This is a genomic window from Armatimonadota bacterium, from assembly GCA_029907255.1.
Classification (GTDB): domain Bacteria; phylum Armatimonadota; class UBA5829; order DTJY01; family DTJY01; genus JAIMAU01.
Map to the genome: position 1 here is coordinate 1 of JARYMF010000011.1, position 57,671 is coordinate 57,671.

The 57,671-nt window shown below is 45.4% G+C and carries 52 protein-coding genes, 1 tRNA gene and 1 riboswitch (1 of these 54 running past the window's edge); of the genes, 28 read left to right on the forward strand and 25 right to left on the reverse strand.

What is annotated here, in order from left to right:
* The 16 genes from uvrA to QHH26_10650 all read left to right on the forward strand — a co-directional run.
* Window positions 1-2,679, forward strand: a 2,679-nt coding sequence (gene uvrA / locus QHH26_10575; GenBank protein MDH7482398.1) for an excinuclease ABC subunit UvrA, incomplete at its 5' end; no start/stop codon positions are given.
* Window positions 2,680-2,757: 78 nt separating this feature from the next.
* On the forward strand, window positions 2,758-4,575 hold the full coding sequence (gene uvrC, locus QHH26_10580) for an excinuclease ABC subunit UvrC (protein ID MDH7482399.1): 1,818 nt from the start codon (window positions 2,758-2,760) through the stop codon (window positions 4,573-4,575).
* A 3-nt stretch (window positions 4,576-4,578) separates the two neighbouring features.
* On the forward strand, window positions 4,579-5,091 hold the full coding sequence (locus QHH26_10585; GenBank protein ID MDH7482400.1) for a methylated-DNA--[protein]-cysteine S-methyltransferase: 513 nt from the start codon (window positions 4,579-4,581) through the stop codon (window positions 5,089-5,091).
* A gap of 45 nt (window positions 5,092-5,136) precedes the next feature.
* Complete coding sequence (locus QHH26_10590; GenBank protein MDH7482401.1) at window positions 5,137-5,496, forward strand: phage holin family protein; 360 nt, start codon at window positions 5,137-5,139, stop codon at window positions 5,494-5,496.
* Between the two features lie 6 nt (window positions 5,497-5,502).
* Complete coding sequence (gene rapZ / locus QHH26_10595) at window positions 5,503-6,363, forward strand: RNase adapter RapZ (protein ID MDH7482402.1); 861 nt, start codon at window positions 5,503-5,505, stop codon at window positions 6,361-6,363.
* A gap of 7 nt (window positions 6,364-6,370) precedes the next feature.
* Complete coding sequence (locus QHH26_10600) at window positions 6,371-7,714, forward strand: YvcK family protein (GenBank protein ID MDH7482403.1); 1,344 nt, start codon at window positions 6,371-6,373, stop codon at window positions 7,712-7,714.
* A 142-nt stretch (window positions 7,715-7,856) separates the two neighbouring features.
* Window positions 7,857-8,870, forward strand: a complete 1,014-nt coding sequence (gene gap / locus QHH26_10605; GenBank protein MDH7482404.1) for a type I glyceraldehyde-3-phosphate dehydrogenase — start codon at window positions 7,857-7,859, stop codon at window positions 8,868-8,870.
* Between the two features lie 137 nt (window positions 8,871-9,007).
* Window positions 9,008-10,216, forward strand: coding sequence for a phosphoglycerate kinase (locus QHH26_10610; protein MDH7482405.1), 1,209 nt, complete (start codon window positions 9,008-9,010; stop codon window positions 10,214-10,216).
* Window positions 10,217-10,327: 111 nt separating this feature from the next.
* Window positions 10,328-11,125 (forward strand): triose-phosphate isomerase, encoded by a 798-nt coding sequence (tpiA, locus tag QHH26_10615; protein MDH7482406.1) that lies wholly within the window; start codon window positions 10,328-10,330, stop codon window positions 11,123-11,125.
* Between the two features lie 83 nt (window positions 11,126-11,208).
* Window positions 11,209-12,003 carry a DUF72 domain-containing protein gene (locus QHH26_10620; GenBank protein ID MDH7482407.1) on the forward strand — a complete coding sequence of 265 codons (795 nt, stop codon included), beginning with the start codon at window positions 11,209-11,211 and terminating at the stop codon, window positions 12,001-12,003.
* Between the two features lie 100 nt (window positions 12,004-12,103).
* Window positions 12,104-12,388: a co-chaperone GroES gene (gene groES / locus QHH26_10625; protein MDH7482408.1), complete on the forward strand. Its 285-nt coding sequence runs from the start codon at window positions 12,104-12,106 to the stop codon at window positions 12,386-12,388.
* A gap of 18 nt (window positions 12,389-12,406) precedes the next feature.
* A complete protein-coding gene (gene groL / locus QHH26_10630) occupies window positions 12,407-14,017 on the forward strand; it encodes a chaperonin GroEL (GenBank protein MDH7482409.1) in 1,611 nt (536 codons plus the stop codon).
* A 267-nt stretch (window positions 14,018-14,284) separates the two neighbouring features.
* Window positions 14,285-15,829 carry a glutamine-hydrolyzing GMP synthase gene (guaA, locus tag QHH26_10635; protein ID MDH7482410.1) on the forward strand — a complete coding sequence of 515 codons (1,545 nt, stop codon included), beginning with the start codon at window positions 14,285-14,287 and terminating at the stop codon, window positions 15,827-15,829.
* Between the two features lie 7 nt (window positions 15,830-15,836).
* Window positions 15,837-16,391 carry a hypoxanthine phosphoribosyltransferase gene (hpt, locus tag QHH26_10640; GenBank protein MDH7482411.1) on the forward strand — a complete coding sequence of 185 codons (555 nt, stop codon included), beginning with the start codon at window positions 15,837-15,839 and terminating at the stop codon, window positions 16,389-16,391.
* 250 nt (window positions 16,392-16,641) lie between these two features.
* A complete protein-coding gene (rho, locus tag QHH26_10645) occupies window positions 16,642-17,916 on the forward strand; it encodes a transcription termination factor Rho (GenBank protein ID MDH7482412.1) in 1,275 nt (424 codons plus the stop codon).
* A 78-nt stretch (window positions 17,917-17,994) separates the two neighbouring features.
* Complete coding sequence (locus tag QHH26_10650; protein ID MDH7482413.1) at window positions 17,995-18,549, forward strand: bifunctional nuclease family protein; 555 nt, start codon at window positions 17,995-17,997, stop codon at window positions 18,547-18,549.
* A gap of 112 nt (window positions 18,550-18,661) precedes the next feature.
* Here the strand turns inward: QHH26_10650 and QHH26_10655 are convergent, their stop codons facing one another.
* The 8 genes from QHH26_10655 to QHH26_10690 all read right to left on the reverse strand — a co-directional run bounded on the left by QHH26_10655 (window position 18,662) and on the right by QHH26_10690 (window position 24,212).
* Window positions 18,662-18,883: a hypothetical protein gene (locus QHH26_10655; protein ID MDH7482414.1), complete on the reverse strand. Its 222-nt coding sequence runs from the start codon at window positions 18,881-18,883 to the stop codon at window positions 18,662-18,664.
* Window positions 18,884-18,921: 38 nt separating this feature from the next.
* Window positions 18,922-19,332, reverse strand: a complete 411-nt coding sequence (locus QHH26_10660) for a response regulator (GenBank protein MDH7482415.1) — start codon at window positions 19,330-19,332, stop codon at window positions 18,922-18,924.
* Between the two features lie 238 nt (window positions 19,333-19,570).
* Window positions 19,571-19,957, reverse strand: coding sequence for a glycine cleavage system protein GcvH (gene gcvH, locus QHH26_10665; protein MDH7482416.1), 387 nt, complete (start codon window positions 19,955-19,957; stop codon window positions 19,571-19,573).
* Between the two features lie 113 nt (window positions 19,958-20,070).
* Complete coding sequence (locus QHH26_10670; GenBank protein ID MDH7482417.1) at window positions 20,071-20,943, reverse strand: homocysteine S-methyltransferase family protein; 873 nt, start codon at window positions 20,941-20,943, stop codon at window positions 20,071-20,073.
* A 9-nt stretch (window positions 20,944-20,952) separates the two neighbouring features.
* Window positions 20,953-21,396 (reverse strand): CBS domain-containing protein, encoded by a 444-nt coding sequence (locus QHH26_10675; protein ID MDH7482418.1) that lies wholly within the window; start codon window positions 21,394-21,396, stop codon window positions 20,953-20,955.
* Window positions 21,299-22,477, reverse strand: a complete 1,179-nt coding sequence (locus QHH26_10680) for a glycosyltransferase (protein MDH7482419.1) — start codon at window positions 22,475-22,477, stop codon at window positions 21,299-21,301. Before QHH26_10680 ends, QHH26_10675 begins: the two co-directional genes overlap by 98 nt.
* A 14-nt stretch (window positions 22,478-22,491) precedes the next feature.
* Window positions 22,492-23,796: a glycosyltransferase family 4 protein gene (locus QHH26_10685; protein MDH7482420.1), complete on the reverse strand. Its 1,305-nt coding sequence runs from the start codon at window positions 23,794-23,796 to the stop codon at window positions 22,492-22,494.
* 65 nt (window positions 23,797-23,861) lie between these two features.
* Window positions 23,862-24,212 carry an STAS domain-containing protein gene (locus tag QHH26_10690; protein MDH7482421.1) on the reverse strand — a complete coding sequence of 117 codons (351 nt, stop codon included), beginning with the start codon at window positions 24,210-24,212 and terminating at the stop codon, window positions 23,862-23,864.
* A 574-nt stretch (window positions 24,213-24,786) separates the two neighbouring features.
* Between QHH26_10690 and QHH26_10695 the strand changes: the two genes are divergently transcribed.
* Complete coding sequence (locus tag QHH26_10695) at window positions 24,787-25,557, forward strand: MTAP family purine nucleoside phosphorylase (GenBank protein ID MDH7482422.1); 771 nt, start codon at window positions 24,787-24,789, stop codon at window positions 25,555-25,557.
* 53 nt (window positions 25,558-25,610) lie between these two features.
* Here the strand turns inward: QHH26_10695 and QHH26_10700 are convergent, their stop codons facing one another.
* The 5 genes from QHH26_10700 to QHH26_10720 form a co-directional block, all read right to left on the reverse strand.
* The gene (locus tag QHH26_10700) at window positions 25,611-26,669 is read right to left on the reverse strand and encodes a type IV pilus twitching motility protein PilT (protein ID MDH7482423.1); all 1,059 of its coding nucleotides are present in this window, start codon (window positions 26,667-26,669) and stop codon (window positions 25,611-25,613) included.
* Window positions 26,670-26,688: 19 nt separating this feature from the next.
* Window positions 26,689-27,378 carry a hypothetical protein gene (locus tag QHH26_10705; GenBank protein MDH7482424.1) on the reverse strand — a complete coding sequence of 230 codons (690 nt, stop codon included), beginning with the start codon at window positions 27,376-27,378 and terminating at the stop codon, window positions 26,689-26,691.
* 137 nt (window positions 27,379-27,515) lie between these two features.
* Window positions 27,516-27,590 (reverse strand) — tRNA-Ala (locus QHH26_10710).
* Between the two features lie 78 nt (window positions 27,591-27,668).
* A complete protein-coding gene (locus QHH26_10715; GenBank protein ID MDH7482425.1) occupies window positions 27,669-28,904 on the reverse strand; it encodes a glycosyltransferase family 9 protein in 1,236 nt (411 codons plus the stop codon).
* A gap of 124 nt (window positions 28,905-29,028) precedes the next feature.
* Window positions 29,029-29,838: a PEP-CTERM sorting domain-containing protein gene (locus QHH26_10720; GenBank protein ID MDH7482426.1), complete on the reverse strand. Its 810-nt coding sequence runs from the start codon at window positions 29,836-29,838 to the stop codon at window positions 29,029-29,031.
* A gap of 393 nt (window positions 29,839-30,231) precedes the next feature.
* Between QHH26_10720 and QHH26_10725 the strand changes: the two genes are divergently transcribed.
* Window positions 30,232-31,368, forward strand: a complete 1,137-nt coding sequence (locus tag QHH26_10725; GenBank protein ID MDH7482427.1) for a Gfo/Idh/MocA family oxidoreductase — start codon at window positions 30,232-30,234, stop codon at window positions 31,366-31,368.
* 135 nt (window positions 31,369-31,503) lie between these two features.
* Here the strand turns inward: QHH26_10725 and QHH26_10730 are convergent, their stop codons facing one another.
* A complete protein-coding gene (locus QHH26_10730; protein MDH7482428.1) occupies window positions 31,504-32,901 on the reverse strand; it encodes a hypothetical protein in 1,398 nt (465 codons plus the stop codon).
* Between the two features lie 83 nt (window positions 32,902-32,984).
* Window positions 32,985-34,541 carry an arylsulfatase gene (locus tag QHH26_10735; GenBank protein ID MDH7482429.1) on the reverse strand — a complete coding sequence of 519 codons (1,557 nt, stop codon included), beginning with the start codon at window positions 34,539-34,541 and terminating at the stop codon, window positions 32,985-32,987.
* A gap of 114 nt (window positions 34,542-34,655) precedes the next feature.
* On the opposite strand from QHH26_10735, the gene QHH26_10740 reads away from it, so the two are divergent.
* From QHH26_10740 to QHH26_10755, 4 genes are all read left to right on the forward strand, one after another.
* Complete coding sequence (locus QHH26_10740) at window positions 34,656-35,594, forward strand: sugar ABC transporter substrate-binding protein (protein MDH7482430.1); 939 nt, start codon at window positions 34,656-34,658, stop codon at window positions 35,592-35,594.
* Between the two features lie 43 nt (window positions 35,595-35,637).
* Entirely contained in the window at window positions 35,638-36,597 is a 960-nt protein-coding gene (locus tag QHH26_10745; protein ID MDH7482431.1) for an ABC transporter permease, read from the forward strand.
* Window positions 36,598-36,801: 204 nt separating this feature from the next.
* Complete coding sequence (locus QHH26_10750) at window positions 36,802-39,279, forward strand: extracellular solute-binding protein (protein MDH7482432.1); 2,478 nt, start codon at window positions 36,802-36,804, stop codon at window positions 39,277-39,279.
* Window positions 39,280-41,157, forward strand: a complete 1,878-nt coding sequence (locus QHH26_10755; GenBank protein ID MDH7482433.1) for a beta-galactosidase — start codon at window positions 39,280-39,282, stop codon at window positions 41,155-41,157.
* A gap of 8 nt (window positions 41,158-41,165) precedes the next feature.
* Here QHH26_10755 and QHH26_10760 read toward each other — a convergent pair whose 3' ends face one another.
* The 3 genes from QHH26_10760 to QHH26_10770 all read right to left on the reverse strand — a co-directional run bounded on the left by QHH26_10760 (window position 41,166) and on the right by QHH26_10770 (window position 44,800).
* Window positions 41,166-42,758, reverse strand: coding sequence for an ATP-binding protein (locus QHH26_10760; GenBank protein ID MDH7482434.1), 1,593 nt, complete (start codon window positions 42,756-42,758; stop codon window positions 41,166-41,168).
* A gap of 94 nt (window positions 42,759-42,852) precedes the next feature.
* The gene (locus QHH26_10765) at window positions 42,853-43,482 is read right to left on the reverse strand and encodes a hypothetical protein (protein MDH7482435.1); all 630 of its coding nucleotides are present in this window, start codon (window positions 43,480-43,482) and stop codon (window positions 42,853-42,855) included.
* A gap of 151 nt (window positions 43,483-43,633) precedes the next feature.
* On the reverse strand, window positions 43,634-44,800 hold the full coding sequence (locus QHH26_10770; GenBank protein ID MDH7482436.1) for an iron-containing alcohol dehydrogenase: 1,167 nt from the start codon (window positions 44,798-44,800) through the stop codon (window positions 43,634-43,636).
* 227 nt (window positions 44,801-45,027) lie between these two features.
* Between QHH26_10770 and QHH26_10775 the strand changes: the two genes are divergently transcribed.
* The gene (locus QHH26_10775; GenBank protein ID MDH7482437.1) at window positions 45,028-45,303 is read left to right on the forward strand and encodes an HU family DNA-binding protein; all 276 of its coding nucleotides are present in this window, start codon (window positions 45,028-45,030) and stop codon (window positions 45,301-45,303) included.
* 72 nt (window positions 45,304-45,375) lie between these two features.
* Here QHH26_10775 and QHH26_10780 read toward each other — a convergent pair whose 3' ends face one another.
* Complete coding sequence (locus QHH26_10780; protein MDH7482438.1) at window positions 45,376-45,561, reverse strand: hypothetical protein; 186 nt, start codon at window positions 45,559-45,561, stop codon at window positions 45,376-45,378.
* Between the two features lie 444 nt (window positions 45,562-46,005).
* Here QHH26_10780 and QHH26_10785 point away from each other — a divergent pair, with 444 nt between their 5' ends.
* From QHH26_10785 to QHH26_10800, 4 genes are all read left to right on the forward strand, one after another.
* Complete coding sequence (locus tag QHH26_10785) at window positions 46,006-46,950, forward strand: ABC transporter permease (GenBank protein ID MDH7482439.1); 945 nt, start codon at window positions 46,006-46,008, stop codon at window positions 46,948-46,950.
* Entirely contained in the window at window positions 46,947-47,921 is a 975-nt protein-coding gene (locus tag QHH26_10790; GenBank protein ID MDH7482440.1) for an ABC transporter permease, read from the forward strand. The genes QHH26_10785 and QHH26_10790 overlap by 4 nt, the downstream gene beginning before the upstream one ends.
* Window positions 47,922-47,945: 24 nt before the next feature.
* Entirely contained in the window at window positions 47,946-48,992 is a 1,047-nt protein-coding gene (locus QHH26_10795; protein ID MDH7482441.1) for an autoinducer 2 ABC transporter substrate-binding protein, read from the forward strand.
* Window positions 48,993-49,061: 69 nt separating this feature from the next.
* The gene (locus QHH26_10800; protein MDH7482442.1) at window positions 49,062-49,358 is read left to right on the forward strand and encodes a hypothetical protein; all 297 of its coding nucleotides are present in this window, start codon (window positions 49,062-49,064) and stop codon (window positions 49,356-49,358) included.
* 45 nt (window positions 49,359-49,403) lie between these two features.
* Here QHH26_10800 and QHH26_10805 read toward each other — a convergent pair whose 3' ends face one another.
* Window positions 49,404-50,036 carry a hypothetical protein gene (locus tag QHH26_10805; GenBank protein ID MDH7482443.1) on the reverse strand — a complete coding sequence of 211 codons (633 nt, stop codon included), beginning with the start codon at window positions 50,034-50,036 and terminating at the stop codon, window positions 49,404-49,406.
* 178 nt (window positions 50,037-50,214) lie between these two features.
* A riboswitch (cyclic di-GMP riboswitch) is annotated at window positions 50,215-50,368 on the forward strand.
* A 127-nt stretch (window positions 50,369-50,495) separates the two neighbouring features.
* Between QHH26_10805 and QHH26_10810 the strand changes: the two genes are divergently transcribed.
* A complete protein-coding gene (locus QHH26_10810; protein ID MDH7482444.1) occupies window positions 50,496-50,690 on the forward strand; it encodes a hypothetical protein in 195 nt (64 codons plus the stop codon).
* Window positions 50,691-51,088: 398 nt separating this feature from the next.
* On the opposite strand, the gene pyrF is transcribed toward QHH26_10810, so the two are convergent.
* The 5 genes from pyrF to carA all read right to left on the reverse strand — a co-directional run.
* Entirely contained in the window at window positions 51,089-51,811 is a 723-nt protein-coding gene (gene pyrF / locus QHH26_10815) for an orotidine-5'-phosphate decarboxylase (GenBank protein MDH7482445.1), read from the reverse strand.
* 64 nt (window positions 51,812-51,875) lie between these two features.
* Window positions 51,876-52,805: a dihydroorotate dehydrogenase gene (locus QHH26_10820; protein ID MDH7482446.1), complete on the reverse strand. Its 930-nt coding sequence runs from the start codon at window positions 52,803-52,805 to the stop codon at window positions 51,876-51,878.
* 5 nt (window positions 52,806-52,810) lie between these two features.
* The gene (locus QHH26_10825; GenBank protein MDH7482447.1) at window positions 52,811-53,683 is read right to left on the reverse strand and encodes a dihydroorotate dehydrogenase electron transfer subunit; all 873 of its coding nucleotides are present in this window, start codon (window positions 53,681-53,683) and stop codon (window positions 52,811-52,813) included.
* Between the two features lie 134 nt (window positions 53,684-53,817).
* Window positions 53,818-57,129, reverse strand: a complete 3,312-nt coding sequence (carB, locus tag QHH26_10830) for a carbamoyl-phosphate synthase large subunit (protein ID MDH7482448.1) — start codon at window positions 57,127-57,129, stop codon at window positions 53,818-53,820.
* 22 nt (window positions 57,130-57,151) lie between these two features.
* Window positions 57,152-57,671 carry the 3' portion of a glutamine-hydrolyzing carbamoyl-phosphate synthase small subunit gene (gene carA / locus QHH26_10835; GenBank protein ID MDH7482449.1) on the reverse strand. Its footprint extends 572 nt past the window's final position, so 520 of the gene's 1,092 nt are visible here — the last part of the coding sequence; its start codon lies off the right edge, out of view — the gene reads right to left on this strand; its stop codon occupies window positions 57,152-57,154.

Consider the following 57,671-nt stretch of genomic DNA (forward strand, 5'->3'; position numbering starts at 1 on the left):
GAAGGTCAGCGACGTTATGTGGAATCGCTTTCAGCCTACGCCAGGCAGTTTCTGGGTAGAATGGAAAAACCAGAGGTGGATTATATTGAGGGACTCAGTCCGGCGATTGCAATCGACCAGAAGGGAACCAGCCATAATCCCCGTTCTACCGTAGGTACCATCACCGAAATTTACGATTATCTGCGCCTGTTATTTGCCAGGGTAGGACATCCCCATTGCCCGAAATGCGGCAGGGAGATCGCCCAGCAAACCGTTGAGCAAATGGCGGACGCGATTATGGCTCTTCCTGAAGGGACTAGGATACAAGTTCTAGCGCCTGTGGTTCGCGGCAGAAAGGGCGAGTACAGACATGTATTCGAGGACATCCGAAAGGAAGGCTATGTGCGCGTTCGTGTAGACGGGAAGACCTACGAAGTAACCGATGACATCGAGCTTGACAGGTATAAGCAACATTGGATAGACGTCGTCGTTGACCGTCTCATTGTTAAGCCGGGGATTGAAAAGCGGTTGGCAGATTCTGTTGAAGCCGCGCTTAAGATGGGGCAGGGCACGGTTGGCATTGACGTCATTGACGGCGAGGAGATGCTTTTCTCTGAAAATTTTGCCTGCACCGAGTGCGGGATTAGCCTCGGGGAGATTGCACCAAGGAACTTCTCGTTCAACAGTCCATACGGCGCTTGCCCCGACTGCCACGGGTTGGGAACGCATACAGAGCTTGACCCAAACCTTATCATACCGGACAAAAATCTTTCCATTGAGGAAGGCGCAATTGCACCGCTCCGCAGGGCAGTTAGCGAGTATTACCCGGCTTTGCTCTCTGGGTTGGCTGAGGCTCTAGGCTTCTCTACGCGGACTCCCATTAGGGAGCTCACCAATGAACAAATCAACGCAATCCTTTACGGTACTGATCACGCCGTTTGCGTAACGTTCAGAAATCGTTATGGGCGGATAAGGCGGTTTGAAACGACGTACGAAGGGATTGTAAACATCCTGGACCGACGTTACAAAGAGACGACCTCGCAGATTGTGCGCGAGGAGACGGAGAGATACATGTCTACGCGGAAGTGTCCTTCGTGCAACGGACTGCGTCTGAAGCCGGAGAGCCTTGCGGTAACAATCAACGGCATGAACATATCGGAGGTGAGCGCCCTTACTGTTGAGCAAGCCTATCGCTACTTCGACGAGATTAAACTTAGCGAGCGGGAATACGCAATCGCGCGGCAGGTCATAAAAGAGATTAAGACTAGGCTGGGTTTTCTTATTAACGTCGGGCTCAACTACCTCACGCTCGACCGTCCCGCCGCCACGTTGGCGGGTGGAGAGGCGCAGAGGATTCGTCTAGCGACGCAGATTGGCTCTGGACTGATGGGCGTCATTTATATACTCGATGAGCCGAGCATTGGACTGCATCAGCGCGACAATAGAAAGCTGATAGACACTCTTATCAAGCTGAGGGACCTCGGCAACACAATCATCGTGGTTGAACATGACGAGGAGACCATCCGCAGTGCGGACCACATAATTGACATAGGACCTGGCGCAGGCGAGCGAGGCGGGTGGATTGTCGTTTCTGGCACGCTGGAAGACGTTATCAAGCATAAGGACTCAGTTACAGGGCAGTACCTCAGCGGCGTCAAGAGGATTCCCGTTCCTCGAAAGCGGAGGAAGCCAAGCGGTGAGTTCATTGAAATCAAAGGTGCACGGCAGCACAATCTTAAGAATATTAACGTAAAATTTCCTCTGGGGACTTTCATTTGCGTCACTGGCGTGTCCGGCTCTGGTAAGAGCACGCTCCTTCAAGAAACGCTTTACCCGCGGCTTATGTATCAGTTGCACGGTTCTCACGGCTCTTGGGGCGACCATGATGAGATTACGGGAATTGAGCACATTGATAAGATAATTGATATAGACCAGTCTCCCATTGGTAGAACGCCGCGCTCAAACCCTGCAACTTACACCGGAGCGTTTGATTTAATCCGCGACCTTTTTGCAAGCACTCCGGACGCGCGTGTTAGGGGCTACAAACCGGGCCGCTTCAGCTTCAACGTAAAAGGCGGAAGGTGTGAAGCGTGTCGGGGCGATGGCATCATCAAAATAGAGATGCACTTCCTTCCTGATGTGTATGTGCCCTGCGAAGTATGCAAGGGGAAGCGGTATAATAGGGAGACGTTGGAGGTAAGATACAAGGGGAAGAACATCGCCGACGTTTTGGACATGACTGTCAGCACTGCCCTCGAGTTCTTCAAGAACATCCCCTCGATTACACGGCGGTTGCAGACAATTCATGACGTTGGGTTGGATTATATAAAGCTTGGGCAACCAGCGACAACGCTTTCTGGCGGCGAGGCACAGCGGGTGAAACTTGCCGCAGAGCTTTCTAAAAGAAGCACAGGGCGGACGCTCTACATACTAGACGAGCCGACGACTGGCCTTCACTTTGCGGACATCCAAAAACTGCTCGATGTATTGAATCGGTTGGTAGATGCTGGGAATACTGTTATCGTAATCGAGCACAACCTTGACGTAATAAAAAGTGCGGACTACATCATTGACCTTGGACCCGAGGGCGGCGAAAACGGCGGGCAGGTGATTGCATGCGGAACGCCGGAGGAAGTTTCGAGAGTTGAGGCTTCATACACCGGACAGTTCTTGAAGCGTGTGCTGAACGTCTCGCAGTAGGAAAGAAGAAAGCCATTCGTTTTTGTTAACTTTGCTGAAAGACTCCCTAAGTTCCCTTTTGAAGGCAGACAGAGTAAGATGAACGCAGACCTAGAGAAGAAATTAGCCCACGTGCCTGCGAAGCCTGGGGCATATATGATGAAAGACGAGCGTGGAGAGGTCATCTACGTTGGAAAAGCCGCCTCGCTTCGTGCGCGCGTCCGCTCATATTTCCAAAAAGGGCAGATGCATCCTGCGAAGGTGTCGGCAATGGTTGCAAAGGTTGCCGACGTTGATTGGCTGGTTACCGACAGCGAAGTTGAGGCGCTGATGCTCGAATGCAACCTAATCAAACAGCATCGGCCGCGCTACAACGTGCGCCTGCGGGACGACAAGCATTATCCCTACTTGTGCGTAACTTTAAGCGAACCTTTCCCCCGCGTAATCATAACTCGCCGGTCGAAGCAGGATGGAAACAAGTATTTTGGGCCCTATACGAACTCGGAAGCCGTGCGGGACACCCAGCGTCTAATTCGGAAGGTCTTCAAGATACGAAGTTGCAACAAAAAGCTTAGTGGTTCTGAGCAAGATAGGCCGTGTTTGAACTTCCATCTTGAGCAGTGCCTTTCTCCTTGTTCGGGGAAGATTGGCGCTGAGGAATACGCCATCCTGGTTCGCGACACCTGCCTATTTCTCGAAGGGCGGCATGAATCGCTGGTGAAGCGGATGGTCGAGGAAATGGAGCAGGCGGCTGAAAATCTTGAGTTTGAGAGAGCGGCTCGTCTGCGGGACCAAATCGAAGCTATTAACAAGGTAGTTGAAAGGCAGAAGATAATCAGCACTGCGCATGCGGAGCAAGACGTTATCTCTCTGGCGACCAAGAATGGAACGGCGTGCGTCCAAGTTTTCTTTATTAGGTCTGGGCGTCTCATTGGGCAGGAAACGTTTTTCATGGAGGGGATAACCGATGAGACGGCTGAGCATGCGTTGGAGGAATTTGTCAAGCAGTATTACGGCAGGGGCGCGGCTGTTCCACCGGAGATACTCATTTCCCACGAACTTCCGGACAGAAAAGTCATTGAGGAGTGGCTGAAGATTAAGCGGGGTGGGGCGGTTCGTCTGACTTACCCGCGGCGTGGTGAGAAGAAGAAGATTGTGGAGATGGCGGCGGTCAATGCGGCGCTTGCCGCGGAACGGGAGGCAGAGCTCTCTGCCGAGGATGAATCACGCAAGATGGAAATGATGGAGGCGTTGAAGGAAGTATTGGAGCTACCCAATATTCCGCGTCGCATTGAGGCATACGATATCTCAAATATCCAAGGTATGCAAGCAGTTGGGTCAATGGTTGTCTTCGAGGACGGAATGCCTGCGAAGTCGGACTACCGCCGTTTCAAGATTAAAACAATAAATCAACCGGATGACTATGGGATGATGCGCGAAGTTCTCCGGCGAAGATTTGCAAAGAAAGAGGAAGAAAGATTCGCCAATTTGCCGGATCTTCTGTTGATTGATGGCGGGAGAGGCCAGCTAAACGCCGCTCTAGAGGTGCTTTCGGAGGCGGGGCTGACGATTCCGGTTGTTGGGCTGGCGAAGCAGTTCGAGGAAATCTACATCCCCGAAAGGCCTGAGCCGATACTTCTTCCACTTGATTCGAAGGCACTGCATCTCTTGCAGCAAATCCGCGATGAGGCTCACAGATTTGCGCTAGCGTATCACCAAAAGCTTCGAGAGAAGAAGGCAAAGAAATCACTGCTTGACGACATTCCAGGGATTGGGCCGAAGCGTCGTAGGGCGCTCATAAAACATTTTGGTTCGGTTGTGGCTATAAAGCAAGCTAGCATCGAGGACCTTCTCAAGGTGCCCGGCATAACCAAACCGATTGCAGAGGAAATACACGAACGGTTAAAGAATAGTTAAGAAATGACCAAAAAGATATACAGATTGATACACACTTGTTTTGGCTGGGTTGGATTGCTTGGAGATGCCAACGGCCGCATTTGCAGGCTTTCGCTTCCGGCAGCTACAAGGGATGAGGCTTATTGTAGGCTAATTAAAGGAACGAGTGAGCTTGCTATCGAATCAGATAGTGATTTTGATTTAATTGCTGAGCAAATCATTCGTTATTTTAATGGGGAGACTGTTAACTTCAATTGTGAGGTTGATTTAAGCGGGCAGAATGAATTTGACCGCCTTGTTTGGGATGCCACATCGGAGATTGGGTATGGAGATGTTAGGTCATACGCTTGGGTTGCTGAAAGGATTGGAAAGGTGGGAGCTTACCGCGCGGTCGGTCAATCGCTTGCCAAAAACCCAATCCCGCTTATAATCCCATGTCACCGCGTGATAAAATCAAATGGCGAGCTGGGCGGATTTAGTGGTGGCGTTGACATGAAGGCAAGACTGCTTGAATTAGAACGTGCGGCAGTTGTGTAGTGTTTTAGCAATTTTTTGTTTTGAGTAGGGTAGGGGTACGAATAGATGAAAGGCTTAGCGATTAGGTGGCTAATTAGCGTGATTGCTTTGTATGCAGCTGCGTTTTTGGCTCAGAAGGTTGGATTGGAAATTCGACTTACTGGTGCGTTTTCAGCTTTGCTTGCGGTTGTAGTTCTTGGTATTATAAATGCTCTAATCAGGCCCATTGTAGTAATCCTCACGCTCCCGTTGAATTGCCTAACGCTTGGGATATTTACGTTTCTTATAAACGGCTTGATGTTTTGGCTTGCCGGCCAGCTTGTTCCCGGTTTTGTAGTGAAGGGGCCGCTTGCGGCATTGTTCGGCTCCGTTGTAATGGGAATAATCAGCGGCTTGGCGAATAATCTAATTGGACATAGGAAGTAGAGGGACATGCAGCTAGTTATTGTAACAGGGATGTCTGGCGCTGGAAAGACGCTTGCGATTAGGGCATTTGAGGACATGGGTTATTTCTGCGTTGATAACCTTCCTCCAAACCTCTTGCCGAACTTGCGCGAGTTTTGCAGAAACAGCGAATGCGCCGACGAGAGAATTGCTGTTGTGGTAGATGTTCGTTCGGGGGAACTCCTTTCTGACCTTACGAAGGCGCTGCCAATCCTTTTCGATGGGTTCAAGAAAGCTAGAATCCTTTTCCTCGATGCCAGCGAGGAGGTGCTCGTCCAGAGGTTTAAGGAAACGCGCCGCAAACATCCCTTGTTTGACAGGTGCCATGGCATTCTGGAGAGCATAGCATTGGAACGAAAGATGCTCGTGGACTTAAAAGAGCTAGCCGACAAAGTGATAGATACCTCAGAGCTTGACCCGGCGCGCTTAAAAACTGAAATAGTGACTTATTTTGGAGACGACAGCTCGGATGCTGGGCTAATTATAACAGTTACTTCCTTTGGGTTTAAATGGGGTCTACCACTCGACGCAGACCTCGTTTTCGATGTTCGGTTCCTAATAAATCCCCATTATGTGCCCGAAATGCGCCCGTTTGATGGCCGCGACCAGCCAGTTGAAGAATATGTTACCAATGACCCATTGACAAAAGAGTTTATGCAGCGGCTTCTTGGTTTAATTGATTTTTCATTGCCGCAATATGAAAATGAAGGAAAAGCATATTTGAATATTGCAATTGGATGCACCGGGGGCAGACACAGGTCTGTCGTTATAGCCAATAAGCTAGCTGCCTTTTTGAAGGGTAAAAATTACAAAGTAATTGTCAAGCACAGGGATGTAGCAAAGGAGTAGCGTTGTAATGCCATGGAAGAGAAGGTTAAAAAGCGCGCTTAAATGGCTTTATCCTGGCATGCGTGTGAAGCGCTGGTTATTCCTGACACCCGTCGGCGTGTTCTTAGTGATAATCGGAGTTACCCTCATTACGAATACTCAGGTAGTTGATTACCTTAACAATGTTGCAAATTGGGTCTATCAAACGAGTAGTGAGTTTTTACCAAAGCCACTAAACCTCAGCGAACCAAGAGTCTATATCCCACTTTCCATTCTCTTCATTTTAGTTGGGTTATCGTTGATATTCGTAAGCTTCCGGCAGGTAATTGCATCCATCGCCAGCGTGATAAGTCCACAGGATAAGGACCGCCTAGCCGATGTAATTTACAAGCGCCGACATCTTGCTCAGGGACATAGGATGGTCGTAATCGGCGGCGGAACAGGCCTTTCTGCCCTCCTAAGGGGTTTAAAGGAACACACAAGTAATATCGTGGCAATTGTTACGGTAACCGATGACGGCGGTAGCTCGGGCAGACTTCAGCGACAGTTTGGAATGTTGCCTCCTGGTGATATTAGGAACTGTCTTGTCGCCTTGGCAGACGCAGAACCCCTAATGACCGAACTGTTCCAGCATCGGTTTGATGAGGTAGGCGATGGGTTGGCGGGCCATTCTTTTGGCAACCTGCTAATAGCTGCCATGACTAACATTACTGGTGATTTTGAGAGAGCAATAAAGGAAACAAGCAATATTCTCGCAATCCGCGGGCGCGTGTTGCCATCTACTTTGCAGAATGTAGTTCTTCGGGCGGAGATGGAGGATGGTTCTATTTTAGAAGGCGAAACTAACATCGCAAAATCACCTCTAGCAATAAAACGTATATCGCTTTTCCCGGAAGATGTTATGCCGCTCGATGAAACTTTGGAAGCAATCAGGCTTGCTAATGCTATTGTTGTTGGCCCAGGAAGCCTCTACACTAGTGTGATTCCAAACCTTCTAGTGAAAGGTATAGTAGAGGCAATAATGGATTCTGACGCTGTGAAGATTTACGTATGTAATGTGATGACGCAACCTGGCGAGACCGATGGCTACCGCGCTTCTGACCATGTGAGGGCAATTTTTGAACATACTGGAAAGCGCATCTTCAATTATGTCCTCGTGAACAAAGAAGTTCCCTCTATCCGTCTACTAGAGAAGTACCAGCGCGAAGGTGCTGAGCTGGTTTCGCCCGATGTAGATGCAATCCGTGAAATGGGGTATAAACCTGTAACGGGGAATTACATCAGTGAAACCGAAGTAGTACGGCATGACCCCCAAAAGCTTGCTCAGGCTATTATTAGGCTGGTGTTTGAAAAATCATTCCTGCCTAGATAGCTGAAAGCTTGACACACATACAACCCTTGGCTAAAATACAATGGTTTTCATTCGACAGCCGAATGAAAAGGCATCATAGCGCTTTCTGGTCTGGTAAACAAACTTTCCTAGGCTAGAAAATAAAATCAAAGGAGGTTATCAGGTGGCTGTAAAAGTTGGTATCAATGGTTTTGGACGCATTGGTAGACTCACCCTGCGGGCGATTCTTGACAAATACCCCGATGAGATTGAGGTAGTCGCCCTGAATGACATTGTGGATGCCAAGACGAACGCACACCTATTCAAGTATGACTCCAGCTACGGAATCTTCTGCGGCGATGTTGTTGCGGAGGAAAAAGACATCGTTGTAAATGGCAAGAAGATTTTCGTTTATGCTGAGAAGGACCCCACCGCCATTCCATGGGGCGATCACGGTGTTGAGGTCGTCGTTGAGTCTACGGGCATCTTCACCGATGCAGAGAAAGCGAAAGCTCACCTGCGAGATTCTGTCAAAAAGGTCATCATTACCGCTCCTGCAAAGAACGAAGACATTACTGTCGTTCTAGGTGTGAATGAGGACATGTATGACCCGGCAAAGCACACAATTATCTCAAATGCCTCATGCACAACCAACTGTCTCGCTCCGGTAGCGAAGGTACTTCAGGATAGCTTTGGCATCGTGAAGGGATTCATGACAACAGTTCATGCCTACACGAATGACCAGAGAATTCTTGACCAGGCTCACAAAGACCTAAGACGAGCAAGGGCTGGCGCATTGAGCATAATCCCGACAACCACAGGAGCTGCGAAAGCCATTTCACTTGTAATTCCTGAGCTTAAAGGCAAGATGCATGGTATAGCACTTCGAGTGCCGACCCCGACAGTTTCGCTTGTTGACCTCGTTGTAGAGCTTGAGAAAGAGGCAACAGAAGATGCAATTAACGATGCTCTGAGAGCAGCTGCAAACGGCAAGATGAAGGGCTACCTTGGTGTATGCGACGAACCGCTAGTCTCGGTTGACTTTAAAGGCAATTCGCTTTCCTCAATTGTTGACAGTCCTTCAACCATGGTTCTCGGCGGCAATATGGCGAAAGTTCTTGCATGGTATGACAACGAATGGGGTTATTCCTGCCGTGTTGCCGACCTGATTGACTACCTGGTAAAGAAGGGAATGTAGCTTCTATTAACTAGGAATTCTGCTATGGACGGTTGGGGTCGTCGGGTGAAAGTTTTTAAACAATTACCTAACGACCCCAACGCCTGACGAAGAAACACGGGAAATCTTATTCGTCGTTTTATAGGGAGGAGTTTTCCATGAACAAAAAAACTGTTGAGGATATTGATGTCAGCAATAAACGAGTACTTGTCAGAGTTGACTTCAACGTTCCCCTCGATGAAAATTGCAACATCACCGACGACCACAGAATAGTAGCTGCTTTACCCACCATTAATTATCTAATCGACCATGATGCAAAAGTAGTTCTTGTAACACACCTTGGACGTCCGAAAGGACCAAGCGATAAGTTGCGGCTGGATCCGGTTGCAAAGAGACTCAGTGAACTTCTTGGGAAACCGGTCAAAAAGCTTAATGATGCCATAGGTCCAGAGGTCGAGGCTGCCGTAAACGAGATGAAGCCTGGGGATGTCATCCTTTTGGAAAACATTCGTTTCTATGAAGAGGAAGAAAAGAACGACCCTGAATTTGCGAAGAAGCTTGCTTCGCTAGCAGATATTTATGTAAATGATGCGTTCGGTACTGCCCACCGTGCGCATGCTTCTACTGAGGGTGTTGCGCATTACCTTCCTGCTGTTGCAGGCTTCCTAATGAAAAAAGAAATAGAGTATCTAGGTAAAGCGCTTTCCAATCCAGATAGGCCTTTTGTTGCAGTGCTTGGTGGCGTGAAGGTTTCTGACAAAATCACCGTAATTGAAAATCTCCTCAACAAGGTTGATGCGCTTTTGATTGGCGGCGCAATGACCTATACATTCCTAGTTGCGCAGGGTTATAAGGTTGGAAACTCCATGGTTGATAAACCGGGAATCGAACTTGCAAAGAATGCAATGGAAAAGGCAAAAGCCATTGGTGTAGACCTTGAATTGCCAGTAGACGTGGTTGCAGTCGAACTTCCAGCAGATTTCGATATACCGTCGGGCGTTCCCGCTGATGTTGACATTAAAATTGTGCCTGCAACAGCCATTCCTGAAGGGTACCGTGGCTTGGATATCGGTCCGAAAACAGTAGAACTGTTTTCTCAGAAAATCAAGTCTGCGCGCACCGTGGTATGGAATGGTCCGATGGGGGTATTTGAAGATCCACGCTTTGCAAATGGTACATTAGGGATTGCCAAAGCCATGGCGGAATCAACAGCAACAACCATAGTAGGCGGCGGAGATTCTACTGCTGCAGTAGAGCAGATGGGGCTTGCAGATAAAATGAGCCACGTTTCGACTGGCGGCGGGGCATCCCTAGAGTTTCTAGAGGGCAAAGAACTCCCCGGTGTTGCAGCATTAAACGATAAGTAGGTCTTTTTCTAATACAACGCATTCCGAATAGTCACGTTGCCACTGTATGCCCCCAAAACGCTGTTTCGGGGGCATACAAATTCAGAATAACTCAAGAGGAAGGAAATAAAAATGAGGTTACCTCTAATTGCTGGCAATTGGAAAATGAACAAAACAGTTGGCGAGGCAGTTGATTTTGTCGAACGACTTCGGACCGAAGTTGTCGGCGTTAAAAATGCCGAGATAATTGTCTGCCCGCCATTTACTGCAATCTATGAAGTCGCACGAACGCTAATGGGTTCGAATGTAGGTGTTGGGGCGCAAAACGTTTTCTGGAAGACAGAAGGGGCGTATACAGGTCAAATATCGCCCAAAATGCTTGCTGATGCAGGGTGCACGTATGTCATCATAGGCCATTCGGAGACAAGAGGGCGCTTCGGCAAGGTAGACGCTGATATGTCCCCTAATTTGCTCAAATATTTTGCTGAGACGGACGAAAGCGTAAATCTCAAACTTCATGCCGCTTTTAATGAAGGGCTTGTGCCAATTGTCTGCGTTGGCGAAACAATTGACGAACGAAAAGCTGGCAAGACTGATGATGTTATTCGAATTCAAGTTGAGAAAGGGTTAAATGGACTGACACCGAAGCAGGCAGCAGGTATGGTTATCGCATACGAGCCAGTGTGGGCTATTGGCACAGGTGAAGTGTGCGATGCCCCAGAGGCTAATCGAGTATGCGGCATGATTCGAGGATTAGTACGTTCGATGTTTGGCGATGAAGCTGCTGATGGTATTAGGATACAGTATGGTGGAAGCGTAAAACCTGATAATGCCGAAGAACTCCTTAGCCAGCCGGAGATAGATGGTGCGCTTGTTGGAGGTGCGAGCTTAAAAGTTTCCGATTTCGTTGCAATTATCCGATCTGTCTAGCACCAAGTTGAGAACTTTTTGGTGAAAAGCAGAATATAAGCATCGAGGTCAAACTCGATAAAGCGGTGGTACAATTGTAAGTCATGGGCGAAATTCGCATCGGCACATCCGGGTTCAGCTATGATGATTGGAAGGGGCCTTTCTACCCAGAAGGTATTTCTAAGTCAGAAATGCTTGCTTATTATGCAAGCAAGTTTCCTACTGTTGAAGTAAATTCGACCTTTTATGCGATTCCTTCTGCTAATACCTTCAAGCGAATGGTAGAGAAGACCCCTACCGGTTTCGACTTTGTTGTTAAGGCTTACAAAGAGCTTACGCATAGCCTGGAAGTAAATTTGGATTTTTTTAAGCAATTTAAAATGGCAATTTCGCCACTAAACGAATCAGGGAAGTTGGGCTGTATCCTTGCACAATATCCTTGGAGCTTTCGAAAAAATATTGAAAATATGGATAGAGTGCGCAAACTTAGACGTGAGTTTGGTGAACTGCCCATAGCTGTTGAGTTTAGAAATTCCTCATGGATTTCAAAAGAAACCTTTGAATTGCTAAGGGAGCATAATCTTGGATTTTGTTGTGTAGATGAGCCCAGATTGCATGGCCTAATGCCAGATGTAGTAGTAGCAACTTCAGCAATCGGCTATGTGCGTTTTCACGGGCGGAACGCTGAAAAGTGGTGGACTCATGAGGAAGCATGGCAACGTTATGATTATTTGTACACAAATGAGGAGTTGTCAGAATGGGTTCCGAAAATTCACAAGCTGGCTGAATCTTGCGAACGAACATACTTATTTTTCAACAATCATCATGCTGGTAATGCAGCTAAAAATGCTCAGATGATAGCATCATTACTTGGCGTTTCCTTGCGTCCAAATGAATAGGGGTTGCATATCAAATTGAGTTGTAGTATGATAATGGGCGTTAGCACTCTCAACCGTAGAGTGCTAAAACTATGTTAAGTTGAACGGAGGTGGATATAACATGTTGAAGCCACTTGCTGATCGAATTGTTGTGAAGCCAACAAAGGCTGAAGAGATGACAAAGGGAGGTATTGTACTTCCTGACACCGCGAAGGAACGCCCACAGGAGGGTGAGGTCATTGCCGTAGGTCCAGGGAAGACCATGGAGAATGGCAAAGTTGTTCCTATGGAAGTCAAAGTAGGGGACAAGGTCATCTATTCCAAATATGGCGGCACAGAAATAAAAATTGGTTCTGAGGAGTATGTTGTCCTCCGACAGGATGATGTTCTCGCCATAGTCCAGTAAGGAAGGAGGTTGGTCAATATGGCTAAAGAGCTCAAATATGATGAGGAAGCACGACAAGCGCTCGAGCGGGGAGTTAATATTCTGGCCGATGCAGTAAAAGTTACCCTTGGCCCGCGAGGTAGAAATGTCGTCATCCAAAAGAAATTTGGTTCTCCCACGGTAATAAATGATGGCGTTACAATCGCAAAGGAGATAGAAGTTGAGGACCGCTTCGAGAACATGGGTGCTCAGCTTATTCGTGAAGTTGCCTCGAAGACCAACGACGTTGCGGGCGACGGAACGACCACAGCGACTGTGCTTGCGCAAGCCATGGTTCGCGAGGGAATGAAAAATGTAGCGGCTGGTTCCAACCCCATGCTTATCAAAAAAGGCATTGAGAAAGCGGTTAATGCTGCCGTTGAAGAGATTAAAAAAATCAGCAAGCCAATTGAAAGCCGTGAAGAAATTGCCGAAGTAGCAGCTATTTCGGCAAATGAGGCCGCTATAGGAGAGCTTATCGCCGATGCAATGGAAAAGGTGGGTAAGGATGGTGTAATAACCGTCGAAGAATCTAAGAGTATGGCTACAAACCTCCAATTTGTCGAGGGAATGCAATTCGACAAGGGGTATATATCCCCGTACATGGTAACGGATCCTGAGCGAATGGAAGCCGTTCTAGAGGAGCCATACATTCTGCTGTACGAAAAGAAAATCTCAGCTGTTGCGGACATTATCCCAATTCTAGAGAAAGTTGTGCGAACTGGCAGACCGCTGTTAATAATCGCCGAAGATGTTGAGGGTGAGGCACTTGCAACTTTGGTAGTCAACAAAATTAGAGGTACTCTCAATGCAGTAGCTGTGAAAGCACCTGGCTTTGGCGACCGACGCAAGGCGATGATGGAAGACATCGCTATTCTTACGGACGGGAAATTCATAACAGAAGATCTTGGCTTGAAGCTGGAAAACGTAGACCTACCAATGCTTGGTCGTGCAAAAAAGGTCGTCGTTGACAAAGAAAATACGACTATAATCGAAGGGAAAGGTTCGCAGGCAGCAATTCAGGGGCGGATTGCCCAAATTAAGCGCCAGATAGAGGAGACCGAATCTGACTATGACCGCGAGAAGCTTCAGGAGCGCTTGGCAAAGCTTGCCGGTGGAGTTGCGGTCATCGAAGTTGGTGCGGCTACCGAAACAGAGCTTAAAGAACGCAAGCATAGAATAGAAGATGCTCTCTCTGCGACTAGAGCCGCAGTAGAAGAAGGGATTGTGCCGGGCGGCGGCGTTACATTGATTAATATAATTCCTGCGCTGGAAAAGATTTCTGGCACGCCCGAAGAAATAACCGGTATCAACATAGTAAAGAAGGCGCTTGAGGAGCCTGCGAAGCTAATTGCTGAAAATGCAGGTCTGGAAGGTTCGGTAGTAGTAGAAAAGTTGAAAGCCTCAGAAAAAGGAATTGGGCTAAATGCGGTAACTGGTCAATATGTGGACATGCTGAAGGCAGGAATTGTAGACCCTGCTAAGGTAACGCGAACTGCGTTAGAGAATGCGGCTAGCATTGCTTCGATGCTGCTGACCACCGAAGCGCTTGTAGCCGAGATTCCAGAGAAAGAAAAGGCGCCGGCTGCACCTGGCGGCGGAATGTACTAGTTGAAAAGTCGTTTACACTCATTCCCAAAAAGATAAAGGCAGTGGGAATGGATTTCTCAAAGAGAAGTGCGATGGTTTGAAATTCAAACCATCGCACTCCAAAAAAAGCTGGGGTTGCATTGACATCACTAATGACAATTTAGTAGAATAAACGCGTTAATTTTGCCGCCCTATGGAAGTAGATAATAGCTCATAATGTGCCCCAGTAGTTTTGTGGCCCAATGATTTAATAACAGTCAAACAACATTCCCCAGGGGTTCCTCTAGAATGGAGATTGGTACCTCAGTCGAACGAATTGGAGTTCTTGACTTCGGTGCGCAGTACAGCCAGCTGATAGCCCGAAGAGTGCGGGAGTGCCATGTTTATGCTGAAATACTGCCGCACAACATCTCGCCTGAGCACATAAAGGCAATGGGTTTGTCGGGAATAATACTTTCAGGTGGCCCCTCAAGCGTTTATGACCCCGGCGTTCCCACGTGTGATAAAGCTATATTTGAGCTCGGTATTCCGGTTTTAGGTATTTGTTATGGCATGCAGCTAATGGCGCATTTGCTTGGCGGGCGGGTAATAGGAAGCTCAAAGCGAGAATATGGTAAAACCGAGCTTGAAATTTTAAGCTCAGGGGATTTGTTTAAAGGTCTAAAGGGTAAGGTTACAACTTGGATGAGCCATGGGGATAGCGTTGAGGATGTTCCACCTGGCTTCTTTTGCATAGCCCGAACCGAAAATACGCCAATAGCCGCCATGGCTGCCCCTGAGAAAAAGCTTTACGGCGTGCAATTTCATCCCGAAGTTGCCCACACACCTCAAGGCAAGCAGATTATATCCAATTTCTTGTATGATGTGTGTGGCTGCAAGGGCCTTTGGACGATGGGCTCATTTATAGAGCAGTCGGTTGAAGAAATTCGGAAGCAGGTTGGTAGCGAAAGAGTAATATGCGCTCTAAGCGGCGGTGTGGATTCATCGGCAGTTGCAGTACTTGTCCACAAAGCAGTTGGCGATCAACTAACCTGTATCTTTGTCAATCATGGCATGCTCCGCAAAGGCGAAGCAGAGATGGTTCGTTCAACTTTTGAGGAGCATTTTAATATCAAGTTGATTTACGTTGAGGCTGAAGATAGATTTTTGAATAAGCTTAGGGGAATAGAAAATCCTGAACAAAAGCGAAATATTATCGGTAGCGAGTTCGTCCGAGTGTTTGAAGAAGAAGCCTCGAAACTTGGAGACATTCGATTTTTAGCACAGGGGACTATTTATCCCGACGTAATCGAAAGTGGAACTAAAACTGCCGCCAAAATCAAAACACACCATAATGTTGCAGGTCTTCCCGACGATATTAAATTCGAGTTAATCGAACCAATTCGCTACTTGTTCAAAGATGAAGTTAGGGATGTTTGCAAAGAGCTCGGTTTGCCGGATGAAATAACATGGCGGCAACCGTTTCCTGGTCCAGGATTGGGTGTTCGTGTGGTGGGCGAAGTAACAAAGGAACGCCTTCATATACTTAGAGAAGCGGATGCCATTGTGCTCGAAGAAATTCAAAAGGCGGGACTTTATCGCGAGCTTTGGCAATCCTTTGCCGTACTTCTGCCAGTTCAGTCTGTTGGCGTTATGGGTGACCAGCGCACTTATGCATATCCGGTCGTCGTCCGCGCCGTTACTAGTGATGATGCGATGACGGCTGACTGGGCTAAACTCCCGACAGAAGTTCTCGAGCAAATCAGCAGGCGCATAGTCAATGAGGTCAAGGGAGTTAACCGTGTGCTCTACGACATCAGCTCAAAACCTCCTTCAACAATCGAATGGGAGTAGGAGATTGATTGCTGAGGATATTGCTGAGATTTTAATTTCCGAAGAGCAAATAGCAGCTCGAGTTGCGGAACTAGGGCGCAAGATTTCCGAGGACTACCTTGGTAAGGAATTAGTATTAGTTGGTATTCTAAAAGGCGCTGTTGTTTTCTTGGCTGACCTTATGAGGCAGATTTCAATCCCTTTATTAGTTGATTTTGTTGCCATTTCTAGTTATGGACCATCTACGCGCTCGTCGGGCGTGGTAAAAATTCTCAAGGACCTGGATGAAAGCGTCGAAAATAAACATGTGTTAATAGTGGAGGACATCATTGATACTGGTTTGACGCTTAAGCTAAGTTACCTGAAGGACAACCTTGAGCGGCGAAAAGCAGCCAGCGTAAAGATATGTACGCTTCTTGATAAACCAGCTCGAAGGCAGGTGGATATTGAACCAGATTACAAGGGCTTTACCATTCCGGACAAGTTTGTTGTGGGCTACGGACTAGATTTCGGTGGACTTTACAGAAATCTTCCCTTCATAGGGGTGCTGAAGGAGGAAATTTTTAAACAGAGGCAGGTTTAAAACATAATTATTAGATTTGGTTGCCTATTTTTGTAGACAAAAGTGCGTATACATGGTATAATTACTAGTGAATGTGAATGTTTCCCCGGTGTCTGGAATGTTGTATTAGATTTGCCTTACTCTCCGGCACCTGGTAATGCTCCATCGGAATCTCAGTTTTCTTTTTGCGCTTTCTTTCTTTTCTCCGTCTCTTGCAAAAGCGGCGGGGTTGCATTTTTAAATAATTGAGCCTGACAGGAGTTATACCCTCATGGAACTACTAGAACTTGCGGACCTCGAAAGTAAAAGTTTAGAAGAGATCCAAGAAATTGCAAAAGACCTCGGGATTGAGGAAACCGATCTGCGGAAGCAGGACCTAATGTTCAAAATTTTGCAGGCGCAGACGGAACAAAGCGGACTCATTTTCGCTCAGGGCACGCTAGAAATCCTCCCGGACGGATGGGGGTTTTTACGAAGAAATCCCAACTTTACACCGGGCCCAGAGGATATCTACGTCTCCCAGACTCAGATAAAGCGATTTGCATTAAAGACCGGCGACGTGGTGTTGGGACAAGTTAGGCCGCCCAAGGAGAGCGAAAAATATTATGGACTCCTGAGAGTTGAAGCTGTTAATGGGCTTGACCCTGAGGTGGCGCGCCGCCGGGTGAATTTCGATGACCTTACTCCGCTTTATCCAAACGAGCGAATAGTTCTCGAAACAGACTCCAAGAATATCTCAGCAAGGTTTATTGATTTAATAGCGCCGATAGGGAAGGGGCAGCGCGGTCTCATTGTGTCGCCTCCGAAGGCTGGTAAAACTACGCTCCTAAAAACAATTGCAAATAGTATAACAACCAACCATCCCGAAATTCATCTAATCGTTTTACTAATTGACGAACGGCCGGAAGAGGTTACAGACATTCGACGTTCAGTAAAAGGGGACGTAGTCAGCTCGACATTCGACGAAATGCCCGAAAATCATATGCGCGTTGCTGATATGGTCCTTGAGCAGGCAAAGCGGCTTGTTGAGTCAGGCAAGGATGTGGTTGTGCTTTTGGACAGCCTAACAAGGTTTGCAAGAGCATCTAACCTAACTGTTACGCCTAGTGGCCGAACGCTATCTGGCGGTCTGGACCCGTCGGCACTTTATAGACCAAAAAGATTCTTTGGTGCCGCGCGAAACATCGAGGAAGGAGGAAGCCTCACGGTCCTTGCAACAGCCCTTGTCGAAACTGGAAGCCGCATGGATGACGTAATCTTTGAGGAATTCAAGGGCACAGGCAACATGGAATTGGTGCTAGACAGAGCACTTGCTGAACGGCGTATTTATCCTGCCATAGACGTAAAGCGTTCCGGAACACGCCATGACGAGCTTCTTTATGACGAGGAGACTCTGAAGCGTGTATGGCAGTTGCACAGATTGCTTGCGGCGTTGGATAGCGTTGAGGCAACGGAGTTGCTTATAGATCGCCTTGCGCATACAAAGAATAATGCTGAATTTTTGAAAATTGTGGATAAAACAATGAAAAGTACAGAATTAGATTAGCTACTTGCAAACAAGGGTAACAAAAGCCATAATTGTAATAACAGTATGAAATAGGACAGAGCAGGGGAGGATAGTATCGTGAGGGAAGAGGACGAGCAGCCTGAGGAGGAGTTCGAAGACCTCGATGATTTGCTGAGCGGGAAGATGTTTCAGCATGGAGACTTCGATGGCTTATTTGAAGGCGAGCCTCCACCTGAAATTGAAAACAAGCAGCCGCGAACGCTAGACGAAAAGGAAGTTAAGGTCGTTGGCGTTTACGAGCATATCGAGCAGGGAATGCCGCCTGCTGCATTTGTCTTACTTAGGGATAACAGTGGTCGGCAGGTGCTTATTTATATTGGTAGATTCGAAGCCTATGCAATCTCAGTTGCTTTAGAAGGAGCAACCCTCGATCGTCCGATGACCCACGACCTGATGAAAAATATACTTGACCGATTGGGCGGAAAAGTTGACCGAATTACTATAGATGACCTCTGGCAAGATACATATTATGCCAAAATTACTGTTTCCACGAATGGTAATTTCATAGACATAGATGCAAGGCCAAGCGATGCAATTGCTCTAGCGCTGAGGGCAAAGGCGCCAATTTACATGGCGGAATCAGTTCTCCAACAAGCCACAAGGGAAGACTAAAAGGTGGAAAATAAAAAGTTAACATAAGAATTCTTATCGGACGTTTATTTTTCCACTTTTAACCCCCAATTCAAGCGCCCTAGGAAATTTCTGTTGGAAATAAATATGACGGCTAGCTTTGTACTGGAGTGGCTTCTTTTAAGCTTTTAAGACCAGCTTCGATTTCCTTAATTTTGCTGTGGCAAGCCTCGATAATTTCTTGGGCAGTACGAAGACTAACACCAACGTCTGTTTCCTTTTTGTTGATGGAATAAATGTAGAGTCCGGCAACGACTCCACCGATTATTCCAGCGGCAACGCCCAATACAACTGGCCATGTCTTTTTGTCGTCCACCCTCGTGCCCTCCGCGCTTTGGAAATATGGCGTACTAATTAGGTAATCTCGTATCTCTTTTCGCCGTAGTCTTCATCTTCCATGGATTTAAAAATTCGCTTAACAAATGATATAAGCTCCATGGGATTGAAAGGCTTAGTTAGATAGCAATCAACACCAGACTGCCATCCCCTGAAGACGTCGGCATCTTGCGCTTTTGCTGTCAACATGATTACGGGGATATCACGAGTGCTGGGGTTGCGGCGTAGATTCTGTAGCACCTCAAACCCATCCATGTAGGGCATCATTACGTCTAGGATTACAAGGTCGGGTCTTTCTTCTTCAACTTTTTGAAGGGCTTCCTTGCCATCAGATGCAGTGACAACCTCATAACCTTGACGCTCAAGGTTAACTTGTACTAATCTGACTATGTGTTTTTCATCATCGACAGCCAAAATTTTGCGTGGCATAAAGGCAGCCTCCTCTCAGACTATCTCGAATAGTATAGCGTACATTTAATATCATTGTCAACGTTTGCCTTTTTGGAAATATTTACCCAACAGTTAATAAAGTTGAAATATGTATTATATTAGGGCCAGGCAATATATTATCAGCCCCTTTTCTATAATCGGAAGCTTGAGAGCGTAGTTTGAGTAATATTTGCATGTCAAATTGGCAATTTACCCCTATAGATTTTTTAATAGCCCTTCAGTGGTCTTTTATGAACTCCTCATAATCATCGGCACTCATTAGTGTATTAACCTCTTCTGGATTGGACATCTCGATAGTAAACATCCAACCACTGTGGTATGGGCTTTCGTTGACTTTCTCTGGAGCCTCGGAAAGTTCATCGTTAACTTCAACTATTTTTCCATTTACAGGCGCAAGAATTTCGTAAAATGCTTCTAGTGATTCGACAGTTCCAATTATTGCATCCTTTTTTGCAAGGGCGCCGATTTGCGGCAATTCAACGAACAGGATTTCGCCTAGTTCTGATTGTGCATGGTCTGTGATGCCGACGGTAGCTAGGTTGCCCTTACCTTTTATCTTAACCCATTCGTGAGTTTTCGTGTATTTTAGGTCTTTAGGTTGCACTTTACCCCTCACGTCTTCACAAGCTGATTTTTACTTAAATTGGTTTACCCAAAATTACAATAGACCTGGATAAAGATTTCCAGGTCTATCGTTACTTTCAATCTGAAAGTAAATTATTTGCGGCCCAGAGCTGCCGCCATTGCTCGAATATGCTCTGGCGTGCTGCCACAGCATGCCCCTATTATATTGACTCCAATATTTGCCGCCTCCGCCGCAAATAATGCCATTTCTTCGGGAGTGCTATCGTAGACTGTAACACCATCAACTATTCGTGGCACTCCCGCATTTGGTTGGGCGACCACGATAGAATCCGTTGCCGCTCGTATTTGTTTGATAACGTCAAGTGTCTCCTTTGGCCCGACGCCGCAATTTGCTCCTACACCGGATGCTCCCATAGCTGTTAGAACATGAGCCGCTTCTTCTGGTGATACGCCCATCATTGTTCGTCCATTTGTATCAAAGGGCATTGTGCATAAACATGGCAAGCCTGTTTGCAGCGACCCTTTAAGTGCCGCCTTGAGTTCGGTCAAATCAGCAAATGTTTCCATTAAGATTACGTCAGCTCCAGCTTCTGCCATAGCCATTGCTTGCTCAGCAAAAACCTCGATTGCTTCTTCTTCGGTTAAATCTCCTAGTGGTTCAAGAAATTTCCCCGTTGGACCAATGGAACCAGCCACAAATACTCTATCGTTCGCTGCCTCTCGTGCTGCTTGGATGCCGAATTTATTCAATTCGCAGACTCGATCCTGTAGCCCGAAGAGCGCAAGCTTTAATCGGTTTGCACCAAATGTGTTAGTTGATATCATTTCCGAGCCGGCTTGGATATATGCCACATGAATGGAACGTATGACATCAAAATGCTCGACATTCCAGAGTTCTGGGCAGCTTCCAGCTGGCAGGCCCTTATTTTGGAGCATGGTTCCCATTGCTCCATCGCCAAGTATCGGTTGCTTTCTTGCTTGCTCAATTAATTCATTTCCACGCATTCTTGTCCCCTAGATTTTGCCCTGCATTATGGCGTTTATTACGTTAATCCTAGCGACGACGCCCACAACTTGTTTCTCCCTAACAATAGGAATGTTCTTGATATGTTTTAGGAGTATCATCGCTGCGGCATCAAGGACATCGTCATCTTCTTTTAGTGTAACTACTTTCCTGGTCATAATGCTACTTGCGGGTTTATCACGAATAGTTGCTGCTCGCGTTTCCATAACGCCGACATCGACAATTGCGGGTTCAGAACCCAGCAAGTCTTCATAGGTAGGCATCATGGCCTTTATAATATCATGCTCTGAAACTATTCCAACCAGTTCATCAGCTGAGTTTACTATAGGAATACTGCTAATCCTTGCACTGCTCAGCAAGGCTACTACTTCTGCGAGCGGAGCATTTTCGCTTACTGTTATCGCTGGCGTCGTCATGATTTCTTTTATTTTCATTGTGTTCAAAACCTCCATGTGAGGGATTTTTAGAAGCACTTTCCATTTCTTGCTCAAGATTATGGATTGCAAGTTGGGCAAGTAAAAATGAAATGCAAGCCTCAGCGCCTTGATTTAAATTTAATCCCCATGGAGTTACTGCATCATAGCAACCTTTGTTCACGGGGTCATATACCCAAACTCCTGATCTGTTCTTACCAAAAAACCAATCGTAAGAAGTATACGCCAATTCTAGGTATTCCTTCTGGCGAAGTTGTTTATAGGCTTCTGCAAATAAGCACACTGTATATCCCGCGTCAATGCTTTGCTGGTCATACCAAGCCCTTTCACGTCCTTTTAGATACCAGCCGTTGTTGCCAATGATTTCAAGTCGCCCGTTTACAATCAACGTATCGGTAAGGAATCCCAAGGTCTTCATCGCGACATTTTTATGAGATTTCTTGCCGGTAATCTCCGCCGCAACTAACATCGCATGAACTAAAATCGCGTTGCCATAAGTTAAGTATGGTTCGAACCAATGCCACTCCTTATCATGGTATGTTGCATACCCGGCAACGAGTGAGTCTGCCAGCGCCGTGATTTTGTCGGCAATTCCATTTGTATCTTCGTTTTGCCGAAGAAAATTATACATGCCAAGGATTGAATATGCTCTAGCACGAGGGCTTTCGAGGTCACCGACTCGTCCCAAGCTATCGATTAGCAGTTTTTTGGCAACTATGCTTACATTTTCTGGGAGCTTGCTTGATGCTGCACAGCCACAGCCCCAAATAGCTCGTCCATAACAGTCTTCGGTTCCATGTTCGTCAAGGAAGTTGCGCTGGAAACTCATGTCGTTTCTGAAGTAACCTTCGGAAGTGTGGGCGTAGTGGATAAAGCTTAAATATCTAGTGGCAAGTGCAAGATCGCTAGGATCTCCTGTCAAGTCATAATGCTGAGCGGCGACAATCAAAGCTCTAGCATTATCGTCTGTGGTATAGCCTAGCTTTAGGTTGGGCACGCTGTGGACAGCATGTTGATATATGCCTGTGCAATCCGTAAGAGCTTTTAGGTAGTCCAAGCTTATTGGAGGATATTTACTCAATGAACCACTTCCTTTTAAGCTTCTGAATGGCTTTCAATTGTTTGGTGTGCCTTTGTGTGCTGAAGTATGGTATGGAACAGGTCAAGATAGTCAATGGCTACGTTAAACCAAGCAGCCCGTCGTCCATAACGGTATGCTTTAGATTCCATGTTCTCACGTAAAGTTGGGTTTGAAAGAATTTCGTTCACTGCTTTGGCGATTTCCTCGGAGTTTTTCATCGGCACCAATTTTCCCCTGCCATCAGCAAGTACTTCTTCTGCGTATAGATATGGCGTAGACACGATTGCCTTGCCACACCCGAGAGCATATGCAAGTGTACCGCTTACTATCTGGTCGCGGTTGATATATGGAGTAACATATACATCTGTTGCACAAAGGTAGTTTACTAACTCTTCCAGCGTAAGGTATCTATTATTGAAGCGTACATGTTTCTCAAGATTGAGGTCCGCCACAATCTGCAAAAGCTCGTTACGATAAGTTTCACCCTCATAATTGCGAACTCCTGGATGAGTTTCACCTAAAATCAGATATAGGGCATCGGGGTTTTTCTCGAGTATCATTGGCATTGCTTTGATTGCCCATTCTATTCCCTTGCCGCGGTTGATTAGCCCAAATGTAGATATTATGGGTCGGTTTGCAATCCCAAGGAGTTTTTTCACTGCCGCAGGATTTACGCGGTGAACGTTAGGTACTCCATGGGGAATGATCACGATTTTCTCGGCTGGGATTCCATAGTTATTTATAAGCATTTCTTTGCCAGTTTTTACCATTACCACTACAGCTTGTGATAAGCGTGCGATTTCCTGAACAATGCGTTTTTGATTTGGGCTAGGATTGAAAAGCACTGTATGAAGAGTCGTCACGATTGGGATTTTTACTCGTTCCATGAGCGATAGAATGTATTCGCCATCGGGACCGCCAAAAATACCGTATTCATGTTCTACATTAAGAATTTTTGCGCTCGAATTGTTAAGGAAATTGGCAGCCTGTATATAGGAGTCAAGATCTTGCTTCATAATTCGGTATTTGACTATTTTCGGATATTGCTCAATGGTTCCACCAACTGCTAACACAATTGGTTCTGAGAACGGTGTGTATTTGGATATTGCGACAACTAAATCTCGGGTAAATGTTGCTATGCCACACTCCGTTGGCGGATAGGTTGCTATATAGGCAATATCAATATTATTGAGTACCCTTCGCAGGAATTTGAACATCCGAAGGTCATCAGGTCTCCATTTGCCTTCGCGAAGCGTCTCACTCTGCCAACCGACAAGCGAGGTATCTTGCGAAGAGTCTTTTTCCATTCTTGTATTCATGTATTTCTCCCATCACCCTTTTCTCAAATTTTGTAAATACAAAGAATACACTGCCAGCAGTCTCGTTAGCTGGTAAGCTGGCGTATGGCATCTGCCTCATTATCATAAAGGTCAAGAACCTTTGTTAAACCAGTAATACTTAGCACTTTTTTGACCTGGGCATTTGCGCCGATAAGCGCCATACCTCCGTTTCTTTCGCCCGTTCGCCTGAGACCACCTATTAGGGTGCCTAGCCCTGCACTATCTATATATTGCACACCTTTCATGCTAATTAATATTCGAAATTCGCCGTTTTCAATCAGGTCAATAATTGCATTTCGAAGTTTAATGCAAGTATATGAGTCTACATCGCCTTTAAGGTCAATTACAGGAACATCGCCAGCTCTTCTGATTTTGATATCGAGATCCGTCTCCATAGTCATCCCTCCTTATTTGAATGAACCTCGCTTCGCTAAAATTTAGTTTGAGGTCGAAAGTGCATGGTTTCCCAGCAAGAGCTGGGTCTGGTTCCAACCTGATGTTTTTGTTTTCATCGCGGGCGATGAAGACAATTAAGCCATTGCCTATTCTGAGGGCAATTATGTAGGTGTTACAACGGATTAATTTTTAATATTGACAAAAACTTACTTCAAAAATAAACAAGCTACTCATCCTATTGTAGCGGCATGTTTCTTTTGCCACCCAAGTTAGCCACTCGGCAAATATAGTTGCATTATTAGTAAATCTTCAGCTGTTGGTATTATACCCAATATTCCCTCGGATGCTAACCATATATGTGTTGAAGATGGCAAGGGATTAAGAACCTTGCCTTAACTTCACTAATGCGAAAGGTTTTTTGCCTACTGTGCCAAATAAGGGGGTAAGCAGATTTTGTGCCTAGATTTTGTTGAGATTGTTCGTAGTTTGCTTTAGAATGCCAATTGATTAATCCTATGTAAATTTACCTTTTAGTCTTTTTAATGTCAAGCTTTTCAATCCTTGGAGGTTAAGATGAAACTTGCTCTGATAGCAGGCACAGGGACGGGAGACCTATTTCAATTAGGAACATGGGAGGAAATCCAAACTCCCTATGGCTCTGCATGCATAACCCATGCAAACATTGTTGGTCGCGAAATCATAGTACTCAGAAGACATGGGCTTGGTATGGATAGGCCGCCGCACTTAGTAAACTACCATGCGAATTTATGGGCTTTAAAGGAGGTTGGTGTATCAAAAATTATTGCAACAGCCGCTGTTGGATCTCTTCGATTAGATATTGGACCCGGAAGCCTTGCATTGCTAGAAGATTTTATAGACTTTATGAAAGGGTCTCCGATTACACGTTATGACAAGCCCGGATTGATTGCGCATGTTGATTTCTCAATGCCATATTGTTCTGAACTTATGTCTTTTCTTCGGCAAGCCGCTCTTTGCCTTGGGTTGGGGAATTTACCAGGAGTTACTTATGTTGGGATGAGTGGGCCCAGATATGAGACTCCAGCAGAGGTTCGAATGCTTGGCAAACTTGGTGGCGACGTTGTAGGCATGACGGCAGTTCCTGAAACAATTCTTGCGAGGGAATTTGGCATGTGTTACTCGTGCCTTGCAATCGTTACGAATTATGGCGCAGGGTTGTCGGATGTGATTCTTTCACACGAAGATGTTGTCAAAATGGTAAAAGCCCGCTCCGCGGAGATACGAAGCCTTTTGGAGCGGGCAATTATGATGATACCTGATGATTCTAAATGCAGCTGCCCTACCCTAGCAAAGCCATTTGAATAATCATCATTCTCTTGAAAAATGGTCCGAAATTAATTATTAAAGAGCAAGAAAATCTATGGGCGCCTAATCATTTGCTTAAGCTCGGTTAGGTTGCCAGCATTGAGTATGGCTTCCTCTTCGGTAATCAACCCAGCTTTATAGTATTTTACCAGGCATTGATTCATCGTCTGCATACCCCAGAATCCTCCCTCGCTGATTGCAGCGTAGAGTTGCCCGGAGCGTCCCTCTTCGATAAGCTTGTTTATTGTTGGAGTTGATATCATGATTTCTACTGCAGCAATTCGTCCCGAACCATCCGCTTTAGGCAATAGCTTTTGTGAAATTATGCCTCGAAGCGAGTTGGCCATGCGCATACAAATCTGCGGTTTGTCATGTGGGGGGAACATATTTATAATTCGGTCGAGTGTTTCTGCTGCGCTGGTTGTGTGCACCGTCGAGAAAACTAAATGTCCAGTTTCGGATGCCGCCAATGCAACGTTCATGGTCTCAACGTCGCGCATTTCTCCTATAAGGATGACATCCGGGCTCTGGCGCACAACGTATTTCAACGCATCCGTAAACGAATCCGTGTCTATCCCTACTTCACGCTGACTTATAATGGCTTTCTTGTCTTCATGAACAAACTCAATTGGGTCTTCAATGGTAATGATATTACATGTGCGTGTGTTGTTTATCAAATCTATCATTGCTGCCAGCGTGGTAGATTTGCCTGAACCCGTTGGGCCAGTGACAAGCACAAGTCCCTGGCGGTGCATAGTAAGGTCTTTTATAACCGATGGCATTCCCAATTCGTCAAGGGTGTAGATTTGCAGGGGGATGATTCGGAGCACCATTGCGATGCTTCCTCGCTGCTGATATATGTTTGCTCTAAATCGGGCAACGTTTTCCATTGTGAAGGCTAAATCTAGTTCGTGTCTATGTTCAAATCGCCCGATTTGGTCGTGGGTCATAATACTATAAGCAAGTTGCCGAACGTCATCTGCTGTCAAACTTGGATAATCTGTTGGCGTTACTTGCCCATTTACGCGAAGTGTAGGTGGGGCATTTTCTTTCAAGAATAGGTCTGATGCTTTCTTATCTGCTGCCAGTTTTAAAAGTTCAACTAGATCCATATGTTTTGGCTCATCTCCTTTATCTGCCGGAACGACCCGAATAAACTAGTCGTCCGACAAGCTTATATGTTAATGCTCCAGCTACTAGTGCAAGAATAATAATCAGTATGACTGCAAAAGTACGAGACTTGTGCTCAACAGGTCTTTCTGTTTTGGGTGCGGATGGTGTTTCAGGCTGTAGAAATGGCAGCCCAAGCGTTTCAAAGTTTGAATCCTTTATTGTAATTAAGTATCTATAAGTATTAGTGCCACGTTGAAGCACGATTTTGACGTATTTATTTTCGAACTGCCTCAACCCTTGAAATATGAAGTTTGGTGGTGTTGCGTACACAAGCTCGATATGGTTTAAATCCTTGAAAGCCTTCACAAACGGCTCAACGGGAAGTCCCCCCAACTCAAGTTTGACTGCTTGTGGTGTGACAAACTCAACCGACGTCATTGGGTTGCTTCCACTTTTTAAGAGGCTGTTGTTGGTTATACGGAGGTCAAGTGCCTGCCAGCCGGTTTCTGCTGTCACACGATTCAAATGTGTCATTGCTTGGGTTTTTGACACGACCTTTGGATAGGTAAAAGACACAAAATCCATGTTTGTGCCTGTAAGTTGAATAAACACAAGCACGTCAGGTTCGGAAAGTTTGGGAGTGGTCTTTGCTTCTGCTGGAAGAGTTAAGAGAATGGCAAGGACTAAAGGAAGAAGTTTAACAATCATTTTCCAGTGGATTTTAAAAGGGCAAGCCCGTCCATAGAAAGTTGGAGAGCTTTGTAAGGTGTAAGACATGCTTCCTTTCTTTGATGTTGTTATCAATGCTTCCTGCCTACTGTAGTTAAGGTCTGTATAAAATTAAATGGTGGAGCTGATGGGAGTCGAACCCACGACCTCTTCCATGCCAAGGAAGCGCTCTCCCACTGAGCTACAGCCCCACGTTAAGTTCAAAATTATTATACTACGACCAGTAAGTAATTGCAACTGATTTTTCGCCCCGCGTTTGTTTAAGGTAGCTACTTTGAGTGTTCTTTTGTGTCAATTTTAGATAACAAGCTAGAAACAACCTTGTAAACTTCTTCCACCGTGATTGTTTTCATGCATGTGTTATCTCGGCATGGCGAAAAACGATGGTTGTAGACATTTACGCAAGGGCTACACGCAAGGTCTGATGTTATAACGTAAGCTCGGTTGCCCAGCGGCCCATATAGCCTAGGGGTTTCTGGCCCGAATAAGCAAACTGAGTTGATATTAGTTAGAGATGCGAAGTGAACTGGCCCGCTGTCGTTGGTGACAAGTATATCGGATATGGTGTAAAGCACCAGCAGTTCGCGAAGGGTTGTCTTGCCCGCCATATTGACTATCCGCTCCGAGCCAATTTCGCGAGAAACTTCAAGCGCAGTATCTTTTTCGGATGGTGAGCCGGTAATCACTATGGTAACTCTCGGATGGTCTGTAAGTATTCGCTTCCCGAGATCAGCAAAACATTCTTTCGGCCAGCGTCTTATTGGTATCAAATCGCTAGCATTTGGATTGAGCAAGACGATTGGTCGTTCTACGTTTCGTCCAGCTATCTGACTTAAGGTTTCCTGCATTCTTATTTTTTCTTTTTCGCTAGGATTGAATGAAGGAGGCGACAGGTCGATGTCTGCAAGCTTGCATTTTACCATTGGTGTTTCAGATGGATCTCGCAGAAGGGATTCTACCAGTGTATAATACGTTACAGCTGTGTGCAGGTAAGGGTTGTATTGTATTCGATGTGTCATTAAGTTGCCACGATAGGGTATTTCGCTAGTAAAGCGGTGCATCCCGACGCGGCGACATGCGCCGGTTAGGTAGCTGAGAATCGCGGGTGCGCGCGTGAAAAACTCCATGTCAATGGTGGCGTCGATTTTTTCTCGCCTAATTTGGCGAAGGGTTCGCATGATGTCAAATAAAAAAGTAAAGATGCTGCTTGTTCGCACAGTGTAGATATTCTCAGAGGGAATGATATCAAGGAAATCCAGTACTGGTCGGTTTTCCTCAAACACCCAAAAATAAACATTCTCTCGTCCCACAAGCTCAATCGCCCTCTTGATAGCAGGATATGCAAGGACAGTAGCCCCTTGCTCAATAAACTTGATAAATAAGATTTTCCTCAACGGGCGCGATTTCTTTGTTAATGGACTTGTGGCTGTGCGGAAAAGGGTTAGCAATCCGCATAAAGGCTGCCCAACCCATTTGTCTATTATGCGGATGGTTTGAGGCTTCATGCCAGAAGTATATCTAATATTCGATTAGCCCGTCAAATTTTTGCGACCTGTAGCAGATGCAAAAAGCCTGCGAGATTTAGAACCTCCCAGGCCTTTTCTTAGCACCCATTTAATAGGATGTTAGTTAACTTGAGCGTTTTCTTTTTATTACCGTGAGGCCAAAGAGAGAAGCCGCTCCAATACTCAAAACTAGTACCGAGCTGGGCTCGGGTACTGCGGTGAATTCAAATGCCATGTCTCTGCCACCGCAGGGGATGAACCAGTCTTCAGCTGTGCCACTTATTTCTGTTTGAACGGCGTAATTACCATAGTGGCCACAAGCCTCATGCCAACCCCACTGCTTGTCAGCGGGGAGTTCAGCCCAAATTGCCAGCCAGTAGGTCGTGTCCTTTGATTGGTTGAAAGTTGGGGGCGATGGAGATTGTGTAAGTGGATTGTATCCATCCTTAAGAAATACACTGTACTTATATACGTTTTCGTAAACTCCATTACCCTTGTCTATACTGAAGGCGAAAGTTTCGTTCCACCCACCTGTGTATTCACCAATCCATAAAGGATAGTTTAAATTGCCAGGATGCGCAAAGCCAAGCGTATTGTTCGGGTCATTTGCTGGAACATTGGAGAAAATTGCAATTGTGAACTTGGTGATGCCTCCGGGAGGTGCGCTTGGTCGCCAGTCAGAATATGAAATAGGCCCTGTAGTGGGAGGAACCCAATACGACCCCCACCAGTGAATGTCTGTTATTGGAAGGCCATCGCTACATGTCCAATCATCAGCCATTAAAAATCCCACACCATTTAGTATATGAGATGCGTAATCGAAACTAATGTCATGATTAGGATGCTGGACATATTTGACTGGGTCAGCATTTGCTGAATAACAAATTAGAACTAGAAAAGCCAAACAAACTGCGAACCAAAATCTACGCTCCATTAGTATTACCTCCTTTGCCAATGGTAATCGCCTAACTATGGAATCGGTTGGTGCAAGATTGGACACTGCTTACCGAGAATTTTTCTGTTTTGGTAACGGCACTTTAGGTGCTGAATGAATGCTATTCTTCTGGTAGAATTACCTGCAAGAATCATGCCAAAAATGTATATGTGCGCTTTTTGATAGCTTTATAAAGGTAATTTCATTAGCAGTAACCTAGCTTGACAATTGGGGGCAAGCAAGGTACTATTTTTTCGGATTTCAGAAAGGTTATGCTTGTCAGCAACATCCTTCTGTTATGCTTGCAGACTGATGAGAATAAATTGCGGCTATGAATTTACTAAGGAATCTAAAGCCAAACAGAACGCGACGTGATACTAAGGAAGGTTGGATATGGACACGCTAGGTGTAGGAATAATCGGATTTGGTTTTATTGGCAAAGCGCATGCATATGGTTATTTAAACATGCCTTTGTTTTATGACCCCGTGCCTGTACGCACCAAGCTTGTTGGTGTCGCTACTTCGCGGCCCGAAACGGCGCAAAAAGCTAAGGAGATAGGCGGTTTTGAATTTGGCACATCGGACTGGCGTGAGCTTATTAAGCGAGAGGATATTCATATTATAAACATTTGCACGCCAAACAGCCAGCATACTGAGCAGCTTCTTGAGGCAATGGCTGCGGGAAAGCATATATATTGTGACAAGCCACTTGTAGTTGGCAAGGATGCCATAGAAAAGATTGAGAAAGCGCTTTGTGAATACAAAGGCATTGGGCAAATGACGTTTAATTACCGCTTTCTTCCTGCTACAATTCGGGCGAAACGTCTCATTGAGGAAGGTTTTCTAGGTAACGTTATCGGCTTCAGAGCTGCATACCTCCACTCAGGCCAGGTTGATCCAAACATACCAATGCGTTGGAAGCAGTTGAAATCCGAAGGTGCTGGGGTGCTCCAAGACCTAGGGTCCCATGTGGTTGATTTAATGGATTGGTATATTGGTCCATTTGAAAAAGTTCTTGCCGAATTGCGCATTTTATACCCTACTCGTCCCAACCAAAACGGCCAGATTGTACAAGTTGAGGCGGATGATCAAGTAGTAATGCTTGTTCGACTGCCGAACGGTACTATTGGTACGTTGGAGGCATCTAAAATTGCTACAGGGACAGAAGACGAGTTCCGGTTCGAAATACACGGTGATAAAGGTGCGATTCGGTTTAACCTAATGGATTTGAATTGGCTGGAAGCATATGACCTTCGCGATGTTGATGCTCCACTAGGTGGTTCGCGAGGTTGGAAGAAAATATCTTGCGTTCAAAAGTATGATAAGCCTGCGGTATTCCCATCGGGCAAAGCGAGCATCGGTTGGTTGAGGGGTCACATGCACTGCTTATACAATTTCCTCTTGGCAGTTGCGGAAGGAAAACCAGCCGAACCGTCGCTTAAAAGAGGGCTTTATGTCCAGAAATTGCTGGCTGCTGTCGAGGAATCAGCATTAACGCACAGTTGGGTAGACTTTCCTAAGCCTTTTTAAAGCAAGCCATTTTCATTGAGAAACCAGACTCGATTTGGAATGTTTGCATAACAGCAATCCGTGAGAACCTTGTGAACCTCACGGACTGCTATACATGGGGCCGGCGTAGTTGCAATACTTGCTGAAAAATGAACCTTATTCCAGTAGTGCAGTCCGCCAGCCCATTAATTCTCCAAAGCGTATTAGGTTGTCGATGTCCGCGTCATAAACTAGCGCAGAATGATGGGTTCCTCCAAGGTAGCTGAAATCCGTCAGAAAATCAGCAAGCGGCATTTTCGGACGCATCCAGCCTCTTACTAAATCAGTCATTCTATCTTCGCCTTCAATTTCCAACATGGCAACTGGAGCAAGAATCAACGTAAAGTTCTCATCAGCACCCGGCGCTAAGTTAACCAATACTGCTTCCCCTTTTCTGAATCGTCCGACTGCCATTACTGGGCTTTCTGCATCCACCCATGGCATCTCTTTTTTAACCAAAGTAGGCTTACTATCCGCAAGTTGAAAGTTCATTTCACCCATATGGCTTATAAAGACACAGTTGTTTTCCCAGTCAGGGCAAAACATCTCGGCAAAAGTCGTCGCAGGGTATTGTGATGCGAGAGCTCCAACAAGAGCGGCAGTGAGAATATCGCCCTCCCCTGCATATCCCATACCTCTTGCCATGGCTTTGCTAGCTTCAAGAAAAGGTGCAGTTGGGAACCCAGTAGACTGGTTAATCTCTCTATAATTAAAAGTAAACGCGCTGAGTTGCTCTTTTTCCATCCAGCGGCGTACTGCCAAGCATGCCCGAATTGTTGTTCTGTGTGCCTGATGGTCCACCGTTTTGAGTAAGAAAGTTGAGTAATCAGCTTTTATTTCATCTTCTACTTCGGGGTCATTTTCTGACGGAAGGAGCGTTGCAAGGGCAGTGAAAGTGGTTTCGACGGTTTTGATGCCAATGCTGCTTCTGAGCAAGTCAGGTGATACCAAAAGATCTGCCATTCCCTCGAAAGGTTTTCCTATAAGCCCTACATTTGCGGTTCGGATTGCGGTTGCGAGTAAAGCCGCCCGTGCCCATAATGCCACGCGGTCGAGGACGTCGGACTTTTCCCAATGGCCAGCTTCGATATAAAAGCTTTTTCCACGTCGGATTAAAAGATTGCATAAATCTTGAACGCCGTGAATTCCGTGGTTGTACATGAGTTCTTCAGGATTTTGGCTGGGACCAAAGGAGTAAGCAGGTGTCGTATCTAGGATAATAATTGGCAATTTTGTTCTGACTAGCGCATCTGCCGCCTCGAGAGATGGGGAGTAGGCTAGGTGTAAGGTAACGAGAGCATCCACTCCAGCTTGTAAAAAATTGTCCATTGCATGGTCGAACTCTGTTCTAACGCGACAAACGGCACTTTTAATTACTACAAGACCTCGTTCTTCCAGCGAATTAGCTATTGTTTGATAAAAAGCGTCAATCTTCGGTCTCACGTGCGGGAGAACCTTGTCATAAAGCTCAAAGTAAAAGGGTAGAAGACCAATTTTAGGTTTAGAAGTGCTCACTTTTAGCATCCCTCACTTTACAAGCAAACTGTTGGAATATATTAACTTTTCAATTGTTTTCTATTATCTCTACATTTGCGAACTTAATGGTGTTGTGGGCTACAGCGTCTGTGCCAATCTAGCCAAATCTTTTCGAGTTCTCTAACCTTGTCTGGATATTTTTCGGCGAGGTTGTGTGTTTCTGAACGGTCTTCAAGCATATCATAAAGTTCCCAAGCTTCGTTTCCAGGCTCAATTGGGATGTTGACATGTACCCGAGGTGGACCTTGTGTGACTAGCTTCCATTGGCCGAATCTCACTGCCCGACAACCTTTAAATTCCCAACAGATGGGGGGACGCTCCCATCCCTTTGGGGATGCGGTCTTGGTGAACATTGAGGTAAGGCTAATGCCTTCCATTGGCAAGACGCGCTGACCGTTCCACTCATTTGGATACTTAGCGCCGGCAATTTCAACAAGTGTTGGCATAAGGTCCATTACATGTCCAAGTTCGTGGCAAACTGTGCCGCCTTCAATTAAGCGCGGCCATGAGATTATCAAAGGCGTTGAGATGCCACCTTCATGGTGGAATACCTTGAATCGCCTAAAAGGCGTATTGCTTGCGTTTGCCCATGGCGCATCTACGGTGGAGTATGAGTTTACAGGACCAGGCGGAATGTCTGGCGTGCGATTGATATGTTCAGCACAGCCGCCGTTATCTGAGAGGAATATTATCATTGTATCCTCCAGTTTTCCGAGCGCTTTGATTTTGTCAACGATTCGTCCGATGCCGCGGTCCATGCATTCTATCATCCCAGCATATACTGCCATTTTAAGGTCCCAGGCGTCTTTATTGCTAATGTCATCCCATGAAGGCGCAAGCGGGTCACGTGGTGACAATCGGCATTTGTTATCGAGAATGCCCATTTCAATCAGGCGTTCATATCGCTGGCTACGAATTACATCCCAACCGAGCATGTATTTGCCGCGATACTTCTCGATATCTTCAGGTTTTGCTTGTATTGGAAAGTGGGGGGCGGTATATGCAACATAAAGGAAAAAGGGTTTATCTTCATGCCCATTTCGGTCGAGAAATGCCAAAGCATTCTCAGTGAAAGCATCGGTTGCGTAAAAATCAGGATCATCAGGCGTAAATGGATGGATTATCTTTTCATCAATCCCCCAAGGGCGCATGTCGCCTGGAGATTTATGCGCTGGCTCGGGCTCATGCGGGCGTTTTAAGCCAGGGTTGAAGTAGTTGCTACTTCCACTGAGGAGACCAAAATACCTATCGAAACCACGCGATGTTGGTAGCTCGCAAGGTGAGTTGCCGTTGTGCCACTTGCCGGACATAAGAGTCCGATACCCAGCGCTTCTCAATATTTCTGCAATAGTCACGTTTCCAGATACTTTAAGTTTTGCCTTGTCGGCAGAACCTACCTGTTGAGGGTAAAGGCCAGTGAGAATAGATGCGCGAGTTGGCATACATACAGCGTTATTATAAAACTGAGTGAACTTGATACCATTCTCGGCTAGCCGATTTATGTTAGGGGTGGAAATTTCACCGCCATAGCAGCCAACATCGGAAAACCCCATATCATCTGCTAAGATTAAAACAATATTAGGCTTTCTGCTTGGTAGGTTTTTCGATTTTTCAACCATATGCACCACCAATTTTCTTTTCGTTAGGTTGTCATTAATACCTTCAAAGCTGAAGGTTATTTTGCTTATTATGGTGTAAAAGGTCATTAGAACGTATTACTTTTGGAGGCAGATATGATATTAAGAAGGATTGTCATATTCTTGGTTATTTGTATTTCAGTTGTCGGTATCGCTAGTTGCGGCAAAAAGCAGGCTGAAAAGCCGAGAATTGCGTTGATAATGAAATCACTTGCCAATGAATTTTTTAAGACTATGGCAGAGGGTGCGGAAAAGCATCATAAAGAGCATGCATCCGAATATGAACTAATTGTAAACGGAATCAAGGATGAATTAGATGTAAATAAGCAAGTTGAGCTTGTCGAGCAAATGATTGCCCAGGGTGTTGACGCGATTGTAATTGCGCCTGCTGATTCAAAAGCCTTGGTTTCGGTATGCAAAAGAGCCGCTGATGCAGGCATTGTTGTCGTGAATATAGATAACCGATTTGATAGCTCTGCTCTCAAAGAAGCAGGGCTCAAGGCACCCTTTGTTGGTCCGGACAACCGCAAAGGTGCGCGAGCGGTTGGTGAAGTGGTAGCTAAGTTATTGAAGCCTGGCGATAAGGTTGCGATATTAGAGGGAGCGCCGAACGCATATAATGGCGAACAGCGAAAATTGGGGTTCCAAGATGCTATGAAAGCCGCTGGAATCCGGGTTGTTACCTCCCAAACGGCGTATTGGGAAACCGATAAAGCGAACGCACTCGCACGCAGTATTATTACTGCACATCCGGATATCAAGGCGCTCCTTTGCGGGAATGACAGTATGGCTATTGGAGCGGTAAAAGCCGTCGAAGAGGCGGGAAAGTCTGGAAAGATTTTAGTGGTTGGCTATGATAATATCAGCGCGGCACAAGAGCTCCTTAAGGAAGGTAAGTTGCTTGCCACGGCTGACCAGCATGCTGATCAACTTGCCGTTTATGGCATTGAATATGCTCTAGAAATGCTTCGATGCAAGACTGCACCAAAGGATAAAGAAACTCCGGTAGATTTAATAACTAAAGTAGAAAATTAGCACTGCGAAAACTCAAGAACATTAAATCGCTGTCAGAGAAAATATGAAAAAGGCAACGCCGTCAACCCTTAAGTGGCTGAAAGATATAGTAGGTTTAGGCACCATCTTAGTCGCCCTTGTAGTCTACTTCAGCATTAGAAGTCCAAACTTTTTGACAGCCACGAACTTTACTGCAATTGCCAATCAAATTCCTGCTGCGCTATTGGTTGCTGTTGGAATGACGCTTGTATTGATTACTGCGGGGATTGATCTCTCGGTTGGTTCGCTTGTGGGGCTTTCTGGTGCAGTATTGGGACTCAGCATTGACCGCATTGGTTTACCTCTTCCGATAGCAATTCTAGCTTGCATTGCCACGGGACTATTTTGCGGGATGATCAATGGTCTAGTAATTGTAAGGTGGGCTTTACCACCCTTCATTGTTACCTTGGGAATGCTTGAAGTTGCCCGTGGCGCAACTTTCCTTCTTACCGAGACTCGCACAATCTATTTGGGTTCCAAGATTAGCAAAATTGCAGGGTTAGGGGTTGCAAATATTTCTGTGCTTTTTATTATTGCAATTGCCGCAGTAGTCTTGGGCCAATTGATTTTGTCGCGGTGTACTTTTGGGAGGTACTTAATTGCCATTGGAGCAAATGAGCAAACGGCATATTTATCGGGAATTAATACGTCAAGGATAAAAGTCTCAGTGTATGCGCTTTCAGGCTTACTTTGCGCAATGGCCGCGGTGGTGAACACCGCTCGCATGGCTTCGGCAAATCCCAACGCTGGCACAGGTTTCGAATTAGAAGCAATAGCGGCAGTAGTAATCGGCGGAACTAGCCTAATGGGAGGCCGTGGTTCGGTAATAAACTCTATGTTGGGTGTGTTGTTTATGGCAATACTGAGCAGCGGACTTTCACAGATTGGCACAGAAGAAGCAACAAAGCGAATGATTACAGGCTTTGTGATAGTATTGGCTGTCATCCTTGATTACTACCGATCTAGAATTACTTCAAAAAGTTAGAGGAAATGGAAAAAGAGTTTATATTTCTTAACCTAACAACTAGCCTCCATTAAAGAACGTAGTATATGTTTTGAGAGAGCTCCACTACCACTCATGTATATGTTTATTTTTCAATTGAGTTGACATCGCATGTAAGCTTTGTTATACTTCCTGTATAGTTTGTTCTTCTTAGGACATCTTCGTAATATCACCACGGAGGTCTGCTTGTTCAAGATCCAAAAGCATATACTGCGCTTGCTGTTTGCTTGTATGTTAATCTCCTGCGGCTCAGGGCTTATTTTGGCCGATACGGACACTAACAAGTCCGCTAAAGGAGATATTGTTGAGCTTCGCTTATGGGGTGGAGATTGGGGTATTCCTCCTAAAGACGCTACCGACCCTTGGCGGCGTGCAAATCGCGCAGTTTTTGAGCGGTTTCAGGAATTACACCCGAACATAAAAATCATTAGCGCAAGCGGCTTGCAGGTGCAAGGAAGAGCAGCAGAGAGTGGCTTACTCATGGCAATGGCAGGCGGTACTGCCCCTGACGTCTTCTATGTCAATTTTCGAAAGCTTCACAATTTTATAAACCAGGGGTTTCTCTATCCCCTCAATGAGTACATCGAAAAAGACCCCGAAATATTAAAGAAAATTCATCCAGAAATCCGAAAAGTCATAACTGTAGATGGCAAGGTATATTCGATTCCGTGGTTTCAATGCGTACAAGCCTTATATTATCGTAAAGACCTTTACAAAGCTGCCGGCCTTGATCCAAACAAACCTCCCAAAACTTGGGATGAATTCTATGAGTATTGCAAGAAGCTAACTATCCCTGAAAAAGGTCAATGGGGTTTTGCGTTCTCGTCAGGGCCAAGTAGTACGGCTTTCCATTGGATTAATTTTCTATGGCAAGCTGGTGGCGATATTGTTGCTCAAGATGAAAAAGGCGAGTGGCATTGCGTCTTTAATTCGCCGGCAGGTGTGAAAGCGCTTAATTTTTACAAAAAGCTAATGATTGGAAAATGGAAGCGAAATGGCCGCGAAATGATTGGAGTTGCAACTAGGACAGCCACCTACGCACAGGATATTGAACAAGGGAAAATAGCTCAGTGGTTTGCATATTCCACCGATCTTGTAACCAACCGTTCGAACATCAATCCGAGCTTGATAGGAATTGCGCCGCTCCCAGCGGGCCCGGCGGGGCATGCGAATGAAATCAACGCCGGTATGTGGGGAATCAATGCCACAATAAAAGACAAGCGTGTTCGAGATGCTGCTTGGGAATACATCAAGTTCATGGGCAGCGAAGAAGCCGACAGGGTGCGAACAAAGGCGTACGTAGAGTCGGGGTTGGGAAAAATGGTTAACCCCGTTATGCTCGAGAAGTATGGCTATGTCGAATACCTCCGCGGAATTCCAAAGAGTTGGATCGAAGCTAACAGGGAAGCTTTTAAATATGGTCGGCCCGAGCCTCATGGCAAAAATTGCGAGATGATTTATATTGAGCTTGATTATCCCCTGCAGGAAGCCGTCCTTCGTCCTGACAAAGACCCTAAACAAATTCTGGATGAAGCCGCTCGCAATATTGACCGCAAAATGCTTGGCTATGTAGACCCTAGGGTCCAAGAAAGAAGAAGAAAGACGGCTCGTGTTATATTTGCGACGCTCCTAGCGCTCATTTGCTCAGTTGGTGCAACGCAGGTTAGAAAGTTGGCAAAGGCGCATGCTGATGAAACTGCAGACACGAGGGTCGTGCGCGGTAGCAAGATGGTTCATGTGGTCGCTTGGATTTTCATGCTTCCGGCAGTGCTTTCAATACTTGTTTGGGCATACTACCCGCTTGTTCGTGGAATGATTATGGCATTCCAGGATTACCGAATTATTGGCAACAGCAGATGGGTTGGTTTGGACAATTTTATTGAAGTGTTCACAACAGAAACTTTCTGGCGGGGTATCTTAAACAGTTTATTATATGCGGGGATGAACCTAAGCCTTGGCTTCTGTGTACCAATTTTCCTAGCATTAATGCTTCATGAAGTTCCACGTGGCAAGATGCTTTTTAGAACTCTCTACTACCTACCTGCAGTAACAAGTGGTCTTGTAATTATGTTTCTTTGGATGTGGTTCTATGACCCCACGCCCCAAGGACTTTTCAATACACTTTTAGGATTTTACAATCAAGCTGCAGAAGCTCTTGCGAACACATTAAGAATCAACCCAGAAATCCTCAAATTTAATTTGCCTCTTAAATGGCTAGGCGATCCAAAACTGGCTATGCTTTGCGTCATACTTCCAGGCATATGGGCGGGTGCTGGACCTGGAAGTATTATTTATCTAGCTGCAATGAAGAGCATTCCTGATGAAATGTACGAGGCAGCGGATATTGACGGTGCTGGCGTATGGAGCAAGATATGGCGCATAACGTTGCCAACCCTAAAGCCTCTTATAATTATCAATTTCGTTGGAGCATTCATAGGTTCGTTTAAGGCAATGGAGAACATCTTTGTAATGACGGGTGGCGGCCCTCTAAATGCAACTCACACTATTGGCCTCGAAATATGGTACAACGCATTTATGTATTTAAGATTCGGATATGCTACAGCCGCCGCTTGGATGATGGGAAGTATGCTGATAGCCTTCACAATGTATCAGCTACGCATATTGAGAAACGTCCGCTTTTCCGCAGCAGGGAGGGAAGAATAGATGTCAATTATCCCAACTGTTGGCAGACGTTCGTGGTCAATGCGCTTGCTCATCGCGGGATTATATATTGTCCTAACTTTGGGGGCAATAACGATGGTCTATCCCTTCCTCATTATGTTGGCAACCTCCACAAAAAGCGGTGTTGATGTTAACAGCTACAGCGTAATACCTAAATACTGGTATGACGATTCGATTCTTTTCGCCAAATTTGCCGAGATAAAGTATGCTGCCGATATGGACGCAATCAATGGCTATTACCGTACCGACTTTGCAAAAATGGAGGACATTGCTCCACCCCAGAAAACACCTCTCACGACAAATCAAAAGAGAATGGTAAAGGACTGGGAGGATTTTAGTCGGACAATTCCGCTTAAGTATATGCAAGCAAATTATGGCGTCATAAGTAATGCTCCAAGCCGTTTGCTAAACGAATATCGGGCTTGGCTTCGAAAGCGATTTAATAACGACATTAATGCTCTCAACAAGCTTTATCGCGAGGAAAATGAAAGCTTCGAGACCGTTTTTACACCTTTCGAGCGCACGGAAAGCCGTGAGTGGCAGCCAGAGAAAACCCCAAAAATGCAAGAGTGGCTGAAGTTCAAAGCATCATTGCCATCGGAATTTCGGCGGGTAATTTGCATCGATCCACTGTTTTGGACATTCTTAAAGGAGAACAAATACGATGGCGATATATCCAAACTAAACAAAGCCTACGGTACTAATTACAAATCATTTATGGAAGTTCACCTTTCCCCTACCCTTCCCGCTGACCCTAGGCAAAGAGCCGACTGGGAAGAGTTCGCACGAACTATGCTTCCGTTCCGTTATATGGTTCTAAACTCAAAGGCATTGCCGGCTTATCAGAAGTTTCTTCAAAACCGTTATGGGGGAAATATCGAAGAAGTAAATAGAATCTACGGTACAAATTACTCATCATTTAACCAGATTGTCTTACCAGAGGAGGCGCCAGCTGAGGGAACACCGCTTGTTGACTGGATGGATTTTATTTCGAAAGTTGTTCCAGTCACTGCAATAAAAGCTGTAAACTCAGAAAACCTATACAGGCAATATCTTTTCAAAAAATACGGCAGCTTTGATGCAATCAATAGAGCCTACGGAACAAAGTATGCTTCTCTTCTAGACGTATCTCCGCCCCAGCACCTTGCCGACTGGCATTATGTACTTACACACCATAGGGAATTGAGGAAGCACTTTATAATTCGCAATTATGCAATGGTTTTGAACTACATACTTCTTCACGGAAGGGCAGTATTCAACACTTTTGTCTTTTGTCTGGCCGCTATTTTAACCCATTTAATTGTTAACCCGCTGTGCGCTTATTCTCTTTCGCGGTATAACCTTCGCTATTCGTATAAGGTGTTGCTCTTTTTGTTAGCCACAATGGCATTTCCTGCGGAAGTAACATTGATTCCGAATTTCTTGCTCCTAAAGAAGCTCCATATGCTTAACACTTTTTGGGCACTGATTCTTCCCGGAATGGCTGGTGGGTTTTCGATTTTCCTACTTAAAGGTTTCTTTGATAGCCTCCCGAAGGAACTTTATGAAGCTGGAATCATCGATGGAGCATCCGAAGCACGGATGTTTTGGCAAATCACAATTCCGCTATCTAAGCCTATTTTTGCAGTGATTGCACTCAGTTCATTTACGGCGGCGTATGGAGCGTTTATGTTTGCGTTTCTGGTTTGCCAAAACCCAAAAATGTGGACGATGATGGTTTGGTTGTATGAGCTTCAGATTACGGCCCCGAAGTATATAACTATGGCTGCATTGACAATAGCAGCCATACCAACACTAACAGTCTTCGTCTTCGCACAAAATGTTATTATGAGAGGTATCATTCTACCAAGCTTTAAGTAATGACTTTTTCAAGCAACTTTGGGAAGTTCTTGAAGTGGTTCTTGTATTGCAGGTAGTTTTACAATAAATGTTGCACCTTGCTTGACGCGTGTCTCAACTTCGATTTTGCCGCCATATTTCTCAGCAAGGCTTTTGCTTACAGAGAGGCCAAGTCCGGTACCCTCAAATTCAGGTTTTGTCGTAAAGAAGGGGTCAAATATTTTGCTTAGGTGCTCGGGTTTTATCCCAGGGCCAGTGTCAGCAAACTTTGCAACGACAAAGCCTGCATCATCCTGCGAAGTCTCTACAATCAACTTGCCTCCTTTTTCTTTCATTGCCTGAACAGCGTTAATAGCGATATTCATGTAAATTTGCTGAATTTCGCTTGCATCGGCATAAATCATAGGGAGATCTTCGGTGAGTCGTTTTACTATGGTAATACTACCTTGTGTTTGCACAAGCTCTAGCGTGCGTTCTATCAGTTCATTTATGTTAACAGGATTTAGCATACCAGGATGGTTGGTGCGTGAGAACCCAAGTAAATTTCGCACCAGATTTGCTATTCTCTGTGTTTCGGATTTTATTATTTCAAGGTCTTTTGCAGTAGGATTATCAGGATCCATATCAACTAAAAGCATCTCAGCACGACCAAGAATCACCAATAAGGGGTTATTTATCTCGTGTGCCATGCCGGCAACTAGTTGCCCTATGGACGCTAGCTTCTCACTTTGAATTAGACCTGCCTGGGCGCGCTTTAAATCCCTTAAGGCTGAGCGCAAGCAAACCACTTGCTCGCGAAGCTTTCTGTACAAATGCATCTTCTCAATTGCCAATCCAGCACGATCAGTTAATTCACAAATTGCTTGAATGTCATTTTGATTAAAGGGTTCATTTGTCTTTCCACGCACAATTGAGAGGACACCAAGCGTTTTCCCACCAACAACAATTGGTGCAATCATAGTGGGTGCGACGCCCCGCGTGCCAAGTAACGCCGAAATTTCAGGTTCGTCTGATTCCGAGTTGACCAGTATTGGCTTACTGTTTTTTGCAACCCATTCTGCAAGGCCGCGTTTTATATGCGATAAATCTGTGCAAGTTCCATTGACAGATACTGTTCTTGCGGACATATAATCAAGTAAGCCCAATTCTTGGTCCATCAAGAGAATTGAGGCAGTCTCTGCACCTGTTATCTCTAGTGCCATGCTCAGGAGCATATCCAAGCCTTCTTGCATATCCAGATTGCCAACTAGTCGGTCTGAAATCTCTTTAAGCTTTAATAATTCTCTGTTTCGCTGTTCTATTATCTGATTTTTCTCAGCCAGTTCTTTGGTTAGCTGAAGACTTGTCTTCCTCGCCCTACTTGAAGAGTCGAAGAAATAAATACAAAGTAGGAGGATTGCAGACACCAGGCCAATCCGCAAAATGCGGTTTTCTATAAAGAAATTGGAGTATCTGATGTATTTAGTGTGTTGGAGAATGGCTGATGAGATATCCATCAGCACCATGCACAAAGTTAAAACAATAATAACTATTATCGCAAGCCACCATAGTTGGGCTTGTTTGTGGTGAGCGGCGTGCTGTTTCTTTAATAGTTTTTCCAAGGTTTCTTTTGATGCGTCCAATTTTGCACCTTTTAAGCGTTTATCAAGTTAATTATTGGCATGATATAGGGAATTGTTAATACTAAAGATTAAAGTAAGGGTGAATCGCGGCGTTCTAAAACGAAGCGAGGAAATCTTTCAAATTGCCAAAGAGGTAGTTGTACGCAGAATCCATCTTTTCTTCGATACCTTCTAACGAATCGAAAGGCTCGGGGTGTTGGACATCTAGTTCGATGTAAAGTTGAGAGGTATCATTGAAAAATGGCTCAATTCGTAAGTCGTGGATGCCGTCTTGATGTAGCACAACTCTCAGCCCCGCGCCTTTGCGGCCTGGTCCAAGCAAAGCCCACTGGTCAGGTCTTATTGCTAGAAGGTGAGCTTCGGTAAATTGGGGAGCAGCATCCGGCTTGGAAAGCGGAAGCAGTGCAGTAAGTTTAATTCCGAAGGTTAAATATTTCTGTATATTCAGCCGCTCGCTGACTATTTGGAATATATCGAGACATTTCTCTTTGCTTGCCTGAAAGTGAACGACTGCTTCGTTCACCTGAATTCTAGTTGTTTGGATGAAACAGTCGCCAGTCGGATTAGCCATGCGAACCCCGTCTGGCAGATGTGTTAAATTATGATATTGATATCTTTCCGTGATGACAGCATACAGGCGATTGAGGTCCACCATTTGGATTTGAAGCGGTGGGTAAAGAATCCCGGCGGTCAATCGCTGGCAAGTCATAAGTTCAGGATTCATGGCAACTCCTTTGTGCCTTGAAGCCGTGATGTCTGGCTATGAGATTTTATCATCGAAACCCTGCCCGGTCAAGTTTGCCTTTATTCTAATACGCTTTTAAGAAATCATGATTGTTGTTCTGTAAACAGCATTCGAGAAGACGCAATTTCGTTTAACTCGGAGATAGATTATGACTCGAAATTGTTTCTAGAATTTGCTCGACACTTTCCGCTGTCGCCTGGCGCGGATTGCTCTTTGCCGAGCCCGATGCAAGGGTTTGCGAGATTATTTGGGGCCAGTAATGGCGGTCAAGTACGAGTTTTGTTAGCTGTTTTTCAATATCCATTTCCGAATTCAAGCGTTCCAAATGATTAATTAAAGCCTCGGCGGCTTTGTTGTCATCAGAATTGCTTGAAATTCCAGCAGCACGCGCAAGCTCAGCGTATTTTATTGTTGATGTTTCTAGGTTAAAACGCATTACAAATGGAAGCAGGAGGGCACATATTAAGCCATGCGCGAGGCCCGTTATGACACCAATCGGATGTGCTAACCCATGAACAAGACCAAGCCTGGCGTTGGCAAATGCAATGCCTCCCATGAGACTTCCCAACGCGACTTCTGTCCTTGCTTCAATATCCGTTCCATTGTGGTAGGCTTTGGGTAGGTTGGTTAATAAGCGAACTGCAGCACTTTTTGCTAAGGCGTCGGTTATTGGATTTGCGCCTTTTGATACATAGGCTTCGATTGCTTGCGAAAGAGCATCCATGCCTGAATATGCCGTAGATTCTTTGGATAAGGATAACGTAAATTCGGGATCAACGATTGCAACATCTGGAAGCATCAAGGGGGTTCGTATGCTTGCTTTGATTCGTTCGGTTTCGTCTATCAATACCGAATTTGGAGTGACTTCTGAACCACTCCCGGCGGTGGTTGGTATCGCTATGAATGGTGTCCCCTTTTGTTCTACCTCGCGTCCATGAAAGTATTCATAAATCGTTCCTGGTTGGCGACCAATGACAGCTACTGTTTTTGCCACATCGAGAGCACTTCCACCACCGATGCCTATTACTATATCCGATGTACTCTGTTTGAAAGAATCTAGTGCCCATTGAGCATTAGAAATTGTGGGCTCTGGCGGAACATGCTCAAAAATGTTTACCTTTATTTTTGATTCCGCCAGAAGTTTTAAGACTTTGTCGAGCCAACCTGTTCGCCGCAGGAACGTTTTACCGGTAATAAGAAATGCATTTTTACCTAGAGATGCAGCTTCTGTGCCTATGTCTCGAATACAACCAGCGCCAAAGATTATTTTCTTTGCGGTCTGAAAGGTTAAGTTCATTCTAAGTTCTACCTCCGATTTGCATGCTTTCTTTTCGATTATAACTAATATTCGCCTTTCTGTTGCTTATTATTTTACGAAAAATAGCAAATATTCTGTGAATTTCTCGGTTTTTTGGGTAAAAGTAAGTAGAATTATTGCCAACCTATCGTTTCTGCAGGCAAACCAAATCTCACAAAGCGGCTTTCGATTCAAGGCAACTCTTGGTATGAAAGGGGGTGACTTACTTGAATAAACCTGATTTAATAAACGCGGTTGCTGAAAAGACCGGCATGAAGAAAGTTGATGTTGAAAAGGTAGTGAATGCTACCCTCGACGCCATCACCGAAGCGTTGAGTAAAAAGGAAGAGGTTTCGCTGGTTGGGTTCGGCACATTTGATGTGCGCACGCGTGGAGAAAGGACTGGGCGCAATCCAAGAACAGGCGAACAAATTAAAATCCCACCTAGCGCTAGCCCTGTTTTCAGACCAGGAAAAAAGCTTCGGGATGCCGTGTCACCTTAATATTTAGCAGGCTTACACGGCATGTGGCGCAGGCAATATTTGGGAGGCAAAACAGCCTCCCTTTTCTGTTGCCTATTCTCGGAAGATTATTCCATGCTTGCTACAAATTAGGGCTGTACCTGTTTTAAGGCTTGGCTGAGATATTTCAAGCTGCTTATCACAGTTTTCGTGAGGACATGGTATGATTTTTTGGCCCTGATGAAACGCCTCGACGACTTTCCATACCTCCCTTGCGTAAGCATCTCTGGTCATTCTCATTTAGGCATACCCCTCCTCTAATGCTTTTGCCGAAGGCAACGTAATCGAAGATTAACAAGAATCCTTGGCAATTTTCAGGGCCAAGGCGATTTTTATGTTTTATGCTATAAATTGACCATTGGATGTGCAAGTTATAGTAGACTTTGGGTAATTACTAAGTTTATTTACCCAAAAGAGGCATCGGATAATAGTGAAATTTGAGTTCGCCGTGGTGATGCATTTGCAACATAAATATAATAAGCCATCACTCGGTGCAAAATACCTAATCAAAGCAGTACTGAATTTGAATTCCCTCTGTACGTTAGCTACCCACTTGTGCTCGCTGGATAGGACAAAAGGTTTATATAACAGTGCTATAAAGTTCTTGCGCTTGGGCAGTGAACCTGATAAGATTTTTCTTGTCTTACCTAAATATAAGCCTGGTTGTTTTGAACGTTTATTTTTATGAAAAAGCCATTCCGTTACAATCTTGGGCGAATCATGCAGATTCGGGAGCTACCTGCCCTAGTTTTCTTGCTCTTGGCGGTTGTATTCCTTTGGAACAAGGCTCCGAACTTTGGTGAACATGCGAATCTACTCAGTATCGCTAGGGAAACAAGCATAGTAGGGATTATGGCAGTTGGAATGACTGCCGTCATTCTCACGGGCGGAATTGATTTGTCGGTTGCTTCAGTACTAGCGCTCTCAGCTTCTGTAATTGCAATCCTTGCGGTTAATGGGTCAAACCTACTGATAGCAATATTGGCTGGGTTAGGAATAGGAACCGCGTGCGGTGCGTTGAACGGCTTACTCATTACTTTTTTGCGAATACCACCAATCATAACGACGCTTGGTACTATGGCAATATACCGAGCGGCTGTAACTTTATTCACCCAAGCAAAGTGGATTGGCCCGCTGCCGGCTGGAATGGCTTTTATAGGTAGCAAGATAACACCTGCTTTTATCCTCTTCTTAATTGCTACTATTACGTCACTTTTTTTATGGAAGTGTAGGTTAGGCAGGTATATCCAAGCCATCGGCGGCAATGAGAATGCTGTGCATCTGTCGGGAATAAGCGTGCGCAAAGTAAAGCTACTGGTTTATATGTTGAACGGCTTTCTTGCGACGGTCGCAGGTTTAGTAATGGCGTCTTCAGCAAATTCAGCTCAAGCGAATATGGCATTGGGATATGAGTTAAATGTAATCGCTGCCGTGGTTATTGGCGGAACAAGCATATCAGGCGGGCAAGGTTCAGTCATTGGCTCGGTCCTTGGTGCTGCCATCATGTCTGTTTTATACAGTGCGCTTATCTTGTTAGACGCCTCAATCTATTGGCATAAGTTAATCTTGGGCGGAGTAATTCTTGCAGCTGTGTTGCTCGATAAATTCCGATACCTGACAAAACAATGAGTTCAATCCTTAGGTCGAAAGAATTAGCAGTCTTTATCCTTTTTGTGGTTGTATTTGCATTTTTCACGATGCAAACCGAACGTTTTGCAGCTCCGGACAACCTATTCAACGTTGCGCGCCAATATTCGGAGCTGGCAGTGGTATCCGTCGGGTTGACGATGGTTATAATAACCGGCGGAATTGATATATCCGTTGGCTCAGTAGTTGGATTGTCCTCTGTGCTGGTTGGCGTTCTTAGTTCAATTTTAGGCTTGAACATTTGGGTTTCATGCGTTATAGCCGTTTTTGCTGGGTTGGGATGTGGATTAATCAACGGCCTTTTCATTACGAAAGCAAAATTACAGCCAATTGTTGTCACGCTTGCTATGATGAGCGCAGCGCGAGGGCTTGCATATGTTCTGACTCGGGGAAGTTCAATTTCGGGGTTTCCGGATGCTTTTGCTGCGCTAGGGCAGAAAGCGATTGGTCCAATTCCATGGATAGGGTATATTCCACTGCCTGTGTTTATTGCTCTTATATTAGTAATGCTTGGCGTACTCTTGCTCAGAAGGACAGCGCTAGGAAGAGGAATATATGCGGTTGGTGCAAGCGAGGAGGCGTCGAGACTTTCTGGAATAAACGTTTTTAGAATAAAGTTATTCGCCTACTCATTTACCGGTTTGCTGTGTGGATTGGGAGGCGTAATGATGGCTGCAAGGCTGGTATCCTCAGTGCCCGACGCCGGTGCCAATTTTGAATTTGAGGCAATCACCGCAGTTGTAATGGGAGGAAGTAGCCTCAGAGGTGGCGAAGGAAACATAACAGGTACAATAATAGGTGTTGGGGTAATGGCAATCTTAAGAAATGGCTTGAATCTTATAGGAGTCCCGGATATTTGGCAGGGATTATTTCTTGGTGTAGTTCTAATACTAGCTGTTCTAGCTGATAATCTAAGAAATGCATTGCGTGAAAGGCTGAAGTTGCAATTTTGAGAGGAGGAACAACCAACGTTGGACATGAAAATTAAGAATCGACTTTTTTGCTGGGTCGCATCAATACTGCTAACAGCAACAATAATTTTTTACGCAACAAGTTGTTCACAAAAACCCACTGCACCCATAAAACCGAAGAAACCGCAAGCGGCTAAACAAGAGACACGCAAGCGCAAGATTGTGTTCGTAATGAAGCTCGTTGGTATACCTTATACGAATGCTTGTGAGCGGGGAATGAAGAAAGCTGCGGAGGAACTTGGCATAGAGGCAAGTTTTCTTGGGCCTCCTGGAGCTGCTGACATAATAAAACAAATTAATATCATTGAAGATCAAATCTCAGCTGGCGTGGATGCAATTGTAGTGTCACCTAATGATGACAAAGCGATAATTCCTGTTATTGAAAAAGCTACAAAAATGGGAATCAAGGTGTTTACTTGGGATTCAGACGCACCCGCGAGCAAGCGCATTTTTTATGTTGCAGCAGCCGACGATGTTGGCATCGGGCGCGATATTATAGATCGAATTGCAAAAGACATTGGCGGGAAGGGTAAAGTTGCCATAATGTCTGGCGGTCCAAATGCGCTCAACCTAAATTTGCATATCAAAGGTGTCGAAGAGGGTGCAAAAAAGTACCCAGGTATTAAAATTGTTACACCCTATTTATACAATAATGACGACCAACAGCAAGCTATTACAGCAGCGGTAACCATGCTCCAACGGCATCCAGATCTTGCCGCATTTGCATGTGTGAATTCCCCTGGTGTGCCCGGTGTGGCACGTGCGCTTATCCAAACCGGAAAGGAAGGTAAGGTTAAAGTATGGGGGCTTTCTTTGCCAAGCGAGAATCGCGATTACATTAAGAAGGGCATTGTTAATGGTTTGATACTTTGGGACCCTGCAAAGCTCACATATCTCGCTACTAAGCTTGTCAACGACTATCTAGACGGAAAGAAACCAGTTGATGGGATGACTGTACCGGGCATCGGAAAGCTAAAAGTAAGCAAAGACGGTGTTATTATAATGCCAGGTGTTGTTATTACTAAAGAGAATGTAGACCAATTTGATTTCTAAGTTTATACGCTTTGATAGTTTGGAAAATCATACTAGCTCATATCTATTTAGCCCGAAAGGAACACACTTGTGGAACGACACGTTCTTGAATGGGACCCATCGTGGGATGATGATTGGCAGGCAGCTCAACCTGATTTGGAAAGGTTGATAGAAGAAGGACATCCGCCTGAACCTACAAAAGCGGTTGAGTACTACAAATATGGGTTCATGATGCGCAAGAAACACCCTGTTCATCCATGGCCTGAGATTGAAAGAGAAATTTACCAAGATTATATGACAGGCCAATTTGAATTCGGCGAAGAAGATTGGGAAGAAGCCCGAAGGTATATTCATGCAGGTTGGTTGGGCGCCGAAAGGTGCAAGTAATCATAAATATACCTTCGGGCGTTATCATTGGAAGCAGTTTGATCGTTAGGCCATTTTTTCAATCTCTTCCTCCCGCACAGAAGCTCCGAGTATTCCACCGCCCGCTGCTGCGGCCCATGCTAAAATTGAGCTAATGACAAAATAAATGGCCCCATTTCTGGCGGTACTGAGCGCAGTTCTAGCTTCGGCGACATTTAGTTGCGAAAGAGCTGTTAACATATTCTGGGTTGCTCCCAACAGCCAGCTAATGCCAAATGCACTAAGTACTGTTCCGCCCATAAGCGCCAGCGCCCAGACCATGGTTCCCTGCGTGAGGCCATTTTTCATGCCAGCCACAGCCGCCATTCGTCCGGCAATATATCCGCCAACAAATAGCACAACCAACATGCTGATGCCAGACCATATTCCTATGAAATTACTGAAGCGGGTTGCGAAATCCGGAGCAGCGGGGCTGTATAGACTAAGGGCAACAGCAAGACCGCATGCGCCAAGAACAACCTGAGCTGCAAGCGCTACGAGAAATCCCGCCCAAACTGGGCCCCAACGCACTCGGTCACGAGTCCATGCGATTGCTTCAGCGCGTGTTCCTACTGTGGGAACGGCAGCTGCCATGGCAGCTGCTCCCCCTTTTCTTCCTGCTTCTTCGCTAGGCAGGTTTTCCTGCTTTTGTTCTTCCATTGCAAGTACCTCCTTTATGATGAAGCAAATAGCACGATTTCCTTCATCTTTTGATTTTTGCCCGCATTTGCTTTGGTTTAAAACATTACCGTCTCATATAAAACTAGCAATCCTTACAGCACGAGTTTTTGGGTGGCATGGCATAATCTCAGTGTAAGCAAAAAGTGAATAGCGTCGCGGACGACAAAGGCAAATCACTCGAAAGGGTGAGACGCAAAGCCATGGATCTAACCCAGTAGGCAGCGGTAGATAGCCGAAGGTCTCCCGAAAGAAGTTGATAGCGGGGGTGCGGCAGGGAAGCTGAATACTGGTATGACAGCCAGGCTGCCGAAACGACAGTCGCATTATAGGCGCGCTGAGCCACTACCAAAAAGTGTATTTGAGTATAGCAGTGCGCGCGACTGAGGTTTCAGCAGCCTGGTTTTCTTTTTAGCTGGTTGCAAGGAGGAGGGACCGAAAATGACGATACCTGAAGCCAAACAATACATTGGGAAAAACTGTTGGATAAGCTGGACCGACCGTCTGGGCCAAGAACATAGCAAAGTCTTGCAGGTTGAGGACCTGCAGTTCATCCCGCTCTACGGAGCGTATATAATCGGCGACACTGAGGAAGTTCGACTGGACAGAGTTACTCAGATCCGTGCTTTGGACTGAGTAGTTGACTGGCAAATTTACTAATGCACCTAGCATTTCCGGGCAAGCAGCATCGTGAGGTATTGAAAGGAGGTTGTGTTAAGCGTTACCCAAGTGCAGGTCTGAGGCCATCCCCTCCTGTCCCTAAGCAACCGTCGGTCTCAGGTCTGTGAAGTAGGGATGGGTAGCCGTGCCCCCTACCCATCCCTTTTCCTTTTAATATTTTGTTTAGTTGAGAATAGCATACAAAAAGGGCGTAAGTCTCGCGTTCCCCCGAACCCATCAAAACTGAGCTGCGAGAACTCACGCCCTTCTTTTTAGACGAAGGCTTTTCTATGTTTGTTCGATCTAGATGATTTGGAAAAAAGCCAAGGGGTTAATAAGCCTAGCGTTTGTTAGTTGATATCGTTGAGCAAGGCTTATTGTTGCGAAATCTCACTAAGTATGAGTTCTGCTGCTTTTTGTCTATCTTTTGCCGCGGTAATTGCTCTGCCGATGACAAGATAATCGGCACCGTTTTTTAAAGCTTCCCCAGGGGTCATTATTCGAACTTGATCATTAGCCGCTGCCCATTTTGGTCTTACGCCAGGCGTCACGACGATGAATTCGGGCCCACATGCAGCTTTTACGGGTATGATTTCGTGAGGTGATGCAACAACCCCTGCCAAACCCGAGCTTTGGGCCAAAACTGCTAAATGCGTAACATGGTTTTCAAGAAGCATTGGAATGGATAATTCTTCGTGGAGGACTTGCGCGCTGATGCTTGTAAGTACTGTTACGCCAATAATCATTGGAGCTTCGACTCCAAGGCGATGTGCTTCATCTTTCGCTGCTTCGACTGCTGCACGCATCATTGCCGACCCACCGGAGGCATGGACGTTGAGCATCCAAATGCCCATTCGAACTGCAGCTCTTGTTGCGCTAGCGACTGTGTTTGGGATGTCATGAAACTTGCAATCGTAAAATATTTTCTCCGCTCCAGCCTTTCGAAGCGAGTCAAAAATCTGCGGTCCTGTAGAGTTGAAAAGTTCGAGGCCAACTTTAAATGCGCCAACATAGTCGTTTAATTCTCGAACAAGGTTTACGGCCTCGCTCTCGCTGCTTACATCCAGCGCGAGGATTATTTTGTTTTTCATTGACATGTGATTTCTACCAGCCTTTTGCTTGTTTTTATTCGCGTTAGTTTGACTTAATGGACATGCAGCATTAGCATTGTGGCGATTGCACAATCCCTACAATTTCAGAAATGTGCCTAAAGCCATGGCGACTGAGATATGCCTCGAGACCTTCGATAATCTCAATCATGGCATTTGGATATACAAAGTTGGCTGTTCCTACTTGTATTGCACTTGCACCAGCAAGCATGAATTCAACTGCATCCTCGGCAGTCATTATGCCTCCGACTCCGATTACAGGAACATCAACAGCCTTTGCTACTTCCCAAACCATTCTTAATGCAATTGGCTTTATTGCAGGACCCGAGAGCCCGCCAGTAATGTTAGCTAATCGAAACATACGCGTTTCTGCGTTTATTGATGTGCCTATTAAGGTATTGATGAGTGAAATTGCATCTGCTCCTGCATCAACTGCCGCATGTGCAATAGCAACAATATCGGTCACGTTTGGGGAAAGCTTTGGAATTATTGGGAGATGAGTTGCTTTTCGGACTGCATTTACTACTTCAAACGTCATTCGAGGGTCAACACCGAATGCTATACATCCGTGTTTTACATTAGGACACGAGATGTTAATTTCCAAGCCAGCAACACTGTCGGTTTCACTCAGTCGTTGTGCAACCTCAGCGTATTCCTCTATCGTATGTCCAACGATGTTAACAATAACAGGAACATCGAATTGGCTGAGCCAAGGCAGCTTCTCGTTTATTAAATTTTCAACTCCATCATTTTGGAGACCAATAGAATTGAGCATTCCTGCAGCTGTTTCAGCGATTCGTTCTGGAGGGTTTCCTACCCAGGGTTCGAGTGATGTGCCTTTTGTGATTATCGCGCCAATTTTGTTAAGGTCAACTAAGCTGCTGTACTCTTTCCCAAACCCGAAGGTACCGGAAGCAGCTATAACTGGATTTTTCATATGGATTCCGGCAATAGTTATCTCTAGTGAACTTGTTGTAGACATGGGAACTACTCCCATTTTATTTTATTTGAATCGAAGACTGGGCCTTCTACACATGCCCGAGCATATCTGTATTCTAAATTGGTGTCATGAACTTTTATCACGCAGCTCATGCAAGCGCCAACGCCACATGCCATTTTTGTCTCGACGGAAATTTGACAGTTAAGGTTGTGGTGGTGGCAAATTTTTGCAACTTCTTTGAGCATCTGCATTGGGCCACATGCGTATACTAAACAACCGAGCTTATTATCAAGAGTTTCAATGCGTTCTTTCAGAAGGTCGGTAACCATGCCTTGGTAGCCATAAGAGCCATCTTCTGTTGAAACGAGATATTCTGCACAGCATTTTTCAAATTCTTCTCGATAGAGGATCATATTTGATGTTCTGGCACCTAGAAGGAATTTAATTTTTTCTTTGCCAAATTGTTTTTCTAATGCCCTGAGGAGAAAATAAAGTGGTGCTATTCCCATACCGCCGCCGACTAGGAGAAAACTTCCGCTCCAAGAATCTGGTATCGCGAATCCGTGCCCAAGGGGGCCGATTAAATCAATCATATCCCCTATTGTTTTATCTGCAAGCATTTTGGTGCCTCGTCCGCGAATGTCAAAAAGTATTGAAACATGGCCGGCTTCGGGGTCAGCAAAGTGTATGCTAAATGGCCGGCGTAGAAGCGGATCATAAAATTGTCGGAATTTGTTGCATAGGACGTGCACAAACTGCCCAGGAACGCATTTCTGCGATAGTTCCGGGGCATCTAAGACGAGTCTTCGTATATGTGGCAAAACCATTTCTTGGTCAATTATGCGGCATTCGAATAGTTTGCCCTCAGGGATATCGGCCTCTTCTTTATTTGACGAATGGTGTGCAAATTGTTCTGCCATCAAGATTCTTCTCAATGAAGGTTTGTAAAAGCATTGACTGGTTTAGATGTTTATCCAGCTCACGTATTTTTCTTGCTTTGTTTCTAAAATTCCCCTCTTAGTTGCTTTTTATGCACGATTCTCCAACCAAAGTGTTAATTGAGTATTTCGACTTCTTTATGGTACTCTTGAAGCGATTTGACTGCGTTTGTTCGTTCTCTTGCTGCTTGAATTCCTTCAGCTGCTGCCACTGCCGCTGCAGCTGTGGTAACATAAGGTACTTTAAGCTTAATGGCTGCTTTTCGGATATAGCTGTCGTCATGAAAGCTTTCCTTGCCTGCAGGTGTGTTTATTAATAGGCGTATTTGACCATTATGCATAACGTCAACGATATTAGGCCGTCCTTCATGAAGTTTCTTTATTTCCGTTACGTTAATGCCATTTTGCGCGAGAAATCTTGCTGTCCCGCTAGTTGCTATTATGGAAAATCCCATTTCAAAAAGCTTCTTAACGGCTGGCAGGACTGCTTGCTTATCACGATTGGCGACAGTGACCAATACAGTGCCTTCTTTTGGAAGCTCATAGCCAGCTGCTGCCTGGGCTTTGTAAAAAGCAAGGCCAAAACAGTCTGCCATGCCTAATACTTCGCCTGTTGACCGCATCTCGGGGCCAAGAAGTGGATCAACCTCAGGGAACATATTAAATGGAAAGACTGATTCTTTTACTCCATAGTGAGGATACCGTCTCGGTTTCATATCTAGTTCGCTTAGTTTAGCGCCTAGGATTACTTGAGTGGCAAGTCGTGCCATAGAAACGCCGGTTACTTTGGAGACGAGCGGCACCGTTCTCGATGCACGAGGGTTTGCTTCTAGAACGTAAACCTTGTCGTTTGCTATGGCATATTGAATATTCATCAAGCCAACAACATTTAGCTCAATAGCTATTCGTTTTGTGTATTCTATGATGGTGTCAATATGATGTTGTGGGATTGTTAGCGGAGGAAGGACGCAGGCACTGTCGCCTGAGTGAATGCCGGCAAGTTCTATATGTTCCATAATTGATGGCACAAACGCGTCTTTGCCGTCTGAAATAGCATCGGCTTCGGCCTCAATTGCATCTTCTAGAAATCTATCTAGAAGAATTGGGCGTTCTGGAGACACCTCTACGGCTGCTTTAACGTATTTTACTAGAGTTTCTTCGTCATATACAATTTCCATTCCTCTGCCGCCGAGAACATATGAGGGACGCACCATTAGCGGATAGCCAATTCTTTCAGCGATTGCTAAAGCCTCATCTAGCGAACTTGCCATGCCATGCTCTGGCATTGGAATTGAAAGTTTTCGCATCATTTCTGCAAATCGCTCTCGGTCCTCTGCCAAATCTATGCTCTCGTGCGAGGTGCCTAGTATTTTTACTCCTGCTTTCGCCAAATCCGATGCTATGTTTAGTGGAGTCTGACCCCCAAACTGGACAACAATTCCTTCGGGTTTTTCTATGTCTATTACATTTAGAACGTCCTCGACTGTGAGTGGTTCGAAATAAAGTTTGTCCGATGTATCAAAATCGGTTGATACCGTTTCTGGATTGTTGTTGATAATAATGGATTCATATCCGGCATCTCTTAGTGCCCATACAGAATGGACGCTACAATAGTCAAATTCAATCCCCTGCCCAATTCTAATTGGGCCACTGCCAAGAACGATAACTTTTTTCTTATTTTCACAGCACCCTTGAGATTCCTCACCTTTTGTTTGAAGTTTGGGTACAAAGCTTTCGGTTTCGTCTTCTGCGTCGTAGGATGAATAGAAATATGGCGTCTGGGCTTCGAACTCAGCTGCACATGTATCTACCATTTTGTAAACCGGCTTTATACCAAGCGACTTTCGAAGTTCGCGCACAGCCATTTCTTTCATTCCGATGATTGTACCGATTTCTTTGTCGGAAAAGCCCATTTGTTTGGCTTTTCGTAGAAGCTGGGTTGCTTGTAAACCTTCACACGAGTTTATTGCAGCTTTGGATGCTAAATTATGGAAGGCTGAACTTGCCTTTTGTATTTGATTTTCCATTTCGACCAGCCGGTTAATGCCTTCAAGGAACCAGATGTCAATCGCTGAAAGTTCTGCTATCTTTTTAGTTGACATGCCTCTTCGGATCGCTTCTGCAATGGCGAATAAGCGTTCGTCGTTAGGCGTCTTAATTTTCGCTTCAAGTTCTTTGTCGGACAATTGACTTGCTTTCTTGTGTCGAAGGCCATGCACTCCAACTTCCATTGAGCGAATTGCTTTCATCAGTGCTGCTTCGAACGAGCGGTCTATTGCCATAACTTCGCCAGTTGCCTTCATTTGCGTGCCGATGGTTCGATTTTCAATTTTGAATTTATCAAAAGGCCATCTTGGGATTTTAACCACGCAATAGTCAAGTGCCGGTTCAAAGCATGCGGTTGTTTTTTGGGTTACGGCGTTAGTAATTTCATCAAGTCTCAAGCCAATGGCAATTTTGGCTGACACACGAGCAATGGGGTAACCTGTTGCTTTAGATGCGAGAGCTGATGAACGGCTAACTCTTGGATTGACTTCAATCACGTAGTAGTTGAAGCTTTTTGGATCGAGAGCAAATTGTACGTTGCAGCCGCCTTCTATGCCTAACGCCCTGATAATCTTTAGAGAAGCATTTCGAAGGAGCTGGTACTCTTTATCCGAAAGAGTTTGGCTGGGGGCTATAACAATTGAGTCGCCGGTGTGGATACCCATTGGGTCGAGGTTTTCCATGTTGCATATTGTGATGCAGTTGTCTGCACCGTCGCGCATTACTTCGTACTCGATTTCTTTCCATCCCAAGAGGCATCGCTCAACGAGGATTTGGTGACGCAGAGAAAGGCTCATGCCGCGCTCGCCAATTTCCATTAGTTCACTTCGATTGTAAGCTACTCCGCCACCTGTGCCACCAAGCGTATAAGCTGGACGAATAATCAAAGGATAGGAAGCAGTAGCGGCGATTTCTTCTAACTCTTCTTTAGTTTCGATAATCCAGCTTTCTGGAACTGGCTCACCAATACTGCGCATTAATTCGCGAAAACATTCGCGGTCTTCTGCTTTCTTAATAGCGTCAAGTGGTGTTCCGAGGAGTTCTACGCCATATTTATCCAAGATACCGCTTGAGGAAAGTTGAGTAGCAAGGTTTAGACCTGTTTGGCCTCCGAGAGTTGGAAGTAAGCCATCAGGCCGCTCCTGGGCAATTACACGGGCAGCAAACTCAACATTTAGAGGTTCGACATAAACTTTGTCTGCGATTGTGGTATCGGTCATGATCGTGGCTGGATTAGAATTCATTAGCACAACTTCGCAGCCTTCTTCGCGAAGGGCTTTACATGCTTGCGTGCCTGCGTAGTCGAACTCTGCTGCTTGCCCAATGGTTATCGGCCCACTGCCAATCACCATAACCTTTTTAATATTGCTTTTTCGTGGCATTCTGTTTCCTACTCCCTCGCATTCATTTATTATTTCTTAGCATTTCCACAAAACGCTGGAATAAGTATTTGCTGTCCATTGGTCCCGGAGAAGCCTCTGGGTGGTATTGAATCGAAAATATTGGAAGTTCTTTATGGCATAAACCTTCAACTGTTCCGTCGTTTAGGTTAATGTGGGAGACTTCCATTCCAGAGTTCTTTAAGCCGTCTGGGTCTACTGCATAGCCGTGGTTCTGTGAGGTGATGAATACTTTGCCTGTAGCAAGTTCTTTTACAGGATGGTTTCCGCCTCGATGACCAAATTTAAGCTTATAGGTGGTGCTTCCGAATGCCCAACCAAGAAGCTGGTTGCCAAGACAGACACCCATTATCGGCTTCTTTCCAATGAGTTTCTTTACATTCTCAATTGCTTTGGAAAGAAGCGCTGGGTCGCCAGGACCCGGCGACAGAATGACGCCGTCGGGATTGGTATCCAGTATTTGTTCAGCGGCGGTATTACACGGATACACTGTAACACGGCAATTGAGTGCGGATAAGCTTCTT

What these genes read in the sequence shown, in the direction of transcription:
- uvrC (MDH7482399.1), top strand. Translation starts at nt 2,758, where the DNA reads ATGAACGCAGACCTAGAGAAGAAATTAGCCCACGTGCCTGCGAAGCCT.
- QHH26_10585 (MDH7482400.1), top strand. Translation starts at nt 4,579, where the DNA reads ATGACCAAAAAGATATACAGATTGATACACACTTGTTTTGGCTGGGTT.
- QHH26_10590 (MDH7482401.1), top strand. Translation starts at nt 5,137, where the DNA reads ATGAAAGGCTTAGCGATTAGGTGGCTAATTAGCGTGATTGCTTTGTAT.
- rapZ (MDH7482402.1), top strand. Translation starts at nt 5,503, where the DNA reads ATGCAGCTAGTTATTGTAACAGGGATGTCTGGCGCTGGAAAGACGCTT.
- QHH26_10600 (MDH7482403.1), top strand. Translation starts at nt 6,371, where the DNA reads ATGCCATGGAAGAGAAGGTTAAAAAGCGCGCTTAAATGGCTTTATCCT.
- QHH26_10610 (MDH7482405.1), top strand. Translation starts at nt 9,008, where the DNA reads ATGAACAAAAAAACTGTTGAGGATATTGATGTCAGCAATAAACGAGTA.
- tpiA (MDH7482406.1), top strand. Translation starts at nt 10,328, where the DNA reads ATGAGGTTACCTCTAATTGCTGGCAATTGGAAAATGAACAAAACAGTT.
- QHH26_10620 (MDH7482407.1), top strand. Translation starts at nt 11,209, where the DNA reads ATGGGCGAAATTCGCATCGGCACATCCGGGTTCAGCTATGATGATTGG.
- groES (MDH7482408.1), top strand. Translation starts at nt 12,104, where the DNA reads ATGTTGAAGCCACTTGCTGATCGAATTGTTGTGAAGCCAACAAAGGCT.
- groL (MDH7482409.1), top strand. Translation starts at nt 12,407, where the DNA reads ATGGCTAAAGAGCTCAAATATGATGAGGAAGCACGACAAGCGCTCGAG.
- guaA (MDH7482410.1), top strand. Translation starts at nt 14,285, where the DNA reads ATGGAGATTGGTACCTCAGTCGAACGAATTGGAGTTCTTGACTTCGGT.
- rho (MDH7482412.1), top strand. Translation starts at nt 16,642, where the DNA reads ATGGAACTACTAGAACTTGCGGACCTCGAAAGTAAAAGTTTAGAAGAG.
- QHH26_10660 (MDH7482415.1), bottom strand. Translation starts at nt 19,332, where the DNA reads ATGCCACGCAAAATTTTGGCTGTCGATGATGAAAAACACATAGTCAGA.
- QHH26_10670 (MDH7482417.1), bottom strand. Translation starts at nt 20,943, where the DNA reads ATGCGTGGAAATGAATTAATTGAGCAAGCAAGAAAGCAACCGATACTT.
- QHH26_10675 (MDH7482418.1), bottom strand. Translation starts at nt 21,396, where the DNA reads ATGAAAATAAAAGAAATCATGACGACGCCAGCGATAACAGTAAGCGAA.
- QHH26_10685 (MDH7482420.1), bottom strand. Translation starts at nt 23,796, where the DNA reads ATGAATACAAGAATGGAAAAAGACTCTTCGCAAGATACCTCGCTTGTC.
- QHH26_10690 (MDH7482421.1), bottom strand. Translation starts at nt 24,212, where the DNA reads ATGGAGACGGATCTCGATATCAAAATCAGAAGAGCTGGCGATGTTCCT.
- QHH26_10695 (MDH7482422.1), top strand. Translation starts at nt 24,787, where the DNA reads ATGAAACTTGCTCTGATAGCAGGCACAGGGACGGGAGACCTATTTCAA.
- QHH26_10700 (MDH7482423.1), bottom strand. Translation starts at nt 26,669, where the DNA reads ATGGATCTAGTTGAACTTTTAAAACTGGCAGCAGATAAGAAAGCATCA.
- QHH26_10705 (MDH7482424.1), bottom strand. Translation starts at nt 27,378, where the DNA reads ATGATTGTTAAACTTCTTCCTTTAGTCCTTGCCATTCTCTTAACTCTT.
- QHH26_10715 (MDH7482425.1), bottom strand. Translation starts at nt 28,904, where the DNA reads ATGAAGCCTCAAACCATCCGCATAATAGACAAATGGGTTGGGCAGCCT.
- QHH26_10720 (MDH7482426.1), bottom strand. Translation starts at nt 29,838, where the DNA reads ATGGAGCGTAGATTTTGGTTCGCAGTTTGTTTGGCTTTTCTAGTTCTA.
- QHH26_10725 (MDH7482427.1), top strand. Translation starts at nt 30,232, where the DNA reads ATGGACACGCTAGGTGTAGGAATAATCGGATTTGGTTTTATTGGCAAA.
- QHH26_10735 (MDH7482429.1), bottom strand. Translation starts at nt 34,541, where the DNA reads ATGGTTGAAAAATCGAAAAACCTACCAAGCAGAAAGCCTAATATTGTT.
- QHH26_10740 (MDH7482430.1), top strand. Translation starts at nt 34,656, where the DNA reads ATGATATTAAGAAGGATTGTCATATTCTTGGTTATTTGTATTTCAGTT.
- QHH26_10745 (MDH7482431.1), top strand. Translation starts at nt 35,638, where the DNA reads ATGAAAAAGGCAACGCCGTCAACCCTTAAGTGGCTGAAAGATATAGTA.
- QHH26_10755 (MDH7482433.1), top strand. Translation starts at nt 39,280, where the DNA reads ATGTCAATTATCCCAACTGTTGGCAGACGTTCGTGGTCAATGCGCTTG.
- QHH26_10765 (MDH7482435.1), bottom strand. Translation starts at nt 43,482, where the DNA reads ATGAATCCTGAACTTATGACTTGCCAGCGATTGACCGCCGGGATTCTT.
- QHH26_10770 (MDH7482436.1), bottom strand. Translation starts at nt 44,800, where the DNA reads ATGAACTTAACCTTTCAGACCGCAAAGAAAATAATCTTTGGCGCTGGT.
- QHH26_10780 (MDH7482438.1), bottom strand. Translation starts at nt 45,561, where the DNA reads ATGAGAATGACCAGAGATGCTTACGCAAGGGAGGTATGGAAAGTCGTC.
- QHH26_10785 (MDH7482439.1), top strand. Translation starts at nt 46,006, where the DNA reads ATGAAAAAGCCATTCCGTTACAATCTTGGGCGAATCATGCAGATTCGG.
- QHH26_10790 (MDH7482440.1), top strand. Translation starts at nt 46,947, where the DNA reads ATGAGTTCAATCCTTAGGTCGAAAGAATTAGCAGTCTTTATCCTTTTT.
- QHH26_10795 (MDH7482441.1), top strand. Translation starts at nt 47,946, where the DNA reads ATGAAAATTAAGAATCGACTTTTTTGCTGGGTCGCATCAATACTGCTA.
- QHH26_10805 (MDH7482443.1), bottom strand. Translation starts at nt 50,036, where the DNA reads ATGGAAGAACAAAAGCAGGAAAACCTGCCTAGCGAAGAAGCAGGAAGA.
- QHH26_10810 (MDH7482444.1), top strand. Translation starts at nt 50,496, where the DNA reads ATGACGATACCTGAAGCCAAACAATACATTGGGAAAAACTGTTGGATA.
- pyrF (MDH7482445.1), bottom strand. Translation starts at nt 51,811, where the DNA reads ATGTCAATGAAAAACAAAATAATCCTCGCGCTGGATGTAAGCAGCGAG.
- QHH26_10820 (MDH7482446.1), bottom strand. Translation starts at nt 52,805, where the DNA reads ATGTCTACAACAAGTTCACTAGAGATAACTATTGCCGGAATCCATATG.
- QHH26_10825 (MDH7482447.1), bottom strand. Translation starts at nt 53,683, where the DNA reads ATGGCAGAACAATTTGCACACCATTCGTCAAATAAAGAAGAGGCCGAT.
- carB (MDH7482448.1), bottom strand. Translation starts at nt 57,129, where the DNA reads ATGCCACGAAAAAGCAATATTAAAAAGGTTATGGTGATTGGCAGTGGG.